A 56,441-nucleotide genomic window follows, 5' to 3' on the forward strand; every position below is an offset into this window, starting at 1 on the left:
GCTGGCGATGATTTGCACGCACTGCAAGTCGGTTTCGACGTGTGCAGCAGGCGCGATTTGCAGGGTCATTCGGCCCTCGGCCTGAGGGTTGTCTTGCACCCATTGCTGCAGTTGCCGAGCCAGGTCAAAACGCTGCGCTTGCGCTTCGAAAGGTCGCTCGACCAAGCGGTCGGTCTGCACGCAACGGTTGAGGATGGACTTCATGTTGTCGATGGCGCGGCCCACATAGCTTTGGGCCTTATCGGTCGCGGCGCGGTCCTTGAGCGCCAGGTCGATCACAGCCAAAGGCGTCTTGAGTTCGTGCATGAGCATGTTGAGCAGCTGCGATTGGTCTTGGCGACGACGGGTTTCGATGGCGAGTTGTTCCCGCGAGAGAAACAGGTGGTTGGCCTGTTCGCGGCGCAGGCGCTCCATCTGCCGCGAGCGCACGATGAGCAGCGAGGTCATGACCAAGCCCGACAGCAGGCCATAAAGAAGGACACCGTAGATGGAAATCAGAGTGCCCTGAATCAGGCCGAGACTAGGCATGATGCTCACGGCCAACAAGGAGACTGCCAGGCCGTAGTAAGCGACGATGGCCCACCTTGGCAGCAAATATCGACTCAATGCCAGTGACTCAGCGGGGGCTTGTGGGCGAATGAACACAGAGATCACAAACATGGACAGCATGCCCACGCCCACCAAGAGTGTGTTGAAGGGCAATGCCCAGTCGCTGCGGCCCGCCAGCATGAGCAACAGCACCAACAAAGATGCCGCCAGCCCCGTGCGCAGCACATAGCGGCCCCAGCGCGAGATGGCGTATTCGTGCAACAGCCGGTACTCGAACACGAAGGTCAGCGTGGTCGACAACAACAGGGCCCAGCTGTAGAAAAGATCCTGGTGCTGCGCAGACATCACGCCGTCAAACAGGATGCGGTGATAGCCTAAATAGCAAGCGGTGTAGACGAGCAAAACGCTCTGACGCAGGACAAAGACACCGTTGACCGGGTCACGGTCTTGCAGCCACGAGATGAACACCCACAGCAAACATGAGAAAAGAACCGCCAGCAAGGCTGAATAGGCCAGCCACAGGGCGTGTTCTTCGCGCAGCATTTCTCGTTGGGAGAGCGCTTCGACATGCATCAACTGCGTGCTGCTGGTGGAGAGCCGCAACCAGACATGGCGCGGGGCCTGGTGCGCCGGGATGACGAAGGCGTGGTTGAGCGATTCGAATTCGGTGGCCGCAAACGGTGTGCGGTCGCCCGTGGTGCGCGACGCCCTGCCCGGGTCCTGCTCTAGCGGGTCAAAAAGCGTGATCTGGTCGAGAAAAACCGGGCGAATGCGCAGCACCAGCTTGTCGGTGATGCCTGGCGCCACGCCATCAATCTTCAACCTGACCCACTGCACATTCCGGCTGAAGCCCTTGCTGAGCACACCTTTGTAGGGCGTATACGGGGCCGAGCGGGCCTGCTCAAAGCTGGCACTCCCCGTGGTGTCGGTCCAGAAGGATTTTTCCAGGATGTGGTCTTGCGCCCAGGCCGCCGTCGGCCCCCACACGGCAACAGCCCAAAAAAGCACACCCACCCAGCGCTGCAGCAAGGAACCCCAAGGGTGTTGAGTGGACATGTTTTCTTTTGGATTACAGGATTGAATGGACAACAAGAATGGTAACAATGTCGCCCTTGGTATAGGTCGCCTCGGTCAGTTCAGCCGGCTGCTGGCTTAAACTCAGCGACCATGAATACGCCCGCCCATCCCCGCCCAATTCGCAGCCAGTACGAAGACTTCATGCGCCACGTCTACACGACGGGTGTGCAAAAGGGCGACCGCACCGGCACCGGTACGCGCAGCGTATTTGGCCACCAGATGCGCTTTGACCTGAACGAGGGCTTTCCGCTGGTCACCACCAAAAAGGTGTTTTTGCGGGCCATCATTGTGGAGTTGCTGTGGTTTCTGCGCGGCGACAGCAATGTGAAGTGGCTGCAAGAGCGCGGCTGCACCATTTGGGATGAGTGGGCTCGCGAAGACGGCTCGCTCGGCCCGGTTTATGGCGTGCAGTGGCGCAGCTGGCCGACCCCAGGCGGCGGCCACATCGACCAGATGCAGCAGGTCATGGACACGCTCAAAAACAACCCGGACTCACGCCGCATCATCGTGAGCGCCTGGAACGTGGCCGAGCTCGACCAGATGGCGCTGATGCCCTGCCATGCATTCTTTCAGTTCTATGTGGCGCCGCCCCAAAAGGCGGGTGACAAACCCAAACTCAGCTGCCAGCTCTACCAGCGCAGCGCCGACATCTTTTTGGGCGTGCCCTTCAACATCGCCAGCTATGCCTTGCTGACCCACATGGTGGCACAGCAATGCGACATGGATGTGGGTGACTTCATCTGGACGGGTGGTGATTGCCACATTTACAGCAACCACCATGAGCAAGTCGAGCTGCAACTGAGCCGTACGCCCATGGCCTACCCCACGCTCAACATCAAACGCAAGCCAGCGTCGATCTTCGATTACGAATTTGAAGACTTCGAGGTCGTGGGCTACGAATGCCACCCTGCCATCAAAGCGCCTGTCGCTGTCTGAGGCGCGGATCGATGAAGCTGCACCTGATTTACGCCCGCTCCCGCAATGGCGTGATCGGCAAAGACAACCAGATGCCTTGGCACCTGCCCGAAGACCTGGCGCACTTCAAACGCGTCACCCTGGGCCAGCCGGTCATCATGGGCCGCAAGACTTGGGATTCGCTGCCTGCACGCTTTCGGCCGCTGCCCGGCCGCACCAACATCGTCATCACCCGTCAGGCCGAGTGGAGGGCCGATGGCGCATCGCGTGCGGCCTCCATCGAAGAGGCCATGCAGATGTGTGGCGATGTGCATGACGCTTGGATCATGGGCGGCGCCGAGATTTACCGCCAAGCCGAACCGCTGGCCAGCACGGCCGTCGTCACCGAGATCGACGCCGACTTTGATGGCGACGCGTTTGCACCCGAGCTGGGGGCGGCCTGGCAAGAGATTCAACGCGAACCGCATGTGGGGGCCAATGGCCTGCCTTTCAGCTTCGTCATTTACCAAAACCACCACACCCGCACGCCATGAAAATCGCCACATGGAATGTCAACTCGCTGTCGGTGCGACTGCCGCAAGTTTTGGACTGGTTGGCGGCGCAAAAAGAGTCGGGCGGCATTGACGTGCTGGCCTTGCAAGAACTCAAGCTGACCGACGACAAATTTCCCATCGCGGCTTTCCAAGAGGCGGGTTTCCATGCGCAGTGGTTTGGCCAAAAAACCTACAACGGCGTGGCCCTGATTTCTGCGGCCGAGGGAACCGAGGTGGTCAAAAACATCCCTGGCTTCGAAGACGACATGTCGCGCGTGATTGCGGCCACCTACCCCGATGGCCAAGGCGGCACCGTGCGGGTGATTGGCGCGTATTTCCCCAACGGTCAGGCTCCTGACAGCGACAAGTTTGTTTACAAAATGCGCTGGCTCGACGCCCTGCGCGATTGGGTGCAAAGCGAAATGACGCGCCACCCGCAACTGGTGCTCACAGGGGACTTCAACATCACCTTCGATGAACTCGACATGTGGGACCCAGTGGGCCTGAAGGACACCATCCATTGCACGGTGGCCGAGCGTGAAAAACTGCAAGCCTTGACCGATTTGGGACTGGCCGACAGCTTCAGGCTGTTTGAGCAGCCCGAAAAAAGCTACAGCTGGTGGGACTACCGCGAGTTTGCATTCCGGCGCAACCGAGGCTTGCGGATTGACCACATCTTGGTTTCAGCTGCGCTCAAAGCCAAGGCATCGGCTTGCGTGATCGACCGAACCCCACGCAAAAACGAACGGCCCAGTGATCACACACCCGTGGTGCTGACGCTGGGCGTGTAGGAGCCGCGCCCTTGGGGCGAATGTCTGCCCATATTGAAGCGCTTTCGCGGCGGGGGCGCCGCTCCTACAAAGTCAGACCGCCTGCGGCATCAAAAATTCGCGGCTGATGCGCCCGCCCAGCACGTTCACACGCTCCAAGAACTGGGTCAGGTAGGCGTGCAGGCCTGTGGCCAAAATTTCATCGATGCGGCCAAAGGCCAGCTCTGAGCGCAGACGCCCAGCATGGCGCAAGGTATCGCTCTCGCGGTCGTGCGACACCAACGCGAGGTTGGACACCACCTCGTTGAGGCTGGCATGCAGCGAACGCGGCATGTCCGGCCGCAAGATCAGCAACTCGGCCACGCGCTCCGGGCGGATCACATCGCGGTAAACCTTGCGGTAGACCTCAAAACCGCTGACGCTGCGCAAGATGGCGCTCCAGTGGTAGAAGTCGTATTCCTGCGCACTCTCGGTCTCAGGTGCGCCGTATTGCGGAGCCCCGAAAAAGTCGTTTTGCATGGCGTGGAACTTCACATCCACCAGCCGCGCGGTGTTGTCGGCCCGCTCCAAAAATGTGCCCATGCGCATGAAGTACAGCGACTCGTCCATCAGCATGGTGCCCACCGTCACGCCGCGTGACAGGTGCGAGCGGAACTTCACCCACTCAAAAAACTGGCCCGGATCGCGCTCGAACTCGCCGCTTTTGAGCATGCGGTTGACTTCGAGCCAGGTCTGATTTTGGGTTTCCCACACCTCGGTGGTCAGGGTGCCGCGCACTGCACGCGCGTTCTCACGGGCTGCTCGTAGGCAGGAGATGATCGACGAGGGGTTGTCTGCATCTTTCACCATGAACGCCATCACATCGCGTGGCGTGATGGTTTTGTAAAGCGCCAGGTACGAGGGCAGCAATTCGCTGATGGACAAAATGCCTTCCCAGCCAGCTTCAACTGCGGCGGCGGATTGCGGCAGCAAGGAGGTTTCGTAGCTCACATTGAGCATGCGGGCCGTGTTCTCGGCCCGCTCCATGTAGCGGGACATCCAGAAAAGGTGATCGGCGGTTCTTGAAAGCATGTGTGTTATCCCCTTTTCAGTCCTGCAAGATCCAGGTGTCTTTGGTGCCGCCGCCTTGTGACGAGTTCACCACCAAAGAGCCTTCTTTCAAAGCCACGCGGGTCAAGCCGCCGGGCACCATCTGCACCGTGCGGCCGCTCAGCACAAAGGGGCGCAGGTCGATGTGGCGCGGCGCGATGCCGCTGTCCACGTAAGTCGGGCAAGTGGACAAGCTGAGCGTGGGCTGCGCAATGTAGCCCTCGGGGTTGGCCAGCAGGGCACCGCGAAAGCGCTCGATTTCTTCCTTGGTGGAGGCCGGGCCCACCAGCATGCCGTAGCCGCCTGCGCCGTGCACTTCCTTGACCACGAGGTCTTTCAGGTTGGCCAGGGTGTATTGCAAGTCATCGGGCTTGCGGCATTGGAATGTGGGCACATTTTTGAGGATCGGCTCCTCGCCCAAATAGAACTTGATCATGTCGGGCACATAGGGGTAGATCGACTTGTCGTCGGCCACGCCTGTGCCCACAGCGTTGCAGATCGCCACATGCCCCGCCTTGTAAGCGTCCATCAGGCCCGCGCAGCCCAGCGTCGAGGTGGGGCGGAACACCTTGGGGTCCAAAAAGTCGTCGTCCACCCGGCGGTAGATCACGTCCACCCGTTTGGGGCCGCGTGTGGTGCGCATGTAGACGAACTTGTCTTTGACGAACAGGTCTTGCCCTTCCACCAGCTCCACGCCCATTTGCTGCGCCAAAAAGGCGTGTTCAAAATATGCGCTGTTGTACATACCGGGGGTGAGCACCACCACCGTCGGCTCGGCCGTGGTGGCGGGGCTGCTGGCGCGAAGGGTCTCCAGCAGCAAATCGGGGTAATGCGCGACCGGGGCCACGCGGTGCTGGCTGAACAGCTCGGGGAACAGCCGCATCATCATCTTGCGGTCTTCGAGCATGTAGCTCACGCCGCTGGGCACGCGCAGGTTGTCTTCGAGCACGTAGTACTCGCCCTTGCCTGCGCTGTCGGGCGCTCGCACGATGTCGATGCCGCTGATATGTGAATAGATGTTGTTGGGCACATCCACCCCCACCATCTCGGGGCGAAACTGCGCGTTGTTTTCGATCTGCTCACGCGGGATGATGCCCGCCCTCAAGATTTCTTGATCGTGGTACACGTCATGGATGAAGCGGTTGAGCGCGGTGACGCGCTGCACCAGCCCTGCCTCCATGCTTTTCCACTCTTGGGCGGCAATCACGCGGGGGATCAGGTCAAAAGGGATCAGGCGCTCGGTGCCCGAGCCGTCTTCGTCCTTGTCGCCGTAGACGGCAAAGGTGATGCCGACACGGCGAAAAATCATCTCGGCCTCTTCACGCCGTGCCGCCATGGTCTGTGGGGCTTGGCCCTGTAACCAGCGGGCGTAGGCCAGGTAGTGCTCTCGAACTTCTCCCTCTTGGCCCGGTGCAGGCAGGCGGCTGTACATTTCATCGAATTGGCGCATGACTCTTCACTCCTGAAACACTATTAGCAAGATATATACCCAAATCTGTTTTCAGTGGGGAATGCGGTGGTGCCAGTAGCGTTGGCGCAGCGTCCGCTCGCACTGGACCTGCTCAGGTGCGCTGCTGCGCCAAGTGGCTGCACCGCATCGGGGGCTGTCGGCCAGTGCGATGCTCAATGCTTGGTACCGGGCCACCACTTCGGGCGCCGGGTGCCCGTAGCGGTTGCGGTAACCGGCTTGCAACAAACCCCAGCGGGGCCTGAGTGCCTCCAAAAATGCCTGGGTTGATGACGTTTTGCTGCCGTGGTGGGGCACCAGCAACACATCGACCGGGCTGAGGCCTGACTGGACCAGCGCCAGCTCTTGCGCGGCCTCAATGTCACCAGCCAACAAGGCCGAGCCCTGAAGGCCGCCTTTTGTGCCTGGCACTTGACTGGCAATGCGCAGGACACAACTGACCTCATTGGGCTTGGGCATTTTGGACAAACTTTCTGGGGAAGGCTGTGGGTGCAGCACCTCAAAGCGCACGCCATCCCACTCCCAAACTTGCCCAGCCTGGCAGCGCGTCCAATCTGTCCGCAAGGCGTGCAAAGGGTGCGTGTCTTCCAGAGATGACCACAACGCCGCTTGTGGTTGCATGGCCAACACCGCCGCCGCGCCGCCTGTGTGGTCACTGTCACGGTGGCTGAGCATCAAGGTGTCGATGCGCTCACCCATCTGCGCCAGCAGGGGCACCAGCACCCTGTGCCCGGCGTCGCTCTCCGACGAGTAGCGCGGTCCGGCGTCGTACAGCAAACTGTGCGTGGCGGTGCGCACCAGCACCGCATTGCCTTGCCCCACGTCAGCGGCCAACAACTCAAAGGTACCGGGTGCTGGGCGTGGGTGCGTCCAGAACACAACAGGCCAAAACAAGGGCAAAACCGCCCATTTCCAGGAGCCCGGCCACCGCATCACGCCCACCCAAGCGCCAGCCAGCGCCAGCATGGCCAACCACCAAGGCGGCATGGCCACAGACACACTGGCCCAAGGCCATGCGGCCAGCCAAGCCAGCACCACAGCCATGGGTTGCAGGGCGCAAGACGCCCATTGCCATGCATCGGACCAAAGCACACCCAAGAGAGCCAAAGGGGTCACGACCAGGGTCACCCAGGGAATGGCCAACAAATTGGCCACCAAACCCACCACCGACACCTGTCCAAAAAACAAAAGCGTGAGCGGGGCCAAAGCCAAGGTGACCACCGCTTGTTCGCGCAGCAAAGCAGCCACGCGTTGCCAAACCCAAGAGCCCCAAATAGGGCCTTGGGATGCACCCCAACGGTGCCATGCGCCTATGCGCACCACATCGGTGCGAAACCCCGGGTTCAACATGACCGACTCGGTGGCTTGCTCCGCTCTGGGCGAGGAACCCGAGGCCATCAGCACCCCGACCGCCACAAAACTCAACCAAAACCCTGGTTGCAACAGGGCCCAAGGGTCCCAGGTGAGCACTACGGCACATGCCATCAACCACACCAGCGCACCATGCCACTGGCGGGCCGACAAGCGCAGCACAAGCACCACACACAGCATCAACAAGGTGCGCTGCGCGGGCACACCCCAGCCGCTGAACAGGGCATAAAAACCGGCCAGCAACAAGCCCGACACAGCCCCCACTTGGGGCGCAGGCCAGCGCAAAGCACCCTGAAAGCCCCACAGCGCCGAGCGCCGACAGCCCCAAGCCACCACGCCAGAGGCCAGCCAAGCAAACATGGTCACATGCAAGCCCGAAATGCTCATGAGATGGGACACCCCGGTGGCCCTGAAGACATCCCAATCGCTGCGGTCAATCGCCGCTTGGTCACCCGTGACAAGGGCCGCCACGATGCCTGCTCGCTTGGCGGCGTCAGCATCTGCGCCCGCGGGTGACAAATGCGCCAACAAGCGGTCGCGCACCGCCTGTCGCCAGCCTTCTATCGGGTGCGCCCAAGTGCTGCCCAAACGCAGAGGCGGCGGGTCTTTGCGGCCTGTGCGCACATAGCCTGCAGCGCGTATGCCCTGCTCCCACAGCCATAACTCGTAGTCAAATCCCCGTGGGTTCAAGTGCCCATGGGGCGCTTTCAGACGCACCCGCAAACGCCAACGCTCACCGGCCTTAACCGGCTCGGGCAAGGCGGAGGTGCTCCAGCCACTGTCGTGCATGCCGTCTTGCCCGTACCAACCCAAATACACCTGTGGCGGCAGGTCTGCGCCCAGCTGCAAAGGTTTTGCGGTCCCTTGCGCGTCCAAAGCCCAAGCTTGCTCAATGCGAAAGCGAAAGCGCCAACCCAAATCTTGCCGCTGGGGCATGGCTTGCACCACGCCCACCACATCCAGGTCTTGCCCTTCAAGCGCTGGAGCGATGGTGTGCGCCCGTGTCCAGGCGTGCAAACCCGTGGTGCAAAAAGCGGCAGCGGCCCAGACCAAACCCCATGCCAAAAGTCGTGCAGTCCTGACAGCCGTGTGCGATGGACGCCAGCATTTCAGGAAGCCAGCGCAAGCCACCACCGCCACTGAAACGCTGGCATAGGTCGCCAAAGGCCATAAATCGGCTTGTTGCAGCTGCAGCGCCACCCCCAAGCACCAGGCCAACAAGTTCCAAACCAGGTGACGGCCCCAGCCCATAGAGTTCATGTAAAGCCGCGCTGGGCCAAGGCCTGCGCTCCATTGGCCCACAGCGCCTTGAAGGCTCTGTCGGGACGCACGGCCCCTTTCCACACTGCGCACCCGCATGGTTTCATGACAGCCTCCCTGAAATGGCTGGTTTTTGTTTGGCTCTGGCGCTCTTGGAATTTCCGTCAACAGCCCGATTCCAAAGGGCGGCTGTGTGAATCTTGGCGCGTGTCTTGCTAGTTGTAACTGCCCAAGCTGCATTTGTCATGCGTGCAGCCCCTGTTGCGCTGAACGAGATATGTCGATACACGTTGCCCTGCACCACGTTACCCATTACGAATACGACCGCCCCGTGCAGCTCGGCCCGCAAGTCATTCGCCTGCGCCCTGCCCCACACAGTCGCAGCCGCATCCTGAGCTACAGCCTCAAGGTCGAACCCGCAGAGCATTTCATCAACTGGCAGCAAGACGCTTTTGCCAATTACCAGGCGCGTTTGGTTTTCCCCAAAAAGACCACCGCATTCAAGGTCACGGTCGACGTGGTCACCGAAATGGCCGTGTTCAACCCGTTTGATTTCTTTCTGGAGCCCTCGGCAGAAGAGGTGCCTTTCAAGTACGCCGACACCGTGCGGGAAGAGCTGCAGTCTTACCTGGACAAGGACCACAAAACCCCGCTGTTCAAAAAATACCTGGCCAGCATGGACCGAAAGCGCCAGCGCACCATCGACTTTTTGGTGCAGATCAACCAACGCTTGCACCAGGACATCCGTTACACCATCCGCATGGAGCCTGGTGTGCAAACGCCAGAAGAAACCCTGACCCTGAAAAGCGGTTCCTGCCGCGACTCGGCCTGGCTTTTGGTTCAGCTGTTTCGGCACATGAACATCGCTGCCCGCTTTGTTTCGGGTTACTTGATTCAATTGGCCCCGGACGTGAAATCACTCGATGGCCCCAGCGGCACCGAAGTGGACTTCACCGACCTTCACGCTTGGTGCGAGGTGTATTTGCCCGGCGCAGGTTGGGTGGGGCTGGACCCAACGTCTGGCCTGCTGGCCGGGGAAGGCCACATCCCGTTGGCCTGCACGCCCCAGCCGTCTGCGGCCGCGCCGATCGAAGGCCTGATGGACGAAGCCGAGGTCGAGTTTCACCATGAGATGAGCGTGACGCGCATCCATGAGTCACCGCGCGTCACCAAACCCTACAGCGACGCGCAATGGGCCGAGGTGCTGCGCTTAGGCGAAGAGGTGGACGCCCAATTGGTCGCAGATGATGTGCGCCTCACCATGGGTGGCGAGCCCACCTTTGTCTCCACTCAGGACCGCGATGGGGCCGAGTGGAACACCGACGCCTTGGGGCCAACGAAGCGCGGCCTGGCCACAGAGCTGGTGCACAAACTGCGCCAGCAATACGGCCAAGGCGGTTTTTTGCACTTTGGCCAAGGCAAGTGGTACCCGGGCGAGCAATTGCCACGCTGGGCGCTCAGCATCTACTGGCGGGCTGACGGCAAACCCTGCTGGCAAGACCCTGCCGTTCTTGCCGATGAACGCGAGCCCAGTCACTGCACCAGCGCCGACGCCAAACGCTTCATGCAAACCTTGACGGGGAGACTGGGGCTGTCCGACGACACCCTGCTGCCGGGTTATGAGGACACTTGGTATTACCTGTGGCGCGAGCGCCGATTGCCCGTCAACGTGGACCCGTTTGATGCCAAGCTGGACGACGAGATGGAGCGCAACCGTTTGCGCCGCATCTTCAGCCAAGGCTTGGACCAAGCAGTGGGTTATGTGCTGCCCATTCAAGCTGTCGAAGCGGCCTCGGCTGAACTGACGGGCACGCAGTGGCAAACCGGCCCTTGGTTTGTCCGGGAAGAACGGCTGTATTTGATGCCCGGCGATTCCCCCATGGGCTGGCGTTTGCCGCTGGACTCGCTGCCTTGGGCTGCGCCCACCGACCGCTGGCACCAAATCGAACAGGACCCTTTTGCCCCTCGAACAGCATTGCCTGCCGCCCCCATCACGCTGCAAGCGCGCCACGCCAGCGCAGCGGTGAAAGCCGCGCCTGTCAAATTCGAGTCCGACCCGTCTGTGGTGCGCACAGCGCTGTGCGTGGAGGTGCGGGACCCAAACCGCGCCAACGGCCCTCAAGTGGAAGCCGAGGCCATGGCCAAGGGTGAAAAGTCCGGTGTTCTGTATGTCTTCATGCCGCCGCTGGCGCGTCTGGAAGACTATCTGGCGCTGGTCAGCGAGGTCGAGGGCACCGCCCGTGAACTGGGTCTGAAAATCGTTTTGGAAGGCTACCCACCGCCGCGCGATCCAAGACTGAAACTCTTGCAAGTCACCCCTGACCCTGGCGTGATCGAGGTCAACATCCACCCGGCGCACAACTGGACCGAGCTGGTCGAGCACACCGAGTTTTTGTACAAAGCCGCTTTCGAGACGCGCCTGTCGGCCGAGAAGTTCATGACCGATGGCCGCCACACCGGCACTGGCGGCGGCAACCACATGGTGATGGGCGGCGCCACACCCGCGGACAGCCCCTTTTTGCGCCGCCCCGAGCTGTTGGCCAGCCTGGTGCTTTACTGGCACAACCACCCGAGCTTGAGCTATTTGTTCAGCGGCATGTTCATCGGCCCGACCAGCCAAGCACCGCGTGTGGACGAGGCGCGCAACGACCAGGTGTATGAGCTGGAGATTGCGCTGCGCGAGATCACCCGCAACCGCAAAAAGTTTGGCACCGACATGGCCCCATGGATCGTGGACCGCACCCTGCGCAACATCCTGATTGATGTGACCGGCAACACCCACCGCAGCGAGTTCTGCATCGACAAGATGTATTCGCCCGACAGCAGCACCGGGCGTTTGGGCCTGCTGGAGTTGCGTGCTTTTGAGATGCCGCCGCACGAGCGCATGAGCATCGTGCAGCAACTGCTGCTGCGTGCATTGGTCGCCCGATTCTGGAATGCCCCGTATTCGGCGCCCGTTACGCGTTGGGGCACCGAGCTACACGACCGCTACATGCTGCCGCATTGGATCCACAAGGATTTTGACGACGTGCTCACCGAGTTGGGCGACGCAGGCTTTCGTTTTGACCCCAGCTGGTTCGCGCCGCATTTTGAGTTCCGCTTTCCGATGGTCGGGCAAATCCAGGTGGATGGCGCGGTGGTCACCTTACGCAACGCGCTGGAGCCCTGGCACGTCATGGGCGAAGAAAGCGGGGCCGGCGGCACCGCACGCTATGTGGATTCGTCGCTGGAGCGCATCGAAGTGCATGTAACGGGCATGAACCCTTCGCGCCACACCGTGACGGTGAACGGCCGCTCACTGCCCTTGCAACCCACTGGCGTGGTGGGCGAGTTTGTCGCCAGCGTGCGCTACAAGGCCTGGAACCCGCCGTCGTCGCTGCACCCGAGCATCGGTGTGCACGCCCCGCTGACGGTGGACTTGGTGGACACATGGATGAAGAGGTCTCTCGGCGGATGCCAATACCATGTGGTGCACCCCGGTGGCCGCAATTACGAGGGCTTCCCGGTCAACGCCTACGAGGCCGAGAGCCGACGCATGGCGCGGTTCTTCCGCATGGGCCACACACCCGGCACCATGAAACACCTGCCCACTCTGGCACCCAACGCCATGTTGCACGCGAGCCCTGAATTCCCGTACACGCTGGACTTGAGGCGCAGTGGATCAACGACAATGAGCTGATGAATGAGCATTCACCCCCAGTGACCGGCGCCAGCGAAGCCCAAGCCTTGACTTGGCTGTCGCTGCAGCAAGAGCGTGCGCCCGTCGGGCACTGGGACGAATTGCGAGGAAAAGCGACCCCTCTCAAGGCCCCATCATCCAGCGCTGAAGACCAAGCCATCAGTGCCGCTTGGCAGCGTTTCATCGATCCGCTGGACAAGGCCTCCAAGGCACGCGAAGTTGACCTCAACAGCCGCATGACCAATTTGCAGCGGCAAGTGCGTGACAACGGCATCACTTACAACGTGTATGCCGCCGCTGACCAGCCTCAGCGCCCTTGGTCGCTCGACTTGTTTCCGCTCATGCTGGACCACCGTGACTGGCAGCAGATCGAGGCGGGCGTGATGCAGCGCATGCAATTGCTCGAACGCATCATGGCCGACGCTTATGGGCCTCAACAACTGGTGCTGCAAGGCCAATTACCTGCCGCCTTGGTGCAAGGCCACCCCGCTTATTTACCGGCCATGCACGGCGTGGCACCGGTAGGTGGGCGGTATTTGTCCTTGGCCGCATTTGATTTGGCGCGTGGACCCGACGGCCTGTGGTGGCTGCTTTCTCAGCGCACCCAAGCCCCCTCGGGTTTGGGCTATTTGCTTGAAAACCGACAAATTGTGTCGCGCCAGTTCCCGCAAGCCTTTGAAGCCTTGCCGGTTCAGCGCCTGGCAGAGACCTACCGTACGCTGATCGACGGCATCAAAGCCCGAAGCCCTGCGGGTTCGTCGGCCCACATTGCGCTGCTCACGCCAGGCCCCTACAACGAAACCTATTTTGAGCACGCTTATCTGGCCCGCTACTTGGGCCTGAGCTTGGTGCAGGGCAACGATTTGACGGTGCGCGATGAAAAGCTGTACCTCAAAACCCTGCAAGGCCTGAAACCTGTGCATGGCTTGCTCAAACGCGTGGACGACGATTGGATTGACCCCTTGGAATTGCGGGCCGAATCCACCTTGGGCGTGCCCGGCCTGCTGCAAGCAGTGCGCAGCGGCAATGTGTTGGTGGCCAATACGCCCGGCTCAGGTTTTTTGGAATCCAATGCGCTGCTGGGATTCATGCCTGCGCTTTCGCGTGCGCTGCTGGGACAAGAATTGCAACTGCCCGCCATCCCCAGTTGGTGGTGTGGCGAAGCAGCAGCGCTGCAAGATGTGCTGCCGCGCATCCAAAGCTGCGTGATCAAGCCCACCTACCCCTACAACACCGATCGCCACAGTTTTGAGCCGGTCCTGGGCCACAGTCTGTCTCGCCAAGAGCAAAATGAATGGGCTGGCCGCATTTTGCGCGACCCCGATGCGCACACCCTGCAGTCTTGGTTGCCCCTGTCACACCAGCCGACTTGGCAGACCCAGCCCAATGGCTCGTCCTGCATCCAGTCCCGACCTGTGGTCCTGCGCGTCTTTGCGGTCACCGATGCGCAAGGCGGCTGGCAAGTCTTGCCCGGCGGTCTGGCCCGGCTGGGCACCCGCGAAGGCATTGCCTCGATGCAGCGTGGCGGCAGCAGCGCCGACGTATGGGTGCAAAGCCCAGCCGCTAAAGCTTTGAAGCCAACGAGCACAGGCGGACAATCACAGTCCCAATCACAGTCGTCAACCTCTGTATCCCCTCACAGCCCCAGTCCCAACACCAGTTCCATCCCGGCCGCCAGTGACGCCACGGCCCAGCGCCAGCGCTTGGTGACGAGCCGCGCTGCAGAAAATTTGTTCTGGATGGGCCGCTACACCGAACGCACCGAAAACACCTTGCGCTTGGTGCGGCTGAGCCTGGAAATCCTGAGCGGAGAAAACCAGAACCAGCCCTGTTTGCTGAACTTCATCACCCGCATGGCCACGCGCCACGGCTTGGTGCGAGCCGGCGTACCCGCAGCAGGGCAAGCGCACCGGGTTTTTGAGCGCTCCATGATCTCGGGTTTGTGGGACCAAGAACTGGCCACCAGCGTGGGCTTCAATTTGCGCTCTGTCCGGCTGGCGGCCGCCTCGGTACGTGAACGCCTCTCGCCCGAACACTGGCGCTTGCTGGAACAAGCCGAATCCCGGTTTTTCAAGCCCAGCGAAGACCCCATGGGCCCGAAAAAGTCCACGGCTGGGTTGGACACCGTGACCGTGCAACGCCTGCTGGCCGACACCAGCCAGATGTTGGCCGCCCTCACGGGCGCCCAAACCGACCGCATGAGCCGCGACGACGGCTGGCGTTTGCTCTCGATTGGCCGCCACATTGAACGCCTGGCCTTTTTGTCGGACGCCATGGCTGAAGCCGTGCGGCTGGATCTGATCGCCGAGCAAGCTGGCTTCGATGCCGTGCTCGATCTGTTTGACAGCACCATCAGTTTCCATGCCCAGCACCAACAAAGCCGCACCCCGCAAGCCCTGATGGAACTGCTGGTGACCGACCCGGACAACCCGCGTTCGCTCGGTTGGGTGGCGCACACCTTGCGTGGACGTTTGCGCCGCATGGGCACCCTGGCCGATGGCGCCACCTTGGCTTTGGCCGAAGGCGTGCCCCAATTGATTGGCATGCCCCCCGAGTCGCTGTGGCCCTACCCAAGCCCAAACCCCAGCTCCGACAGCTCAACCCCATTGCCTTTGCTGGCCACCCTCACCCATTGCCAAAACGCGGCCCGTGAAGTCTCGGACCATTTGTGTGGTTTGTTTTTCACGCACAGCGGCGAAGCCCGCTACAGCGTGAGTGCTTGAAAAAACACCCCATGCGCTTGGCCATCACCCACGACACCCGTTACCGCTACAGCCCTGCTGTGCAAACCGCGCAGCATGTGGCCCATCTGCAAGCGGCTGACACACCCTGCCAAAAGATTCTTCGCCACTGGATGCAGGTGGAGCCAAACACCACGGTGCAACACAACATCGACGCATTTCTGAACCACCGTGCCTATTGGGCCCTGACGAACCCGCACGAGGGTTTGCTGGTGCGGGCCTACAGCGAAATCGAAACCCGTCCCACCGAAGCGGCGCCCCCCAGCCAAAGCTGGGAGGCCGTGCGCGAGCATTTTCGTTACCGAGGGGGTGATGCGGGTGATGTACACAGCGGTTTCGTGTTCGGGTCGCATCATGCGCCGGTACACGAAGCGTTTTTGGCCTATGCCCAAAGCAGCTTCACGCCTGGCCGACCTTTGGTGCAAGCGGCGCAAGAACTCACGGCGCGCATGCACAGCGACTTTCGCTACGAGTCGGCCAGCACCGACATCAACACCCCAGCCCTCGAAGCCTTGCAAAACCAACGCGGTGTGTGCCAAGACTTCGCCCACATCTTGCTGGCCTGCCTGCGCTCTCTGGGCTTGCCTGCCCGTTACGTGAGCGGCTACCTGCTGACCCAGCCTCCCCCCGGCCAGCCTCGGTTGGTTGGCAGTGATGCCACGCATGCCTGGGCATCGGTGTACCTGCCTGAGTTGGCCACCCACGCCTGTCAAGGCTGGCTGGATCTGGACCCGACCAACAACCGCACCGGTTGGTCCAGCCCTGGCGAAGATTACGTGCGACTGGCTGTGGGGCGTGACTTCGCCGACGTGTCGCCGCTGCGCGGTGTGCTTCAAGGTGGCGGCGCCCACACGCTGGAAGTTGGCGTTACAGTGGAGCCTCTTTTGACCCCGGAGGACCCTGACCATGAGCGTTTACGACACCCTGAAATCCCTGAACATTGAGCTGCCACCTGTGGCTGTGCCCGCAGCGGCTTATGTACCTTTTGTGCAAACAGGCAACTTGGTTTTCTTGTCGGGCCACATCGCCAAAAAAGACGGCAAAGTCTGGGCCGGCCAACTGGGCAAAAACATCAGCACCGCCGAAGGCCAGCAAGCCGCTCGCGCCGTGGCGATTGACCTGATGGGCACCCTGCACGCCGCAGTCGGCGACCTGAACAAGGTCAAGCGCATCGTCAAGGTGATGAGCCTGGTCAATTCGACGGGCGACTTCACCGAGCAACACTTGGTGACCAACGGCTGCAGCGAATTGCTGGGCCAGGTTTTTGGCCCACAAGTCGGTGCCCATGCCCGCAGTGCTTTTGGCGTCGCCCAAGTCCCGATGGGTGCCTGCGTCGAGATCGAATTGATCGCCGAGATCGGCTGAATTTCACTTTACCCACCGGAGACACCCATGCACATTTCCATGTCCACCGCCTGCCTGCCCGTCTGCGCCCGCATGCTCACCAACCTCAGCCACATCTTGGCCAAGGCCGAGCAGTTTGTCGAAACCAAGAAGATTGACCCCACGGCGCTGACCACTTACCGCCTCGCGCCTGACATGTTTCCGTTCACGCGCCAAGTGCTGATTTCTTGCGACGCCGTCAAGAATGGCGTGGCCCGCCTGTCCGGCGTGGAAGCGCCCAAGTTCGACGACACCGAAACCACCTTCGCCCAGTTGCAAGAGCGCATCCAGAAAACGCTGGCCTACATCGCCACTGTCCCCGCTGCAGCCATCGACGGCACCGAGGACAAAGAAATCACTTTCCCCGCTGGTCCGGGTAAAACCCGCACCCTCAAAGGCCAGGACTACCTGACCGGCTGGATGCTGCCCAATATGTACTTCCACATCACCACGGCCTACACCATCCTGCGCCACAACGGTGTGGAAGTGGGCAAGATCGATTACCTGCTGGGTGCCCAGGGCTGAATAGGCTCTGGGTTGGGCCTCAATTCAATGAGCCCACCCAGTTCTCCACCATCAAGCCCGGCACGCGGGCGAACTCGGACAGGTTGTTGGTCACCACCACCAGCCCTTCACTGCGGGCGTGGGCTGCGATGTGCAAATCGTTGACCCCAATGGTCTGCCCCGTTTTTTCCAGGTCACTTCGAATAGCGCCGTAATGTTGCGAAGCTTTGGCGGTGTAAGGCAGCACCTCCAGCAAGCTGGCGAACTCTTCGATCACTTCCAGGTTCTGTGAGACCTTGGCGCTTTTTTCAGCACCGTGGTGAAGCTCCGACAAAGTGATCGCCGAAATCGCCATGCGACCGGCGTTGGCATTGAACTGAGCCAAGACTTCCAAAGGGCGACGCTTGAGCACGTAGATCACGATATTCGTGTCGAGCAGGTACTTCAACATCAGAGCGACTCACGCTCAGGCTGAGTTTGCGTGGCACGTTCTGGCAAAAAGTCTTCACTGACCTGGGGGCCATTCAAGAAGAATTGGTCCCATGAATGCCCGACTGGCGAGATGATCCGATCGGCACCTCGGGCACGCACCTCCACCTTTTTGACGTCATCAGGCAAGCGCAAATCCGCAGGCAGTCGTATGGCTTGCGAACGGTTGTTGGTGAAGACGGTGGTGATGGTCATGGCAGCCTCCTTTTGGGATATGCCAACAGTATATGGCAGCATCAAAAAATCCCCAAACCCCGTGACCAAAGCTGTGGACAAGTGCAGGGACAAGCCGCCAAAGCCCGGCCCCACAAGGGCTAGCCGGGTGTGCTTAAAAAAGCATCACTGCGCCCTGATGACAGCGCACAGATCACTCCACCCGCGTCACGCGGTTGGGCTTGAAGCCCAGATCGGCCACTTTGCCCTTCTTGGCGCGGGCCACTTTGGCGTTGTTCAAGCTGCGGATTTCCAGCGTTTCTTCGCGCTCTTTGCCACCCCGGCCGATGCCTTCGATCTTGATGCTGCGGGTGTAGGCCGCAGCACCGGCCAAGGTGTCTTTGGCTTCGAGGTCAATCAGCATCAGGCCCCGGCCGCCTTTTTCCATGGTTTTGAGTTCGCTGATCTCAAACGTCAACACCCGTCCGCCCGTGCTAGCACAGCAGACGCTGGTGGCGTTGGGCATGGGCTGTTTGTCGGCAGGTACGGTGGCGCTGGAGCCACTCACATGGCTGGGGGCGCAGACGGTTTCGCCGTCGCCCAAGCTGATGAAGGCCTTACCCGCTTTGTTGCGCGAGATCATGTTCTCGACCGAGGCCATGAAACCATAACCGCCTGAGCCGCTGAGCAGCAGCGTGGCGTTGGCCGGGCCTGCAAAGTAGTGCGCAATTTGTGTGGTGGGCTCCAGCTCGATCAGCGTGGTGACCGGCTGGCCGTCGCCGCGTGCGCCGGGCAGTGTGGCCACGGGCACGCTGTAAATGCGGCCGTTGCTGCCGAAGATCAGCAGGGTGTCCACCGTGCGGCACTCGAAGGTGCCATACAAAACGTCGCCCGCCTTGAAGGCAAAACTCGTGGCGTCGTGTCCGTGGCCCGTGCGAGCTCGCACCCAGCCTTTTTCCGAGACAACCACCGTCACGGGTTCGTCCACCACCTTGACCTCGGCCACGGCTTTTTTCTCTTCCTGAATCAGCGTGCGGCGAGGGTCGGCAAAGGTCTTGGCATCCTGTTCGATCTCTTTGATCATCAGGCGGCGCAACGCAGCGGGGCTGCCCAAAATCTCTTCAAGCTTGCCCTGCTCTTCGCGCAACTCGCTCAGCTCTTGCTCGATCTTGATGGCTTCAAGACGGGCCAGTTGGCGCAGGCGAATCTCAAGAATGTCTTCGGCTTGGCGGTCGCTGAGCTTGAAGGCTTCGATCAGCGCGGGCTTGGGCTCGTCGCTGTGGCGGATGATGCGGATCACCTCGTCGATGTTGAGCAAGACCAGCTGGCGGCCTTCCAAGATATGGATGCGGTCCAGCACTTTGTTCAGGCGGTGCTGGCTGCGCCGGGTGATGGTGGTCTGGCGGAAGCTGATCCACTCCACCAACATCTGGCGCAGCGACTTTTGAATCGGCTTGCCGTCGATGCCGACCGAGGTCATGTTGATCGGTGCAGACGTTTCCAAGCTGGTGTGCGCCAGCAAGGCGGTGATGAGTTCTTGCTGTTCGATGCGGCTGGTTTTGGGCTCAAACACCAGGCGCACGGCAGCGTCTTTGCTCGATTCGTCGCGCACCACGTCGAGCACGGCCAGCATGCTGGCTTTGAGCAGCAGCTGGTCAGCGCTGAGCGCTTTTTTACCAGCCTTGACCTTGGGGTTGGTGAGCTCTTCGATCTCTTCGAGCACGCGCTGCGAACTGACGCCTTGCGGCAGTTCGGTCACCACCAATTGCCATTGGCCCCGAGCGAGTTCTTCGATCTTCCAGCGGGCGCGCACTTTGAGGCTGCCGCGACCGGTGCGGTAGGCGTCGGCAATGTCGCTGGCCGGGCTGATGATCTGTCCACCACCGGGGTAGTCGGGGCCGGGGATGATGGCCATCAACTCGCCGTCGCTCAGCTTGTCGTTGCGGATCAAGGCCACGCAGGCGTCGGCCACTTCGCGCAGGTTGTGGCTGGGAATTTCGGTGGCCAAGCCCACAGCAATGCCGCTGGCGCCGTTGAGCAGGCTGAAGGGCAAGCGGGCGGGCAGCTGGCGCGGCTCTTCAGTGGAGCCGTCGTAGTTGGGGATAAAGTCCACCGTGCCCATGTCGATCTCGTCGAGCAACAAGCTGGTGATGCGCGACAAGCGCGCCTCGGTGTAACGCATGGCGGCTGCGCCGTCGCCGTCGCGCGAGCCAAAGTTGCCTTGGCCATCGATCAGCGGGTAGCGCTGCGAAAAGTCTTGTGCCATGCGCACCAGCGCGTCATACGCCGCCGTGTCGCCGTGCGGGTGGTAGCGGCCCAGCACATCACCCACCACGCGGGCACTTTTGACAGGCTTGGCTGCGGTGTTGTTGTTGGGGCCGCTGTAGGACAAACCCATGCGGTCCATCGAATACAAAATGCGCCGCTGCACCGGCTTTTGGCCGTCACACACATCGGGCAAGGCGCGGCCTTTGACGACGGACAGCGCGTATTCCAAGTAGGCACGCTGGGCGTAGGCACCCAGGTGGTCACCTTCGGGCGCGGCGGTGGGTTCGGGGGTCAACAGGTCAGTGGTCATCAGGGTCTTTCTTTGCGGGAGCATTCCAACAGGCGAGGTGCCAGATCAAGGCATTCGCCCGCAGGGGCAGGCTCCCACAGGGGATTCATCAAACGTCGATTTCGATGCTGTCGCCGTGCAGTTCCATCAGCTCGCGGCGGGCGGCGGCTTCGCCTTTGCCCATGAGCTGGGTCATGAGGTTTTCCGTTCCAGCGTTGTCCAGCGGGCCCAGCTCGATCGGCAGCAAGCGGCGCGTGTCGGGGTTGAGCGTGGTGTCCCACAACTGCTCGGCGCTCATCTCGCCCAAGCCCTTGAAGCGGCTGATGCTCCAGCCACCTTCTTTCACGCCGTCTTTGCGCAGCTTGTCGATGATGGCGGTGAGTTCGCCCTCGTCCAGCGCATAGGCTTTGGACGCGGGCTTTTTGCCGCGTGCGGGCGCGTCGACCCGGAACAGCGGCGGCCGCGCCACATACAGGTGACCCGCTTCGATCAGCTTGGGGAAGTGGCGGAAAAACAAGGTCAGCAGCAGCACCTGAATGTGCGAGCCATCCACGTCCGCGTCCGACAAGATACAGACCTTGCCGTAGCGCAGGTTGCTCATGTCGGGGTTGTCATTGGGCCCGTGCGGGTCCACACCAATGGCCACCGAGATGTCGTGGATTTCGTTGTTGGCAAATAAACGGTCGCGGTCTACTTCCCAGGTGTTGAGCACCTTGCCGCGCAGAGGCAAGATGGCCTGACTTTCTTTGTTGCGGCCCATTTTGGCGCTGCCACCGGCCGAGTCGCCCTCGACCAAAAACACCTCGTTGTGCAGGATGTCTTTGCTTTCGCAATCGGTCAGCTTGCCGGGCAGCACGGCCACGCCGGAGCTTTTGCGCTTTTCGACCTTCTGACCGGCTTTTTGGCGGGTTTGCGCGGCCTTGATGGCGAGTTCGGCCAGTTTTTTGCCGTAGTCCACATGCTCGTTCAGCCAGAGCTCGAGCGCCGGTCGCACAAAGCTGGACACCAAACGCACCGCGTCACGCGAGTTCAGGCGTTCTTTGATCTGGCCCTGGAACTGCGGGTCCAGCACTTTGGCGCTCAGCACATAGCTGGCGCGGGCGAACACGTCTTCGGGCATGAGCTTGACGCCCTTGGGCAGCAAACCATGCAGCTCGATGAAGCTTTTGACGGCGGTGAACAGGCCGTCGCGCAAGCCGCTGTCGTGCGTGCCGCCTGCGCTGGTGGGGATCAGGTTCACATAACTTTCGCGCACCGGCGCACCGTCTTCGGTGAAGGCCACGGCCCACGAAGCGCCCTCGCCTTCGGCAAAGCTGTCGTGGTTGCCGTCGGCAAAACCTTCGCCTTCAAACAAGGGGATGACTGGGTCGCCATTGAGCGTTTGCGTCAGGTAGTCGCGCAGACCGGCTTTGTATTGCCACTGCTGGGTTTCTTTGGTTTTCTCGTTCACCAAGGTCACCGTCACGCCAGGCATGAGCACGGCTTTGCTGCGCAGCAGGTGCGTCAGCTCGTTCATGGGCAGGGCGCTGGATTCGAAATACTTGGCGTCAGGCCAAGCCCGCACGGTGGTGCCTTGTTTGCGATCTCCCTCGCCTGTGGCGCGTTTCACCAGCGGCTCGGTCACGTCGCCACCTGAGAACACCAGCGTCGCCACTTGGCCTTCGCGGTAGCTGGTGGCTTCCAGGCGCTTGGACAGCGCGTTGGTCACCGACACGCCCACGCCGTGCAGGCCGCCCGAGAAGCTGTAGGCCCCGCCCTTGCCCTTGTCGAACTTGCCGCCCGCGTGCAAGCGGGTGAACACCAGCTCGATCACCGGGGCGTTTTCTTCAGGGTGCAGGCCAAAGGGGATGCCCCGGCCATCGTCTTCGATGCTGACCGAGCCATCGGCATGCAAGATGACTTTGATCTTTTTGCCGTAGCCCGCCAGTGCCTCGTCGGCGGCGTTGTCCAACACTTCTTGGATGATGTGCAAGGGGTTGTCGGTGCGGGTGTACATGCCCGGGCGTTGTTTGACGGGCTCGAGGCCCTTCAAGACGCGGATCGAGCCTTCGGAGTACTCATTAGAGGTTTTGACAGTTGATTGGGTGGCCATGGTGGCGGATTGTAGTGGGATTTCAGTCGAGACACTGGATGCAAAAACAGTATTCAAGCTCTGAATGGCATGCAGGCATATACGCGACCTCGGGCACGCATCACATTGGTTAAAGTCAGGGGATGCAATACAAACCCCTTTCTCTGACCCAGGTGCTGATTTGCGGCGCGGCCATCGTCACATTGTCCATGGGCATCCGCCATGGCTTTGGCCTGTGGCTTCAGCCCATCACCCAAGCCCAAGGCTGGGGCCGCCAAGAATTCGGTTTTGCCATGGCTATTCAGAACATCTCATGGGGTTTCATGGGTATTTTTGCGGGCATGGTCGCCGACAAATTCGGTGCGTTCCGCGTGATTGCCTTGGGCGCCGTGGTCTACAGCGTAGGTCTTTTGGGCATGGCGTGGGCCACTGACCCTTGGATGTTTGCCCTGTTCACCGGGGTGATCATCGGCACGGCCCAGGCGGGCACAACCTACGCGGTCATTTACGGCGTGATTGGCCGCAACGTGCCCATCGAGCGCCGCTCTTGGGCCATGGGCGTGGCAGCTGCGGCAGGCAGTTTCGGACAGTTTTTGATGGTGCCTGTGGAGGGCTTGTTGATCAGCCAAATGGGGTGGCAAACCGCTTTGGTGATTTTGGCGGCGGCGGCGATGCTGATCATCCCGCTGGCTTGGGGTTTGCGTGAACCCGCCTTGAACGCGCCGGGCCAAGTCAAGCGAGACCAAACCATCGCACAAGCTTTGAAAGAAGCGTTCAAGTACCCCAGTTTTCAGTTGCTGATGGCGGGTTATTTTGTGTGCGGCTTTCAGGTTGTGTTCATCGGCGTGCACATGCCCAGCTACCTGAAAGACCACGGTCTGGCCCCCCAGGTGGCCAGTTACGCACTGGCCTTGATCGGTTTGTTCAACGTGTTTGGCACCTACATCGCGGGCACTTTGGGCCAAAAAATGGCCAAGAAAAACATCTTGGCCTTCATTTACATCGCTCGCTCGGTGGCCATCATTCTGTTCTTGCTGGCCCCGCTCACGCCCACCAGTGTGTATGTCTTCTCTGGCGTGATGGGCTTGCTCTGGTTGTCCACCGTCCCGCCCACCAACGCGGCGGTCGCCCAGATTTTTGGCATTTCCCACCTGTCCATGCTCAGCGGCTTCATCTTTTTCAGCCACCAGATCGGCTCGTTCATGGGCGTCTGGCTGGGCGGCTATCTGTATGACAAGACCGGCAGCTACGACATCGTCTGGTACCTGGCCATTGCTTTGGGCGTGTTTGCTGCGCTGGTAAATCTGCCCGTGCGCGAGAGTCCGATACAACGGGCAACGCCCCAAACCGCATGAGCCCAGCAGGCAGCATGCCCACGCTCTCCAAATCGTCCTTGCGTCGCAAAATGGCGATCGCTTTGGCCGTGTCCGCAGCCCTCATCGTGCCCTTTTGGCTCTACGCACAGCCCGATCTGGTGATCATGCTGGCCGAGCAACTGTGGGCTTGTTTCTAGTTTCAAGAGGAAAACCATGCACGGCACCGAAAACCCCTCGGCCTGGCTGCAACGCTGGGCGCATTTGATCGCTCCGCAAAGCAGCGTTTTGGATGTAGCTTGCGGAGCAGGCCGACACATGCGTTTTTTGGCCGCACAAGGACACACGGTTCAGGGCGTTGATCGCAACCCCGATGCCGTGTCACTGGCCCAAACCTATGGAGAAGTGAGCTGCGCCGACATAGAAAACGGCCCTTGGCCCTTCGAAGGCCAAACATTTGGCTGCGTGGTGGTGACCAATTACCTGTGGCGCGCCCTGATGCCCGTCATCGTGCAAAGCGTGGCCCCCGGTGGCGTGCTGATTTACGAAACCTTTGGGGCGGGCAATGAAACCGTGGGCAAACCCTCTCGGCCCGACTTTTTGCTGCAACCGGGCGAGCTGCTGCGGGCCACTGAAGGCCTGCACACCGTGGCTTACGAAGACGGCTTCGAGTCATCGCCAGACAAGTTTGTGCAGCGCATTGTGGCCATTCGGGCCAAGACAGCGGGCGAAGTGACGCGCTGGCCCTTGAAAGCCAACGCTGACCCCACACAACAGACCCAGTGACATCGGGACACATTCCCACCCGCAGCAACACCTGAAAAGCGTTTGCAATCGTTAGAATGACCTCTTTCAGTTCAGAAACACCTGACATGACCACCGAATCTCGCCCCATCCAAGGCAGCATCCCTGCCCTGATCACCCCCATGCTCGAAGACGGCCAAGTGGATTACCCCACTCTGCGAAAACTGATCGACTGGCATGTGGCCGAAGGCACCGATGGGCTGGTGATCGTCGGCACCTCGGGCGAATCACCCACCGTCAACGTGGACGAACACCGCGAAATCCTGCGTGTCTCGGTGGAACAAGCTGCTAAGCGCATCCCCATCATTGCCGGCTGCGGCGCTAACTCAACCGCAGAAGCCATTTCGCTGGCCAAATATGCCGAATCGATCGGCGCTGACGCCCAATTGCAAGTGGTGCCCTATTACAACAAGCCCACCCAAGAGGGACTGTTCCAGCACTTCAAGGCGATCGCCGAGGCCACGCCCAAGTTGCCCGTGATTTTGTACAACGTGCCTGGCCGCACCGTGGCCGATCTTCAGCACGACACCGTGCTGCGCTTGGCCCAAGTGCCAGGGATCATCGGCATCAAGGAAGCCACCAGCAACATCGAACGCGCCCAATGGCTCATCCGCGATGTGCCCAAAGCGTTCGCCGTTTTCTCGGGCGATGACGCCACGGCTGTGGCCCTGATGCTCTGCGGTGGCGCAGGCAACATCAGCGTGACCGCCAACGTGGCCCCGCGTCAAATGCACGAGCTGTGCATGGCGGCCCTGCGAGGCGACGTGAAAGAAGCCATGCGCATCCAGTTCCAGCTCTTGCCTGTGCACAAAAATCTGTTTGTTGAAGCCAACCCCATCCCCGTCAAATGGGCCATGAACCGCATGGGCCTGAGCGGCCCCACTCTGCGCTTGCCCATGACCGAGCTGTCTGAATCTCAGCGGCCCGTGGTTGAGGCCGCACTCAAGGCCAGTGGTCTGATTTGATTTCCACCTAAGGATTGCCTGTGAAATTGCCCCATCGCTCCCTGTCGCGCATTACGGCTCAACGTACGGCTGTTGTCGCAGCTTTGACTATTTTGGTCAGTGGCTGTTCTGTTTTTGAAGAAGACAAGATTGACTACAAGAGCGCAGCCAGGGCTCCCACGTTGGAGGTTCCACCCGACTTGACCCAACTGCGCAAAGACTCGCGTTACGCCATGGAAAGCAACTCGGCCACGGCTTCTGGCTTCAACAGCGCCAGTGCTCGGGTAGCAGATGCTGGCACCGCAGCCAACGTCTTGGGTGATGTGCGCATGGAGCGCCAAGGCACCCAACGCTGGTTGGTGGTGTCACGCCCAGCAGACAAAGTGTGGGAGCCTCTGCGCGAATTTTGGACCAACAACGGTTTTAACTTGATCACCGATGCACCCGATGTGGGCATCATGGAAACCGACTGGGCTGAAAATCGGGCCAAAATTCCACAAGATTTCCTCCGTAAGACTTTGGGCAAAGTGCTGGACTCCCTGTATTCCTCGGGCGAGCGCGACAAGTTCCGCACCCGCGTAGAACGCAATGCCCAAGGCGGTGTAGAGATCTACATCACGCACCGCGGCATGGTCGAAAACTTCAGCAACACCCAAAAAGATCAACTCATTTGGCAACCCCGTGCCAGCGATGCAGAACTCGAAATCGAATTTTTGCGTCGACTGATGGTCAAGCTGGGCGCATCCCCTGAAGCCGCAAAATCCGCCACGGCATCAGCTTCGCCTGTGCAAACGGCCAGCGTGACCACTGTCGATGGCCAACCCACCATCCAGATCAATGACAACCTGGATCGCGCTTGGCGCCGAACCGGTGTGGCGTTGGACCGCACTGGCTTCACCGTAGAAGACCGCGACCGCTCCAAAGGCATTTATTTTGTTCGGTACGTGACACCCGGAGCCGCTGCTGACAAAGAGTCGGGCTTTTTAACCCGCATTTTCAGCAGCAAAAAAGAAGAAGCTGCTTTGACTCGCTACCGTATTGCGTTGACCGAAAAAGGCAATGTCAGCTTGGTTCGTGTTCTGGATGCCAATGGCCAGCCTGAAACATCGGGCAATGCCGAGCGCATTTTGAAACTGCTCGCAAACGAACTGCGCTGAAAAGAGCATAGTCTCTGACCCATAAAAAAACCCCGCAATGCGGGGTTTTTTTATGCAATCCCGGCCATGACCGGGAAAGCGGCAACCAATTACTTGGCAGCAGAAGCGTCAGATGCTGGAGCAGCAGCTGGAGCAGCAGAAGCGTCAGCAGCAGGAGCTGGAGCAGCCACAGGAGCAGGAGCGGCTGGAGCAGCAGCTTCTTCTTTTTTGCCGCAAGCGGACAAAGCAGCAGCAGCGATGATAGCGGCCAAAACGAGGGACTTGTTCATGATGATTTTCCTTGTAGGGGTTAAAAAACAATTTCCGGAAATTGTCGGATTCAGATTCAAGAAAACTTGAACCGAGACAAAAGCACTCGAGCTCTTCTGCACTCAGCGCTGGATTATATCGTTTTCCCTAATCATCTTGAAAATAAACGCACCAAACTGACGCGAAACCTTCAATCAACCCCTCACTGGGGTAAGTCCTGAGCGGGTTTCAACCAATCTGCCGACATCCAGTCGAGCAAGGCCTCTTGCGCAGCATCACTCAACTTCGCGCAAGATACAGAAGAAAGAACCCTGTTATCAGCCAGTTCACGCAAGAAGCGCGCATCCTTGCCCCCAACTCGGAAGCTTTCTCCATTGATAAAAACATGCCGCTCGTCGTACATCATTTTGGTTCTGCGATCGAGGCGAACGCCTTTTGACAAGTCAGGCTCGTTTTCAGACTCATCAAACCACACATGGGCTTTGGGCTCGGTCAGGTATTCGCCCAACAAACTGTCCAACAAATCAGGATTTTTGAGCGCTTTGTCCACCACTTGACGTGCAAAGACAGCCAAAGACGACGGAATAGCCGCCGAAGACACGACTGCAGGTTGCCGAGGATCACGGTAAATGGCCTCCCCCACACTCTCGAACGCCTCATCAGCCAAGCCCAACAGCAACTCCCTCGCCAATTCGCCTTCTTGCGGAGCCCGGAAACCAATGGACCAGGTCATGCACTCCCCCTCGGCCACACCGTCGTGTGCGTACTTGGGGGGCAAATACAGCATGTCACCCGGGTTCAGCAAGAACTCTTCTTCGGCTTGAAAGTTTTGCAAAATTTTGAGCGGCACGCCCGACTGCAGCGTCAAATCCTTGTTGCGACCAATCCGCCAACGGCGTTGGCCATGGGCCTGAAGCAAAAAGACGTCATAGCTGTCAAAGTGCGGCCCCACGCCGCCGCCATCGCTGGCATAGCTGATCATCACATCGTCCAAGCGCGCATCGGGCACAAAACGAAACTGCTGCATCAGTGCGTGCACGCCGTCGTGGTGCAAGTCCACACCCTGCACCAAAAAGGTCCATTTCTTTTGACTGAAGGGCGGCAAACTGCGCTTCGGAAATGGCCCATGTTTCATCTTCCACCCCTTCGGAGAATCCACAATCAAGCGAGACTCCACCCCCTCTTGCCCCGCCAACGCCACCAATTCAGTGCGCCCGACACACGGTACAAAATTGGGGATGGCGTTGCGCACCAACAAAGGCTTTTTCTGCCAGTGGCGCTTCATGAATTGGCTGGACGTCAAGCCGCCCAGCAGCGCCAAGGGTTGTTCTGTGTTCATCTCGGGTTCTCAAGTCTCGAAACCAAAGCGGCCAAAAAGTGGCCGCCAAACTGCGACAATTGTCGTATGGAAATCAAGACACCTTCTGTGGTCGCACTGACCTGGACACTCAAAGACACGCTGGGCGAAGTTCTGGACACGCTGGACGAACCTGTGGAATTTTTCATTGGCGGCCAAGATCTGTTGCCCAAAATAGAAGAAGCCCTGCAAGGCCACGAACGTGGCGCCAAGGTCGACCTGCATTTGGAGCCCGAAGACGCCTTTGGCGACTTCGATGAAAACCTGCTGTTTCTGGAGCCACTGGCCCTGTTCCCAGAAGGGCTCGAGCCCGGCCTCACGATAGAAGGCACTGCTTTGCCCAAGGGTTGCAACCCGGATGCGCCGCGCAATGCCCTTTACACCGTGACCGAAATCTACCCTGAGCACGTTGTGCTGGACGCCAACCACCCGCTTTCGGGCATTGCCTTGCGCTTGCACCTGAAAGTCGAATCGGTGCGCGAGCCGACCGAAGCCGAAGTGGGCAGCGGCAGCTGCGGCACTGGCTTCTTCAAAATTGAAGTCGGCGATGAAGGCGATTCGACTCTACCCACACTGCACTGAGCCAGCGCAAATCCATTTCACCCATGAAAAAACCGCCTGCATCGACCGATGCAGGCGGTTTTTTTATGGGCATTATTTTTTGCCTGTGGAGCCGTAACCGCCCTCGCCGCGTTCGGTCGCTGCACCGAATTCGCTCACGACATGAAAACGCGCTTGCACCACAGGCACGATCACCATCTGCGCGATGCGCTCCAGTGGCTCGATGGTGAAGGCCACATCGCTCCGGTTCCAGCAGCTGACCATGAGCTGCCCCTGGTAATCGCTGTCGATCAACCCCACCAAATTGCCCAAGACGATGCCGTGCTTGTGGCCCAAGCCAGAGCGCGGCAGCAGCATGGCGGCATAACCAGGGTCCTTGAGGTGGATGGCCATGCCCGTGGGCACCAGCTGCCAGGCGTTGGGCGCCAAAGTCAGCGGCGCGTCCAGGCAAGCGCGAAGGTCCAATCCCGCACTGCCGGGCGTGGCGTAGGTGGGCATTTGCGCCGCAATGCGCGCGTCGAGGATCTTGACGTCGATGTCCATGGTCATGCTTTTTCTCCGCCCAGCCGTCGGGCAATGTCTTCAATGAGTTGAATGGCCAGCACCTGCTTGCTGGCGTGCGGCAGTTCTCGGGCACCGTGGGCGTCCACCAGCAGCAAGGCGTTGTCGTCTTGGCCGAACGTGGCCGGGCCGATGTTGCCCACCAGCAGAGGCACTTGTTTGCGCAAGCGTTTGGCTGTGGCGTGGGCAAGCAGGTCGTGGCTTTCGGCGGCAAAACCGACGCAAAACAGATCGCCCTTTTGCGCCGCCGCCGACTGGGCCACGGTGGCCAAAATGTCGGGGTTCTCCACAAAGCACAGCTCAGGCGTCTGACCTGAGCCGTCTTTTTTGATTTTCTGGTCGGCCGAGTTGGCCGGACGCCAGTCAGCCACCGCGGCTGTGGACACGAAAACGCCACGCTCTGGCACATGGGCTTGCACGGCTTGCAGCATGTCGCGAGCAGAGCGCACGTTCACACGCTTGACGCCACGGGGCGTGGCCAGGCTCACGGGTCCAGCAATCAAGGCCACATCGGCCCCCGCCATGCGCGCCGCACGCGCGACGGCAAAGCCCATCTTGCCGCTCGACAAGTTGGTGATGCCGCGCACCGGGTCAATGGCCTCGTAAGTGGGTCCTGCAGTCACCAAAACCGACTTGCCTGCCATCACTTTGGGCGTGAAAAACGCCTCCAAGTCTTCCAGAATTTCTTCGGCTTCGAGCATGCGCCCGTCGCCGGTTTCGCCGCAGGCTTGGTCGCCCTGACCCACATCCAGCACATGGATGCCGTCAGCCTTGAGCTGTGCCACGTTGCGCTGGGTGGCGGGGTTGGACCACATTTCGCGGTTCATGGCCGGGGCCACGATCAGCGGCACCTTGTCAATCGGACGGGCCAGGCACATCAGGCTCAGCAGTTCATCGGCACCGCCGTGCAGCAATTTGGCCATGAAGTCCGCACTGGCGGGTGCCACCACAATCGCATCGGCCTCGCGGCTCAGGTTGATGTGGGCCATGTTGTTGGCTTCGCGCGGGTCCCACTGTGAGGTGTAAACCGGCCTGCCGGACAGGGCCTGCATGGTGACCGCCGTCATGAATTGCTCGGCGGCCTCGGTCATCACGACCTGCACCGTGACGCCCGCCTTGACCAAGGCGCGGCAGAGTTCAGCCGACTTGAAGGCCGCAATGCCGCCCGACAAGCCCAGAACGATGTGTTTTCCAGCCAATGTGCTCATGCCGGGAAATGTAGCAGACGTGACTGTCTATAATCACGATTTCCACCTACCGGGGGCTGAAAGCTCCCGTCTTGGACATGACCAAATTCGTCTTCGTCACCGGCGGTGTGGTGTCTTCCCTGGGCAAGGGAATCGCCTCCGCATCGCTCGCCGCACTTCTTGAATCGCGCGGCCTCTCTGTCACCCTCATCAAGCTCGACCCCTACCTGAATGTGGACCCCGGCACCATGTCGCCGATCCAGCATGGCGAAGTGTTTGTGACCGACGACGGCGCAGAAACCGACCTCGATTTGGGCCATTACGAGCGCTTCATCAACACCCGGATGAAGAAGGCCAATAACTTCACCACCGGACAGATCTACAAGAGCGTGCTCGAAAAAGAGCGCCGCGGCGACTACCTGGGCAAGACCGTGCAGGTCATCCCCCACGTCACCAACGAAATCCAGGATTTCGTCAAGCGCGGTGCCGGCTTTGGCACCCCTGAAGCGGTCGATGTGGCCATCGTCGAAATCGGTGGCACGGTGGGCGACATCGAGTCCTTGCCCTTCCTCGAAGCCGTGCGCCAGCTCAGCCTCCGCCTCGGGCCCAACAACACTGCCTTTGTGCACCTGACTTATCTGCCCTGGATTGCCACGGCCGGTGAACTCAAGACCAAACCCACCCAGCACACGGTGCAAAAACTGCGCGAAATCGGCATCCAGCCTGACGCCCTGCTGTGCCGTGCTGACCGCTACATCCCGGAGGACGAGCGCGACAAGATTTCGCTGTTCACCAACGTGCAAAGCTGGGGCGTGATCTCTATGCCTGACGTGGACACCATCTACAAAGTACCCCGCGTGCTGCACGAGCAAGGCCTGGACGGCCTGATCTGCGACAAATTGCGCCTGAACACCCCGCCTGCCAGCCTCAAACGCTGGGACGACTTGGTGTACGAGACCGCCAACCCCAAGGGCGAAGTCACCATTGCCATGGTCGGCAAATACGTCGAACTGTCGGACAGCTACAAATCGGTCAACGAAGCGCTGCGCCATGCGGGCATGCGCAACCATGTGCGCGTGAAGATCGAGCACATCGACTCCGAAACCATCACCCCCGAGACCGTGCCCAGCCTGGCTCACTACGACGGCGTGTTGGTGCCTGGCGGTTTTGGCAAGCGCGGCGTCGAGGGCAAGATCGAAACCGCGCAATTCGCCCGCACCCACAAAGTGCCTTACTTGGGCATCTGCCTGGGCATGCAGGTCGCCACCATCGAATACGCCCGCCATGTGGCCGGTATGAAAGACGCCAACAGCACCGAGTTCGAGCCCGAGACGCCTTTCCCCGTCATCGCTCTGATCAACGAATGGAAAGATGCGGACGGCTCGATCCAGGTACGTGACGCCAACTCCGACTTGGGCGGCACCATGCGTCTGGGCGCACAAAGCTCCGACGTGGCCAAGGGCACGCTGGCCCACCAAATCTACGGCGACGTGGTCACCGAGCGCCACCGCCACCGTTACGAAGCCAACGTCAATTACCTCGATGACCTGCGCAAAGCGGGTCTGGTGATCTCGGCGCTGACGCAGCGCGAGCAACTGACCGAAATCGTCGAGCTGCCGCAGACCGTTCACCCTTGGTATGTAGGCGTGCAGTTCCACCCCGAATTCAAATCCACGCCCTGGGACGGCCACCCCCTGTTCAATGCCTTCGTCAAGGCGGCGATTTCGCACAAAGCGGCCGCCTGAAACACCCGCCCAAGGACAGCTCCATGAAACTCTGCGGATTTGACGTTGGCCTGAACCAACCCTTCTTTTTGATCGCGGGCACCTGCTCCATCGAAGGTCTGGAGATGTCTATCGAAGTGGCCGGTCGCCTCAAAGAGGCCTGCTCTGCGCTGGGCATCCCACTCATTTACAAAGGCTCATTCGACAAAGCCAACCGTTCGTCGGGCAGCACCCAACGTGGTGTGGGCATCGATGCAGGCCTGAAAATCCTGGACGAAGTGCGCCGCCAGATTGGCGTGCCCATCCTCACCGATGTGCACGACGAGTCGCAGGTCAAGACCGTGGCCAGCGTGGTCGACGTGTTGCAAACCCCCGCGTTCTTGTGCCGCCAGACCGATTTCATCCGCGCCGTGGCCCAGTCCGGCAAGCCGGTGAACATCAAGAAGGGCCAATTTTTGGCACCTTGGGACATGAAGAACGTCATCGACAAAGCCCGCACAGCGGCACGCGAAGCCGGCCTGCCTGAAGACAACTTTTTGGCCTGTGAACGTGGTGTGAGCTTTGGCTACAACAACCTGGTGGCCGACATGACCAGCCTGGCCGAGATGCGCAAAACCGGCGCCCCGGTGGTGTTTGACGTGACGCATTCGGTGCAAAAGCCGGGCGGCCAAGGCACCAGCAGCGGCGGAGCCCGCGAGATGGTACCCGTGCTGGCCCGCGCAGGGGTGGCCGTGGGTGTGGCTGGGCTGTTCATGGAAACCCACCCCAAGCCGGCTGAAGCTTGGTCAGACGGACCGAACGCGGTGCCACTTGGCAAAATGCGCGCCTTGCTCGAGACGTTGGTGCAACTCGATTCCGTCACCAAAAAGAACCCTTTCCTTGAGGACAACTTCGCATGAGCGGCTATATCATCGCCAACGTCCAAGTGACCAACCCGGTTCAGTACGAAGAGTACAAAAAGTGGTCCACTGCGGCCATGCAATCCACGGGCGCTGAAGTCTGCGTGCGTGGTGGCAAAGTTGAAGTGCTGGAGGGCGACTGGTCGCCCGAGCGCATCGTCATTCTGAAATTCCCGACCTTTGAAGCGGCCAAGGCCTTCTATGAAGTGCCCGAGTACCTCAAAGCCCGTGAGGCCCGCGCAGGTGCGGCCATCATGCGCATGGTCGTGGTCGAGGGTGTTTGAGCCCTTGGACCCCAACTGGTTTTATTTTTCAATTTGAGAGAGTCTGAACATGAGTGCAATCGTTGATATCGTCGGCCGTGAAATCCTCGACAGCCGTGGCAACCCCACCGTCGAATGCGACGTGCTGCTGGAGTCCGGCGTCATGGGCCGTGCGGCTGTGCCGTCCGGCGCATCGACCGGCAGCCGCGAAGCCATCGAGCTGCGCGACGGCGACAAGAGCCGTTACCTGGGCAAAGGCGTGCTCAAAGCCGTCGAGCACATCAACACCGAAATTTCCGAAGCTGTGCTGGGGCTCGACGCCTCCGAGCAGGCCTTTTTGGACCGCACCCTGATCGACCTGGACGGCACGGACAACAAGAGCCGCCTGGGTGCCAACGCCATGCTGGCCGTGTCCATGGCCGTGGCCCGCGCTGCGGCCGAAGAGTCTGGCTTGCCGCTGTACCGCTATTTTGGCGGCATGAACGGCAACCAGCTGCCTGTGCCCATGATGAACGTCATCAACGGCGGCGCACACGCCAACAACAACCTGGACCTGCAAGAGTTCATGATCATTCCCGTGGGTGCACCGTCGTTCCGCGAAGCGGTACGCTGGGGCGCTGAAGTGTTCCACGCCTTGAAGAAAATTATCCACGACAAGGGCATGAGCATTGCCGTGGGCGACGAAGGCGGCTTTGCCCCCAACGTCGACAGCCACGAAGCCGCCATCCAGATGGTGCTCGACGCCATCGCTGCTGCCGGTTACACCGCTGGCGAGCAGATCGCCATTGGCCTCGATTGCGCGGCCAGCGAGTTCTACAAAGACGGTAAATACGTCTTGGCAGGCGAAGGCGGCATCAGCTTGACGTCTGAGCAGTGGACCGACATGCTGGCCACTTGGTGCGACAAGTACCCCATCATCAGCATCGAAGACGGCATGGCCGAAAACGACTGGGACGGCTGGAAAGTGTTGACCGACCGCTTGGCCAAGAATGTGCAAATCGTGGGTGACGACCTGTTCGTGACCAACACCAAAATCTTCAAAGAAGGCATCGACAAAGGCATCGCCAACTCGATCCTGATCAAGATCAACCAGATCGGCACCCTGACCGAAACCTTTGAAGCCATCGAAATGGCCAAGCGCGCCGGTTACACCGCCGTCATCTCCCACCGCTCGGGCGAGACCGAAGACAGCACCATCGCCGACATCGCGGTGGGCTTGAACGCCGGTCAAATCAAGACAGGTTCGATGAGTCGCTCGGATCGCATGGCCAAGTACAACCAGTTGCTGCGCATCGAAGAAGACTTGGGCGAAGTGGCGGTCTACCCTGGCCGCGCGGCCTTTTACAACCTGCGCTAAGCCGGTACAGCCATGGGCAACCGCCTCGTTCCGATCGTGTTGGTCGCCTTGTTGGTGATCATCCAAGCCCAACTTTGGTTGGGCAAAGGCGGCGTTTCCACCGTTGCCGAGCTGGAGCGGTCTTTACAAGAGCAAAAGGCCGAGAACGAAAAAGCTCACCGCAAAATTGACCAACTCAGCGCCGAAGTCAATGACCTCAAGGAAGGCCTGCACATGGTCGAAGAACGTGCAAGGCATGAGCTGGGCATGGTCAAACCCAACGAGATCTTCGTTCAAATCGCCAAATGATGTCCCCGCTCGAGATCGCAGGTTTTGTCCTCGGCCTGGCCATGGTGGTTTGCAACATCCAACAGTGGCATTGGGGCTGGCCACTGGCCATCGCCAGTTCCGTTCTTTATTTCTTTGTTTTCAAAGACAGCTTGCTGTATGGAGAAGCGGGTCTGCAGCTGGTTTTTGTGGCCATTTCCCTGTGGGGTTGGTGGCAGTGGCTTCGCAGAACGGATGAAGACCAACCGGCTGTCGCCGTTCAACGCCTGTCTGTACGCGGCTGGATCCTGGTGCTGGTCTGCAGCGCAGCCCTTTGGCCAGCATTGGCTTTGCTGTTGCAGCGCTTCACAGATAGCGATGTGGCCTGGTGGGATGCACTGCCCACCGGCTTGAGCTTGGTGGGTCAGGTTTTGCTGGGTCGCAAGTACCTTGAAAACTGGCTGGTCTGGGTGGTGGTCAATGCCATCAGCGTGGCCTTGTTTGCCCACAAAGGCCTGTGGTTGACCTGCGTTTTGTACGCCGTGTTCACTGCCATGAGCCTCTGGGGTTGGCGGTCTTGGCGACAAAACCTCGCCCTCAAGGCTGGCTAAGTGCGGTATGAGCCGCGTTCAGCGCATCGCCATCCTTGGGGCAGAAAGCACCGGTAAATCTTGGTTGGCCAACGCCTTGGAGGGCGTGATGCAATCGCGTGGGCTCAGCGTCCATAAGGTCGACGAGGCCCTGCGCCATTGGTGCGAACGTGAAGGCCGAACGCCCCTGGCCCACGAACAACTCGACATTGCCCAAATACAAGCCCAAGCGATGACGCTCATCCCACAAGGCGTGGTGATCTCAGACACCACACCGCTGATGACAGCGGTCTACAGCCACCTCTTGTTTGCCGATGAAAGCCTGTACCCCATGGCGTTGGCGCACCAAGCGCTTTTCGATCAAACTTTGGTCACCGGCCTTGATTTGCCTTGGGTGGCAGATGGTTTGCAACGAGACGGACCCCAGGTACGAGGCCCGGTCGACACCCTAGTGCGCCAAGCCCTTGAGGGTGCAGGCATCGCCTACCGGGTGGTCTATGGGCAAGGCCACCAACGACTGAACAACGCCCTGCTGGCTTTGGGCTTACCCGGAGAAGATGAGGCTGCCCGCATGACCCGCGAAAACGCTCAGTTCGCCATCAACGAGGGGCGCACCGTGTGGCAATGCAATGAGTGCAGCGACCCGGAGTGTGAACACAAGATGTTCACTGGGCTGATGGCCAAGCGCTTGGACTGAGGGCTCGGGTAGGAGGCTGCCCCTGCGGCCGAATGCAGGCAGTGCCCATGCAACTATTCGCGAGCAGGGGCTCGCTCCCACAAAAATTTCAGTGCACCGACCCACCTGGCACGTCAGCCGGCAAACCCGTGAACAGGCCCGCAGCATCCACTGGGTCAAAACGGTATTGCGCTCCGCAAAAGTCGCAGCCCACTTCCACCTGACCTTGTTCGGCAATGATGCCCTCCACCTCTTCGGTGCCGAGGCTGCGGATCATGTTGCCCACGCGTTCGCGGTTGCAACGGCAGGCAAAGCGGGGGCCGGTCTCGCCAATGAAGGGCTCAAATCGGGCCAAGGGCTCTTCCCAATAGAGGCGGTGCAGAATGGTTTCGGCGTCCAGCCCCAGCAACTCCTCGCGCTTGAGGCTTTTGGTCAGGATCGAGATGCGGCTGAAGTCTTCGCTTTGCCCCAGCACCGACTCGCGCATCAGTGAATCCGTCTTGCCGGCCAGATTGCCCTCGCCTTCGATGGGCAGGCGCTGAATCAGCAAGCCCGCCGCCACCTTGTCGTCGGCCGCCAGCACCAGCACCGTGTCCAACTGCTCGGACTGCAGCATGTAGTGCTCCAGCACCTCGCTGATGTTTTCCAATTTTTCACCCCGGTCGCCAAACAGCGGCACCACGCCCTGATAAGGCTGCTGGCCGGGCAAGCGGTCTTGAGGGTCCAGGGTAATGGCGCAGCGGCCTTCGTTGTTCACGTTCACCATCTGGCTCAGGGTGGCGTTATCGGCCACCTCGCCCACTTGGGTGCAAGTCGCCCGCAGGCTCAAATCGGGCTGAACTTCGACCACACCCAACTTGACCGGGCCGTCGCCAAAAATCTGCAGCACCAAAGCGCCGTTGAACTTGATGTTGCCCTGCATCAGCACGCCTGCAGCGGCCATCTCGCCCAGCAACTGGCGCACTGGGGCGGGGTAAGCGCCGGTTTCGGAGTTGGCGGCGCGACGCGCCAGAATGTCTTGCCAGGCATCGGTCAGGCGCACCAGCATGCCGCGCACCGGCAGGCCTTCGAAAATGAATTTGTGGAGTTCGGACAAAGTTTAATCAACAGCCTCGTGGGGCCGATCCTCAAAAGTTAAAAAGCGTTGGCTGCAGCTGAAAAATCAGCTGATTTTTTTCAAGCCCGCCTTGAAGCGGCGGGCGTTCTCCACGTAATGCTTGGCGCTTTGGCGCAGGCCTTCGATCTGCTCGGGGCTGAGTTCGCGCACCACCTTGGCGGGCGTGCCCATGATCATGGAGCCATCGGGGAATTCCTTGCCCTCGGTCACCAAGGACCCTGCTCCCACCAAGCAGTTCTTGCCGATCTTCGCACCGTTGAGCACCACCGCGCCAATCCCGATCAGCGACTCGTCGCCAATCGTGCAGCCGTGCAGCATGACCATGTGACCCACCGTGACGTGCTTGCCGACCTTGATCGGCTTGCCGTGGTCGGCGTGCATGACGCTGCCGTCCTGAATGTTGCTGCCCTCGCCGATCTCAATCGTCTCGGTATCACCACGCACCGTCACGCCAAACCAGATGCTGGCATCGGCCGCGATCTTGACCGCGCCCATAACCTGTGCGTTGTCGGCCACCCAGGCGCTGTCGGCCACATCGGGGGTTTGATCATCCAGTTGGTAAATGGCCATGGCGGTCTCCTGTCGGTTGGGTTTTCTTGAAAACCTACAATTGTAGGGATGCCCACACCCTGTTGTGGGCGCTGCCAGCGATCACCATGCACACCCTGCGTTCCGCCGCCCTGCTCCCTTGGGTGCAAACCGACCCGAACATGAAGGCCCAGGCCACTTTGGCCCTGGACCTGAGCCTGCCCGTGGGCGCGCTCGACAGCCTGAGCGCCCCCACTGCTGGCCCCGGCCGCGCAGACCGCCCTGTGCTGGTGCCGCACACCCAACTCAAAGCCAAATCCATGGCCACGCCCGAGGGCCGGGCCATGCTGGTGCACTCGATTGCGCACATCGAGCTCAACGCCATCGACTTGGCGCTTGACGTGGTGTGGCGCTTTGCGGGCATGCCCGAGTCTTTCTACACCGACTGGGTGCGCATTGCCCAAGAGGAGGCCAAACACTTCAGCCTGCTGCGTCAGCATTTGCTGGACATGGGTTTTGACTACGGCGACTTTCCCGCCCACAACACCCTGTGGGACATGGCCGAGCGAACAAAGGACGACATCCTGGCCCGCATCGGCATCGTCCCGCGCACCATGGAAGCACGGGGCCTGGACGCCTCACCGGGCGTGAAAAACAAACTGGTCAGTGTGGGTGACCACCGGGCGGGCGAGATCCTGGACATCATTTTGGAAGAAGAAATTGGCCATGTGGCCGCAGGCAACCGCTGGTACCGCTATCTGTGCGAACAACGCGGCCTGGACCCGGTGCGCACTTATGCCGAATTGATCGCGCAATACGACGCCCCCAAACTGCGCCCGCCCTTCAACATGGCGGCCCGGCGGCTGGCAGGGTTTGAAGACGCGGAGTTGGCCGCGCTGAGCTAACCCCGAGGGTGGTGCTGCGCGTGCAGCGTCTTGAGCCGCTCACGGGCCACATGGGTGTAAATGGTGGTGGTGGAGATGTCGGCGTGGCCCAGCAGCATTTGGACCGCCCGCAAATCGGCCCCATGGTTGAGCAAATGCGTGGCAAAGGCGTGGCGCAGGGTGTGCGGTGACAAAGGCGCGGTGATGCCTGCGTTGATGGCGTAGCGCTTGACCAGGCTCCAGAACATGACGCGCGACATGGCGGTGCCGGGTGTGCTGCCACTGGTGGTCACAAACAGGTCCTCAGTCTGGCGTTGGCCCAGCATGGCCGGCCGGGCTTGGCCCATGTAGCGCTGCAACCATTCGCGCGCTTCTTCGCCAAAAGGCACCAAGCGCTCTTTGCTACCTTTGCCCATGATGCGCAGCACGCCTTCATTGAGCGACACATGCAGGGTTTTCAGGCTCACCAATTCGCTCACCCTCAGGCCGCTGGCATACATCAGCTCCAGCATGGCGCGGTCTCGCAAACCCAGAGGCGTGGTGACATCGGGCGCAGACAACAGCACATCAACCTGCGCCTCGCCCAAGGTTTTGGGCACGCGCAAAGCCTGCTTGGCCGCCAGCATGCGCAAAGTGGGATCGGTTTGGATGAGGCGCTCGCGCAAGGCCCATCTGAAAAAGCGCTTGAAAACCGTGAGCCGGCGGTTGGCCGACGTTGCTTTGGTCTGGCCATGGCGCTCGGCAAAGTAGGCATGCAGGTGGTGTTCTTGGGTCGCCTCCAGCGCCAGCCTGTGCGTTAAAAACAGCCAGGTGGCGTAGAGCGACAAATCCAGACGGTAGGCCGCCAAGGTGTTGGCGGCCAATCCGTCCTCCAGCCAGAGGGCCTCGGCAAAGCGGTCGATGGCGTTCTGGCTGGCCTCGTGCATGGACTAAAGATCAGTCCAGCTTGAGTTTTTGTTGGTCCACCACTTTCTTGTACACCTCGAACTCGGCCTTGATCTGGGCCGTGAACTCTTCAGGCGTGTTGGCCACCACCAAAGAACCGGTGTCGTTGATGCGCTTGGTCACACCGGGCTCTTGCAGGGCTTTTTTCACACCCGCGCTGATCTTGTCGACCACTTCTTTGGGCAGGTTTTTGGGTCCCAAGATGCCGTAATAAGCCATGCGGTTGACGGGCTCCAAACCAATTTCCTTGAAGGTCGGCACATTGGGCAACTGGGGCAGACGCTGAGGTGCGGCCACCACAATCGGGATCAGCTTGCCCGTTTGAATGAAAGGCAATGCCGAAGGCAGGTTGTCAAAAATGATCGGCACTTGACCCGCGACGGTGTCATTCAGGGCCGGGCCTGCGCCGCGGTAAGGGATGTGCGTGATGAAGACACCCGCCAGACTTTTCCACAATTCGGTTTGCAGATGGCCGATGCCCCCCGTACCCGAAGAAGAGTAGGAATATTTGCCAGGGTTTTTCTTCAACTCAGCCAAGAACCCTTTGTAGTCTTTGGCCGGAAAGCTGGGGTGCACCGCGATCACATTGGGCGTGGCCGCAATGTTGATGATGGGCGTGAAGTCGGTCAAGACGTTGTACGGGATCTTGGGGTTGATGGCCGGGTTGGCGGCTGTGGTCGACACCGTGGCCATGCCCAAGTTGTAGCCATCGGGCACGGCGCGAACGGTTTCTGTCGCACCGACCACGCCACCGCCACCGGCTTTGTTCTCAACGATCACGTTTTGACCCAAAGCTTTACCGAGGGGCTCAGAGATCACGCGGGCCACGATGTCGGTGGTGCCGCCAGGTGCAAAAGGCACTTGCAATTTGATGGGTTTGTTGGGGTAAGCCTGAGCCCACACCGAACCACTGGCCAACACGGTGACAGCCAAACCAGCTGCCGAAACCAAACTGCGACGTTTCATGTCCAAACTCCTAAAAAGTGTGCACATGATATGCAATAAAGCGGGTGACTTGAGAGAGGATAAACCCACAAAACCGTTAAAAATCCGGGCATTTTTCATGCCAAGCCCCTTACCCCAGGGTGACAAGCCGCCGACATCGGGCTTGTTCAAGCCGTTATGCTCCATGGGTGAACTTTGCCCAACTCCTCTTCCCCGATTTCTCGTTGATTTTGTGCGGCTACCTGATTTGCCGCTACACCGCCCTGAACCGCTCGGTGTGGCAACAGGTCGACAGTTTGGTGTACCTGTTTCTGTTCCCGGTGTTGTTGTTTCGGTCCATCGTCAAAAGCCCGCTCGATCTGGAAGCTGCGTCCAGCCTGATTGGTGCGGGCCTGAGTTTGGGGGTCAGCGCGATTGCACTTTCGTACAGCTTGCCTTACTGGCCGATTCTGGGCAAACGACTGGACAAACGTGACCATGCGGCCAGCGCTCAAGTGGGATTTCGCTTCAATTCCTTCATTGCCTTGGCTCTGGCCGAGCGCTTGGCGGGCCCAGAAGGCTTGCTGCTGATTTCGGTGTTGATCGGGTTTTGTGTGCCGCTGTTCAACATCGGAGCCGTTTGGCCCATGGCTCGCCATGCCAACACCGGTTTTTTGCGCGAGCTGGTCCGCAACCCCTTGATCATCGCCACCAGTTCAGGACTGGCCTTCAACTTGATGGGTTTCAGCATTCCGGCCTGGATGGACCCCAGCGTCAGCCGCATCGGCGCGGCTTCTTTGGCTTTGGGCTTGATGGCAGCGGGGGCCGGGATGGAACTGCGCACCTTGCACCAAGGCAAACTGCTGGCCGTGAGCGTGCTCTTGGTCAAGCACCTGCTGCTGCCCTTGGTTGCGCTGGGCATGTCCAAATTGTTTGGGCTGAGCGCCATGCAAACGACCATTTTGATGGCTTTTTCAGCGCTGCCCACCGCTTCAACTTGCTACGTGTTGGCTGCTCGCATGGGTTACAACGGGCCCTATGTGGCGGGGTTGGTCACGCTGTCCACGCTGTCGGGCATGCTGAGCTTGCCGTTTGCGCTGGGTGTGCTGCGCTGAGCCTCGGGCCACAAGGGCTGTCGCCTAAAGAGGTGCTGCCGATTTGGCCAGCGACCAGGCCACCTGCTCTTGAACCACCGGGTCCGAATGGTCAGCGAGCACAGCCAAGCCCTTCAGCAAAGCCTGCCGCTCACCTTCGGTCAGGGCCGATGCAGCCAGCGCATTGCCTGCGGCCAAAGCGAGGTTGCGCAGCCACCGGGCGTGACCGATGCGGCGGATGGCGCTGCCTTCGGTGCGGCGCAAAAATTCGACCTCGCTCCAAGACATCAGTTCAGTGATCGTCGACACCCCCAAACCTTCCCGCGGCTGCCAATCAGGAACAGTGCTGACTTGCGCGTATTTGTTCCACGGGCAGGCCAACTGGCAATCGTCGCAGCCGTAAATGCGGTTGCCGATCAAGGGGCGCAGCGCCTCATCGATGGGCCCAGCATGTTCAATGGTCAGGTAAGAAATACAGCGCCTGGCATCCAACTTGTAGGGCCCCACGATGGCCTGGGTGGGGCACAGGTCGATGCACGCGGTGCATTGACCGCAATGCGCCGACACCTGAGGGGTGTCAGGCAGCGCGAAGTCCACGAACAACTCACCCAAAAAGAACATGGACCCAGCCTCACGGTTCAGGACCAAGGTGTGTTTGCCGCGCCAGCCCAGACCGCTGCGGGTGGCCAGCTCGGCCTCCAAAATGGGTGCCGAGTCGGTGAACACACGGTGTCCAAAGGGGCCAATGGCTTGGGCGATGCGGTCTTGAAGTTTTTGCAGACGGCCGCGCAAGACCTTGTGGTAATCACGCCCCCGGGCATAGAGTGAGACCACTGCCTCGCCTGGCTGCAAGCTGCGTGCGTTTTCTCGGGCCAGCCAGTCGGGCGGCGTGTCCAGCGGCAAGTAATCCATGCGGGCCGTGATGATGCTCACCGTCCCTGCCTGAAGCTCGGCCGGGCGGGCCCGCTTCATGCCGTGGCTGGCCATGTAGCCCATGCTGCCGTGAAAACCTGCGGCCAACCAAGCCTGTAATCCGGGCTCGGCCGAGGACAAATCGATGCCTGTCACGCCAATTTGGGACAATCCAAGCTCACGCGCCCAGATCTGAATCTGGGGCCACAGTTCTAGAAGGTCGATTTGAGTACGTTGAGCAGTCACCCGCCGATTGTAGAAAGCCCCACTGCCCCAGCGCATTGGCAGGGTTTGTGGCCGAACGAGGCGGCCACACAAGCCTTTGCCGAGCAGCTGAGCGCCGCCTTGCAAAGCTGGCCCGGTGGGCGAGATGCACGCATTGAATTGCGCGGCAACTTGGGCGCGGGCAAAACCACCTTGGTGCGCCATTTGCTGCGCGCAGCTGGCGTGCAAGGCCGAATCAAAAGCCCCACTTACGCCGTGGTCGAGCCGCACCAAGCAGGTTCGGGTGACGCGGCCTGGCCGATTTGGCATTTTGACTTTTACCGGTTCAGCGATCCGCAAGAGTGGGAAGACGCTGGATTTCGGGACATCTTTGCGGGTCCGGGACTCAAACTCATGGAGTGGCCTGACAAAGTGGCCGGGCAGCTGCCAGCACCCGACTGGGTGATTGCGCTCGATGCCATCGACGAAGACCGGCGCCAAGTGCACATCAGCGCGGGCACGGACCGAGGTCAAGAATGGTTGTCTTCTTGGGCCACACCGAGCACCGAGGGAGCAGCCGATGCGCCCTGACCGCCGCCGCTTGATCAAAGCCGGTTTTCTGGTCATGAGCCTGGGCGCAGCGCAGCTGGCACGCGGGGCCAACATGTTGGCCGTGCGCATTTGGCCAGCGCCCGATTACAGCCGGGTCACGCTCGAATCGGACGCCCCCCTCAAAACCACGCAAACCTTCATCGCGTCGCCCCCGCGCTTGGCCATCGACATCGAAGGCTTGGAACTGAATGCCGCTTTGCGTGAATTGGTGGGCAAAGTGCAGGCGTCGGACCCCAATATTGCGGGCATCCGAGTGGGCCAGTTCAACGCCAGCACGGTGCGATTGGTGATTGACCTCAAGCGGGCCATTGCACCGCAAGTCTTCACCCTTCAACCCGTGGCCAGTTATGCCCACAGGCTGGTGTTGGACTTGTACCCCAAGGACGGGGTGGATCCGTTGGAGCAACTGATACAAGAACGTGCGGCGGCACAGTCCCCCGCGCCGCCCTCGGGTTTGCCCGCCACCACCACAAACGTCAATGACCCTTTGGGTGACCTGATCGCACGGCGCAGTGTGCCTGCCGCTGGGGCTGTCTTGAACCCAGCCATCCCTGCACCTGCCCCGTCTACCCGCCGACAAGACCTGTGGCCACCTGCCGCATTGTCGATGGACAGCCCCAACCACCCGCTCCGCCCAAATAAAACCCCGCAGGCCAGCGACCGTTTGATCGTGATCGCGCTGGACCCCGGCCATGGCGGTGAAGACCCGGGCGCCATTGGCCCGGGTGGCACACGAGAGAAGGACGTGGTGCTCAAGATCGCCAAAATGCTGCGTGACCGCATCAACGCCAGCAGTGCCAATGGCAGCCCCATGCGGGCGTTCCTGACCCGCGAAGCCGACTTCTTTGTGCCCCTGCATGTGCGGGTGCAAAAAGCCCGGCGCGTCCAAGCCGATTTGTTTGTCAGCATCCATGCCGATGCGTTTTTCACGCCCCAGGCCAGCGGTGCCAGCGTGTTCGCTCTCAGCCAAGGCGCAGCTTCAAGCAGCGCAGCCCGCTGGATGGCTCAAAAGGAAAACAAGGCCGACCTGATCGGTGGCCTGAATTTGGGCACCCAAGACGCCCAAGTGCAGCACGCCATGTTGGACATGAGTACGGCTGCACAGATCAAAGACAGTTTGCAGTTGGGCAGCAGTTTGTTGCGTGAAATCGGTGGCGTGGGTCGTCTGCACAAACCCCGCGTCGAACAAGCTGGCTTCGCCGTCCTCAAAGCCCCCGACATCCCCAGTGTGCTGGTGGAGACGGCTTTCATCAGCAACCCGCAAGAAGAAGAGAAATTGCGCAGCGAGGCTTACCAGCAGCAACTCACCGATGCCCTGATGCGCGGCATCGTGCAGTACTTCTCGCGCAACCCACCCTTGGCGCGCAACCGGGGAATCTAAGATTCAAAGGGACACAGCAGACTGCTGGCTGGTCTGCACATCTTGGTCAAACTGCGCCATCGCGGCCAAGGTCAAGGGATCGGTGGCCAAGCTGGCAGCAAAATCTGGGCGCACCGTGACGGCATGGGCACCCACGGCGATCAAGCGCGACAACACATCCGCCGACTTGATGCTGGCGGCCAACAACTGCAAACCGTCGGCCTGCACGGCCACACACGCCTCGATCAGCGACCACACATCGCGGCCATCGGCCTGCAATCGGCCCACATAAGGCGCTACAAAATGGGCACCTTGGGCACGCGCCCAAAGCAATTGCATCGGATTGGACAGTCCTGTGAGCAAGGTGGGCACACCCCAGGCCTGAACTTCGCGCAGCACGGGCTGCCAGTCGGGGTGACAGGGCAACTTGATGGTCAGGCGGACACGGGCCTGCACGGCGGCAGGCAGCAGCACTTCGAGCCACTGCGCGGCTTCGCCCACGTCGGCGCGCGGCAACTGCAGCATCAGCTCAGGAATGCGTGCTTCACCTGCTTGCGCCACCAAACGTGAATAGCCCATCAGGCTGACAGGCAAACCAGCTTGCATGAACAAGGTGGGGTTGGTGGTGACACCCTGCACGGGAGGACAGCCCGCTGGCAAGGTCCATTGGCTGGCGTCAGCCGAGTCGAGGTAGAACTTCATGCAGCGTCCTGCTTCAGAAAAATGTCTTTGTCCGGGAAAAACTGGCTGTGCAGGGGCAGCAAGGCCCCGCCCAAGGCACGGGCGTGGGCGCCCACCTCCCCGGCCAACAACTGCGGTTGGTGCATGCCGTCAAACCGGTATTGGGTCAGCGCGTCTTGTGTGGCCGCCATCAAAGCGGTCATGAGCGGCGCACCCAAAGAGCCGTCCATCACCACGGCGTCCAGATCAAGCAAGGCGGCGGAACTCGCGACGGTCATGGCCAAGGCCTGGCTGGCCTGAGCGATCCATGGTGCAGTGAGGTCGGCATAAGCCCTGTCCATGATGCCGGCTTGGTGAATCAGCAAAGGGTTGTGGCCTGCGGCCAACAAAGCCTGTTCGAGCTGCCAGCCCGAGGCCTTTTGCAAGAGTTGAGGCGGCATGCCCGAACCGCTTGAAGCCAAACCCACAGGCAAGGAGCCAATCGCACCGGCATTGCCGCGCTCGCCGTTCATGATGTGACCGGACAGCACCAAGCCGCCCCCGATGAAGGTGCCGACAAACACATACAGAAAGCTGCGCACACTGCGGCCATGGCCTTGCAGCAGTTCGGCCACGCACGCCGCCGTGGTGTCTTTGGCAAACACCACCGGCAAATCCGTCAGGCGCTGCACCTCGGCAGTCAGGTCAATGTGCTCCCAACGCGCCAAGGCTTGAGCAGCTTGCCCGCCCATCAGGTCGGCCCATTTGTGCAGGGACAGAGGAGCTGTCAGCCCCACACCCACCGTACGGTGCCATAGCTCGCCCATGCGTTCTTTCAGGGTTTGCAGACCCAGCGCCATCGACTCGAACAAGACGTCTGGATCAGGGTAGTCGTAGAGGACTTCAACACGTTCAACAGGTTGCCCCGAAAAATCGGCTACCAGCAACTCCAGATTGCGGCGTCCTACCTGAATGCCCACGCTGAAAGCCCCTTGCGGGTTGAGAGACAGGGGCACCGAGGGCTGCCCGATCTTGCCGCGCACCCGGTCCTGTTTGACGAGCAAGCCGTCGTCCAGCAAGCGGCCCACGATGATGGCCACCGTTTGGGTGGACAACTGGGTCAGCCGGGCCAGATCGGCCTTCGGGATAGCCCCGTGGTGGCGGATGGCCTGCAGCACAATGCGTTCGTTGAACTGGCGCATCCCCACATGGTTGGAACCACGCATGGCAGAAGTCGGGGAGGCACTGTTCATGGTGAGAAGCGTGGAACGATTCAATTCAAGCGTTAGAGCAGGATTACGCCCTTGCAAAACAAGGCGTTGCCGAAAGCCGTGCCCTCACCGCTTTGCACGATCAGGCTGGCCCCCTTGATTTTCTCGTAAAACGCGTAGCGCTCCACGGCCTCGACTTGTTCGGGTTGGAAGCCTTCGGCGCCAACCAGATCGACCACCGCCTGCTGGGCGGCCGTTCGGTGCCCGTCTGCGCTGTGGCAAACCCGCATGTAAGCGGCAGGCTGCGCCACATCGGTGGCCAACGGAAACACCGACAGCACGGCACGGCTGACCCGCTCTAGGCTGTGGCCGGGAATGCGCACCACCGGTTTGCCTTGGCTCAAAAAGTCTGCGGTGAAATTGGCATCCACCACCGCCACCCATTCACCGTGGCCCATGGCGCACAGGTGCATCAGCAACTCGGGCGTCAGCAGCGGGTCAATCCCTTTCAGCATGTGGCGGCCTCTTCAGAACGCAGGCTGGCCGGGTCGATGGCGCCGGTGATCAGGCCCACGATTTCTTCGGGACTGGTGTCACGGGTGAGCCGACTGCAGATGATTCGGCCCTGGCGAAAGACCCAGATGCGGTCCACGAGGTCAAAAACCTGGCGCAGGTTGTGGCTGATGATGATCAACGGAACGCCGCGTTGCTTGAGGCCTTTGATGATGTCTTCCACGCGGGCTGTTTCCTGAACGCCCAAGGCGGCAGTGGGCTCGTCGAGGATGATGAGTTTTTTGGCAAACCCTGCAGCGCGCGCAATGGCCACGCACTGGCGCTGACCACCCGACATGCCGCGCAGGCTCTCGGACATGTCCTGAATCTTCACGCCTGTGGTGGACAACATGTCAGCCGACTTTTCCCGCATGGCCTTGTGGTTGAGGATGGACAGCGGCCCCAAGTTCAGGCGCGTGATTTCGCGGCCCAAAAAGATGTTGGCGGGCACATCCAGGTCTTCGGCCAGCGCCAGCGTCTGGTAAACAGTTTCAATGCCCTGATCGCGGGCGTCCAGTGGCGACTCGAAATTCACCTTTTGGCCATCCAACAGGATGTCACCTGTATTGGGCTGCTCAGCCCCAGTGATCAGGCGAACAAAGGTGCTTTTGCCCGCACCGTTGTCGCCCACGATGGCGGCATGCTCACCGGGCATGAGGCGAAATTGGGCATCGGTCAGGGCTTTGACCCCGCCATAGTGTTTGGTCAGTTTCTGAATTTCAAGAACGGGTGCAGATGTCGACATGGCGCTACTTTCACAATGAATGGTCCCGATCATGAATGATTTGCTTGAAATCCGTATTAGTAAAACTACTAGGTTTACTTAATCGGGTTTTTCGTTTCCAATCCGTTCGCGGTCAGAGAAAAGGTTTTCTGCCCGGTACAACCCACAACGGAGATACACAGCATGATCACGAAACGCACATTCGGCCGCTTGGCCATCGCTGCAGCTGCAGCCACCCTGTTGACCTCGGCCATGGCCGCAGACGTCACAGTCGCCTACATCACCAACGGCAACACCAACGAAGGCTGGACGCTGATCAATGGTGGTGCCAAAAAAGCGGGCACTGCCAAGGGCGTCAAATTCATTGAATTGGCGGCTGAAAAGGGCGAGTTGTCTCGGCAACTGGCCATCGTTGAAGACATGATCACCCGCAAAGTCAATGCGATTGCCATTGCCCCCGTGGACTCTGCCGGCATTGCACCCGCCATCAACAAAGCTTTGGCCGCTGGCATCTCCGTGGTTGCGGTGGACACCGGCATCACAGGTGCCAAGATCACTTCATATGTGGCCACCGACAACATCAAAGCGGCCAACGTTCAGGGCAAGTGGGCGGCTGAACAGATCAAAGACGGCGACACCGTGATCTATGTGACGGGCGACCAGGGTCAATCCACTGGCCAAGAGCGCAAAAAAGGCTTCGTGGATGCATTGAACGCTGGGCGTAAGAACATCAAGATCGTTGAAGTGGCCACCACCTGGGACCAAACCATGGCCCAAAACGGCGTGGAAGCCGCCTTGCGTGCCAACCCCAACGCCAAGGTGATTGCTTGCGCTTGGGACGGCGGCGCCTTGGGTGCCAAAGCGGCCTTGATGGCTGCAGGCAAGAAGCCGGGCGACGTGAAAATCGCTGGTTTTGACGGCTCCCCAGGTGGTCTGGACATGATGAAGCAAGGCTGGCAACAAGCCAACGCCGCACAAATGCTGGCCAAGATCGGCCAAGTGGGCGTGGAAACCGCCATCGCGGCCGCACAAGGCAAAAAAGTAGATGCCCGTATCGATACCGGTTCATTCTTGGTGCTGCCATCCAACGTGGACAAGTTCGCTGCCGACTCCGGCGTGGGTCAGTTCATGAAGGTCAAGGCCAAGTGATATTGAAGGCCAAGTCAAGTCAAGGCCTGCCCGGACCTGAGGGTCCGGGCTTGTTTTTTGGAATATTGAGAAACTTATGAAATCCATCACCCGACAAGAGTGGTACGGCGCTTTGGTAGCAGTGCTTGTGCTGGGCGTTTTGCTGACTTTTGCCTCGCCCTACTTTTTGACTGCAGGCAACCTGTCCAACATCTTGGTGCAGGCTTCGGTCATCGCTTTGCTGGCGGGTGGTCAAACTTTTGTGATCTTGACCGGTGGCGTCGACCTGGCCGTGGGTGCTCTCACAGCCTTGGCGGGTGCCGTGGCCGGCCACATGATGATCAAAATGGGCATTGACCCTTATCTGGCCATGCTGATGGCACTGGCCATTGGCGCGGCAGTGGGCGTCTTCAACGGCTACTTGGTGGCCTTTGTCGGCATACCCGCTTTCATCGTCACGCTGGGCGGCCTGACGCTGTGGCGTGGGCTGGCCTTTGACATGACGGGCGGTTTTGACAATGCAGGTTTGCCCGATCCCCTGCCCTTCATCGGCTACGGCGATGTGCTGGGTGTGCCCATGCCCACACTGATCACCGGCATCTTTTTTGTGGTGATGGCCTTTGTGCTGTCGAGCACCAAGATTGGCCGCTACGTCTATGCGATGGGCTCCAATGAAATGGGTGCTCGCCAAGTGGGTATCAACATCCGCTGGTACAAGCTGGGTGTCTATGTGATCTCTGGCCTGTGCTGCGCACTCGCAGCCATCGTGCTCATGGCCCGCATGGATTCATCGAGCGGCAAGATGGCGCAAATGTTTGAGCTGGACGCCATTGCTGCCGTTATTTTGGGCGGCACTTCCCTGTTTGGGGGGCGTGGCAGCATATGGGGCAGTTTGCTGGGCGCGGTGCTGATCACCATGATCCGCAATGGCATGAACCTGATGGAAGTCTCCCAGTTCAAACAAATGATGGCCATCGGTGCTGTCGTCATCTTGGCTGTCTGGATCGACGTGGTGCGCCGCAAGCATTTGCTCAAAAAATAAACAACGCGCCGGGATCACTCCATGAGTACACCTATTTTTGTGCTGGGCGAAGCCTTGATGGACTGTATCGCTCAGCCTGATGGCCAGCTGCGCCCATTGATGGGCGGCAGCCCATTCAACCTGGCCCGTGCCGCTGCACTGCGAGGCGCCCAGGTGGCCTACCTCAACCCCTTGTCCAAAGACCTGTTCGGACAAGGCCTGGTGAAACAACTGCAGCAAGACGGTGTAGACCTACCCGGGGGCACCAGCCCACGCCCGACCTCTTTGGCTGTGGTGCAAGTGCACGAAGGCCAACCCAGCTATGGCTTTTACCGCGAGGGCATTGCCGATCGTGACTACACGGTGGATGGCATCGTGGACCTGTTGCGTCAACAACCCGTACCCGGAATATTTCACACGGGGTCTTTGCTGCTCATCCCTCCCGAGCACCAAAAAGTGGTGGCCATTCTCAAATCTGCGCGGGACTTGGGCTGGACGGTCAGCGTCGACATCAATCTGCGCCCACAAGTGGCCGGTGAATTGGCGCCCTATGTGTCGGCTTTGCGCGAGGTGATCGGCCTGACCGACTGGCTCAAAGCCAGCGACGAAGACCTGGAAACCATGGGATTTGCCAACGTGGCCATCGGAGAATCGCCCCGCTTAGTGCGTGAGTTGCGTGTAGCGTGCGCGCCGGCCAACTTGAGCCGCGTGGCCCTGACCTTTGGCGGTGAAGGCGCTTATCTGGATGTGGAAGGCCAGAGCCATGGCCTGCCTGTACCTTCGGTCACCTTGGCCGACACTGTGGGTGCAGGCGACACCTTTTGGGGTAACACCTTGGCCGACTGGTCCTCCAACGTTTCAAAGGCCAGCGACCGTGTGGCCGACACTTTGGCCATGTCCATGAAAGCCGCGGCCATCAATTGCACCCGCCAAGGCTGCCAGCCACCCACACTGGCTGAGGTGTTGGCGTTCTAAACCGTCCGCCGAGCCTTCCAAGCCCCCAACATGGCGATCAGGCCAGGCACGATGATCAAGGCCCAAATGATTTTGGACAAGTGGGTTTGCACAAAGGGCAAATTGCCAAACAGATAGCCGGCCAGGGTCAGGCCCACCACCCAAATGAAGCCGCCCACTACATTGAACAAGGTGAATTTGCTGCGGGTCATCTCGGCCACACCCGCCACAAAGGGCACAAAGGTGCGGATGAAAGGCATGAATCGCGCCAAGATGATGGTGATGCCGCCGTATTTTTCGTAAAACGCGTGGGCCTGGTCAAAGCCTTTGCGGCTGAAAAACCGCGAGTCTTCCCACTGGAACACCCGGGGGCCGAAGTAGCGACCGATCGTGTAATTGGTCTGGTCGCCCAAAATGGCTGCCACCAACAACAAACCCATCACCAGCGGCAAGCTCATCAAACCCGCGCCGCACATGGCGCCAACAATGAACAAGAGCGAATCACCCGGCAAAAACGGCATGACCACGACGCCGGTTTCCACAAAAATGATGAGAAACAACAGGGCATAGACCCAGGCCCCATATTGGGAAACAAAGGCCTCCAGATAACGGTCGACGTGGAGGATGAAATCAACAAGTTGCAAAAGGATGTCCATGGGGCAGATTATCCCTGCCCAAGCCCTAAAATCAGGCAGTGACTTTTGAACAAACCCCGGCTACCGCGCGCCGCCCCATTCGCGAACTCCCCGATGAACTGATCAGCCAAATCGCCGCAGGCGAGGTGGTCGAGCGGCCTGCTTCGGTCGTGCGCGAATTGGTGGACAACGCCATGGACGCAGGCGCACGCAGCATCACCCTGCGTCTGATGGGGGGTGGCACCCGGCTGATCTCGGTGGAAGACGACGGCGGCGGCATCGCCTCCGACGAGCTGGCCACCGCCCTCAAACGCCACGCCACCAGCAAGATCGGCAACCTCGATGACCTTGAATCGGTCATGACCATGGGTTTCCGGGGTGAGGCACTGGCGGCCATCAACTCGGTGTCTGAGCTCACCCTGCTCTCGCGCATGGACGGCCAAGCCACCGCCTTTGCCTTGGACGGCCGCACTGGCGAAATCCGCCCTGCCGCCCGCGCGGTGGGCACCACCGTGGAAGTCAAAGAGCTGTTTTTCTCGACCCCCGCACGCCGCAAGTTTTTGAAAAGCGACAGCACCGAGCTGGCGCACTGCATCGAGGCCGTTCGCCGCCATGCGCTGGCTCGCCCCGATGTGGGCTTTGCCATCTGGCACGAGGGCAAGCTGGTCGAGCAATGGCGCGTGCACCCCGGTGCCGCGGGCCTGGAACAGCGCCTGGCCGATGTATTGGGCGACGAGTTCGTGGCGCAGTCCATCGCCGTCGCATACAACGCTGGGCCGCTCAAAGTGATCGGCCGCGCTGGCCTTCCAGACGCTGCCCGATCTCGCCCGGACCACCAGTTCGCTTATGTGAATGGCCGTTTTGTGCGCGACAAGGTCGTCATGCACGGGGCCCGCAGCGCTTACGAAGACGTGCTGCATGGCCACAAGCAACCCGCCTACGCGCTGTTCATGGAGATCGACCCCACCTTGGTCGACGTGAATGTGCACCCCACCAAGATCGAAGTGCGGTTCAGGGACAGCCGCGCTGTCCACCAGGCGGTGCGGCATGCGCTGGAAAACGCTTTGGCTGCGCCCCGCTCACAAAATCTGAGCGAAGAAGTGGCCAGCAGCGCCAGCGAATTTGATCTGAAAGCCCCCACCGCCAAAGCCTTGCCCGAGTCGGCGACTTGGCAGCAAGGCGGCATGGCGTTTGAACGCCCTAGCCCGTCGAGCTTCACTGCGCCGGCTTACAAACCCGCTGATTTTTTGCGCCCCCGTGTGGATGGCGAGCAGGCCATGGCCGATCTGAAGGTGCTGTGGCAGCCCTCACCGCACGCTGCAGAGGCAGCAGGAATGTGGGAGGCCGCCCCTGCGGCCGAAGGCAATTCGCGAGCAGGGGCAAGCGCCCACACAACCACAGCGACCACTGCAGCAACCCTGCCCGAAGGCGACTGGCCGCTGGGCCGCGCCGTGGCGCAGCTGCACGGTGTCTACATCCTAGCCGAGAACAAACAAGGCCTGGTGGTGGTGGACATGCACGCCGCACACGAGCGCATCGTCTATGAGCGCCTGAAAAACCAGCTCAACGCCGCCGATGGCGAAGGCCCGCGCATCGCCAGCCAACCCCTGCTGATCCCGGCCACCTTTGCCGCCACACCCACCGAAGTGGCCACGGCCGAAGCCTGCGCCGAGGCCTTGGCGCAACTGGGACTGGAAATCTCGCCCCTGTCGGCCAAGACACTGGCCGTGCGCGCCGTGCCCACCAGTCTCGCGCAAGGCGATGCCGTAGAGCTCGCCCGCAGCGTGCTGGCCGAGCTGGCCCAGCACGACGCCAGCACCGTGGTGCAACGCGCCCAAAACGAAATCTTGGCCACCATGGCTTGCCACGGTGCCGTGCGAGCCAACCGCCGCTTGACGCTCGACGAAATGAACGCCCTGCTGCGCCAGATGGAAGAGACCGAACGCTCCGACCAGTGCAACCATGGCCGCCCCACTTGGCGGCAGATGACGATGCGGGACTTGGATGCGCTGTTTCTGCGGGGTCGGTGATGACGGGCATGTCGCAAAAACTGATCGTCCTCATCCTCGCGCTGCTGCTCGGCCTGCAACCTGTCACCACCGACCTGTATTTGCCCGCCTTGCCCGCCATCACCCAAGGTTTTGGTGCGGGCATGGGCCAGGCTCAGCTCACACTCACAGCCTTGCTGTTGGCATTTGGCTTGTCACAACTCATTTGGGGCCCTCTGTCAGATCGGTGGGGTCGCCGTCCTATTTTGTTGGTGGGCATGGGGGCTTACACCTTGTCATCCATCGCGTGCGCTTTTGCGCCCGACATGGCTTGGCTGATTGCAGGGCGCACGGTGCAAGGCATGGCCATGGGTGCAGCCGTCATGGCCGCACGCGCCGTGGTGCGCGACTTGTTCCAGCCCGTTCAAGGGGCCAACGTCATGTCGCAAGCGCTCACGGGGCTGGGCATCATCGCTTGCGCCTGTGCCCCCCTGGGCGGCATGTTGACCGACACACTGGGCTGGCGCTACGCCCTGCTGGCATTGGCCGTGTTCGGCGCTGCCACATGGGCCTTGCTGGCTTGGCGTTTTGAAGAAACCTTGGCCCGACCCGACCCGTATGCGCTCATTGCTGGGCCTCTACTGCGGGCCAACCTCGAGATCCTGCGCAACCCGGTGTTTCTCACCTGGTGCTCTTTGTCTGCCGGCTCATACCTGGGGTTGTTCACCTTTTTGGCAAGTTCTTCTTTTGTCTTTGTCACCTTCATGGGTTACAGCAAAACAGCCTATGGCTTTCTCATGCTCAGCATGTCGCTGTCTTACATCGTGGGCACCTTTTGGTGCCGATGGCTGTTGCGCCGCACCAGCGTTCACCGGACTGTGGGCATGGCTGCAGTCTTGACGCTCACAGGCGGCGTGAGCATGGTGGTCCTTGCCTATGCCGGACAAGGTCAAGACTGGTATGGCGCCTGGGCTGTCATGGTGCCCATGTACATCTTCATGATCGGCCACGGCGTGCACCAGCCTTGCGGCCAAAGCGGCGCCGTCGCGCCCTTCCCTCACAGGGCAGGCACGGCCTCAGCGCTGAATGGTTTCTTGATGATGTTGGGCGCTTTTTTCATGGGTGCTTGGTTGGGTTCACACATGGACCAACCGGTTTTTGCACTCGCGCATGGGCTGTTGTTGTGGGCGGTTGTCATCACCGCGGTGGCATGGACGGCTGTGCAGCGCCATGGCAAGCCTGCGGTCGTGTTGGCTCAACCCACCTGATCAAGTGATGACACAGCGCCCCCTTGACGCCATCGCCCTGGTCGGCCCCACGGCCAGTGGCAAAACAGCAGCGGCATTGGCCTTGGCCGAAAGCCTGCAGGGCCGAGGTGGCGCAGAAATCATCAGCATGGACTCGGCGCTGGTGTACCGGGGCATGGACATTGGCACCGCCAAACCCAGTCGCCTTGAACTGGACAGAGTGCCGCACCACCTGATCGACATCCTTGACCCGCTGCACAGTTACAGCGCGGCCGACTTTGCCCGAGAGGCCACCCCCCTGATCGCGGACATACAGGCCCGGGGCAAAACGCCCTTGTTGGTGGGGGGCACCATGCTATACCTCAAGGCCTTGCTTGAAGGTTTGAACGACATCCCATCGGCCAACCCAGGCATCCGGTCCCAAATTCAGCAGCAGGCTCAAGAACTGGGCTGGCCTGCGATGCACGCGCTGCTGGCTCAGGTCGACGCCACCGCCGCTGCCCGTTTGGCACCCGGGGACAGCCAACGCATTGGTCGCGCCTTAGAGGTTTGGATGGCCACGGGACAGACTTTGACGTCTTTTCACCAAAGCGCCAAAAGCCACACCACCGACTGGCACATCCCGATCATCAGCTTGGAGCCCCACGACAGGGCGTGGTTGCACGGACGCATCGCCCAGCGGTTTGACCAGATGATGGCTGCAGGCTTCATGGACGAGGTACGTCGCCTGCGCCAGCGCGGTGACCTGAACCCGGATTTGCCCTCGATGCGCTGCGTGGGTTACCGCCAAGCTTGGGAAGGTTTGGAGGCGGGGTGGCCCGACCATCAGGTGCGAGAGCTGGGTATTTTTGCCACCCGCCAATTGGCCAAAAGGCAAATCACTTGGCTGCGCAGCATGCCGCAAAGACAGGTGGTGGCTGCAGATGGGCCACAAGACCCGATCGCCTGCGTGGTGGCCTTGGCCCAGGGGTATTTGCGTCCATGAAACAGATCTATGGCGCGCTGATCTGGGCCTGTCTTTGCCAAGCAGCAGGAGGGCAGTCGCTGCCCCCTCACCAGCCTAGCGCCTCGTCCCATTCGGCCTTCTCGGCTGCGGGAGTCGCTGTGCAGTCTCTGCACATCGCCAACAACGGGACCCACCCCGTGGAGCTGGTTTGTCCACTCAAAGGCCCGGCCCAGAGCCGCCCCGACACTGCGCCCGCTGAGCCGACTGAAATCCCGGATGCGGAAGACGTCGAACAAGC

At 60.5% G+C, this 56,441-nt stretch carries 54 protein-coding genes (2 of these 54 only partly in view); 32 read left to right on the plus strand and 22 right to left on the minus strand.

From position 1 onward, the window contains the following. Positions 1–1,605, minus strand: partial view of a 7TM-DISM domain-containing protein gene (locus SWE17_RS06130; protein ID WP_322992225.1) — the 5' portion only. The gene continues 309 nt to the left of window position 1, outside the view; the window shows 1,605 of its 1,914 coding nt (coding positions 1–1,605); it begins with the start codon at positions 1,603–1,605; its stop codon lies off the left edge, out of view. 111 nt (positions 1,606–1,716) lie between these two features. Here SWE17_RS06130 and SWE17_RS06135 point away from each other — a divergent pair, with 111 nt between their 5' ends. The 3 genes from SWE17_RS06135 to xth are packed head-to-tail and all read left to right on the plus strand — an operon-like array spanning position 1,717 to position 3,865. Next, positions 1,717–2,562 (plus strand): thymidylate synthase, encoded by an 846-nt coding sequence (locus SWE17_RS06135; RefSeq protein ID WP_322992226.1) that lies wholly within the window; start codon positions 1,717–1,719, stop codon positions 2,560–2,562. 11 nt (positions 2,563–2,573) lie between these two features. Further along, a complete protein-coding gene (locus SWE17_RS06140) occupies positions 2,574–3,074 on the plus strand; it encodes a dihydrofolate reductase (protein WP_322992227.1) in 501 nt (166 codons plus the stop codon). Then, positions 3,071–3,865 (plus strand): exodeoxyribonuclease III, encoded by a 795-nt coding sequence (xth, locus tag SWE17_RS06145; protein ID WP_322992228.1) that lies wholly within the window; start codon positions 3,071–3,073, stop codon positions 3,863–3,865. Before SWE17_RS06140 ends, xth begins: the two co-directional genes overlap by 4 nt. 72 nt (positions 3,866–3,937) lie before the next feature. Here xth and SWE17_RS06150 read toward each other — a convergent pair whose 3' ends face one another. From SWE17_RS06150 to SWE17_RS06160, 3 genes are read right to left on the minus strand one after another with little or no spacing between them, the layout of a single operon-like run. After that, positions 3,938–4,915: an alpha-E domain-containing protein gene (locus SWE17_RS06150; RefSeq protein WP_322992229.1), complete on the minus strand. Its 978-nt coding sequence runs from the start codon at positions 4,913–4,915 to the stop codon at positions 3,938–3,940. Between the two features lie 16 nt (positions 4,916–4,931). Then, a complete protein-coding gene (locus SWE17_RS06155; RefSeq protein ID WP_322992230.1) occupies positions 4,932–6,383 on the minus strand; it encodes a circularly permuted type 2 ATP-grasp protein in 1,452 nt (483 codons plus the stop codon). 51 nt (positions 6,384–6,434) lie between these two features. Continuing rightward, positions 6,435–9,032 carry a DNA internalization-related competence protein ComEC/Rec2 gene (locus tag SWE17_RS06160; RefSeq protein WP_322993959.1) on the minus strand — a complete coding sequence of 866 codons (2,598 nt, stop codon included), beginning with the start codon at positions 9,030–9,032 and terminating at the stop codon, positions 6,435–6,437. 277 nt (positions 9,033–9,309) lie between these two features. Here SWE17_RS06160 and SWE17_RS06165 point away from each other — a divergent pair, with 277 nt between their 5' ends. From SWE17_RS06165 to SWE17_RS06185, 5 genes are read left to right on the plus strand one after another with little or no spacing between them, the layout of a single operon-like run. Continuing rightward, the gene (locus SWE17_RS06165) at positions 9,310–12,711 is read left to right on the plus strand and encodes a transglutaminase family protein (RefSeq protein ID WP_322992232.1); all 3,402 of its coding nucleotides are present in this window, start codon (positions 9,310–9,312) and stop codon (positions 12,709–12,711) included. After that, entirely contained in the window at positions 12,711–15,434 is a 2,724-nt protein-coding gene (locus tag SWE17_RS06170) for a circularly permuted type 2 ATP-grasp protein (RefSeq protein WP_322992233.1), read from the plus strand. The genes SWE17_RS06165 and SWE17_RS06170 overlap by 1 nt, the downstream gene beginning before the upstream one ends. Positions 15,435–15,445: 11 nt before the next feature. After that, positions 15,446–16,396: a transglutaminase family protein gene (locus SWE17_RS06175; RefSeq protein ID WP_322992234.1), complete on the plus strand. Its 951-nt coding sequence runs from the start codon at positions 15,446–15,448 to the stop codon at positions 16,394–16,396. After that, positions 16,359–16,817, plus strand: coding sequence for a RidA family protein (locus SWE17_RS06180; protein WP_322992235.1), 459 nt, complete (start codon positions 16,359–16,361; stop codon positions 16,815–16,817). Before SWE17_RS06175 ends, SWE17_RS06180 begins: the two co-directional genes overlap by 38 nt. Positions 16,818–16,844: 27 nt before the next feature. Then, positions 16,845–17,360, plus strand: a complete 516-nt coding sequence (locus SWE17_RS06185) for a DUF1993 domain-containing protein (protein WP_322992236.1) — start codon at positions 16,845–16,847, stop codon at positions 17,358–17,360. Positions 17,361–17,379: 19 nt separating this feature from the next. Here the strand turns inward: SWE17_RS06185 and vapC are convergent, their stop codons facing one another. From vapC to SWE17_RS06205, 4 genes are all read right to left on the minus strand, one after another. Continuing rightward, positions 17,380–17,790 carry a type II toxin-antitoxin system tRNA(fMet)-specific endonuclease VapC gene (vapC, locus tag SWE17_RS06190; protein WP_322992237.1) on the minus strand — a complete coding sequence of 137 codons (411 nt, stop codon included), beginning with the start codon at positions 17,788–17,790 and terminating at the stop codon, positions 17,380–17,382. Next, positions 17,790–18,023 carry a type II toxin-antitoxin system VapB family antitoxin gene (gene vapB, locus SWE17_RS06195; protein ID WP_322992238.1) on the minus strand — a complete coding sequence of 78 codons (234 nt, stop codon included), beginning with the start codon at positions 18,021–18,023 and terminating at the stop codon, positions 17,790–17,792. Before vapB ends, vapC begins: the two co-directional genes overlap by 1 nt. Positions 18,024–18,195: 172 nt before the next feature. Then, entirely contained in the window at positions 18,196–20,559 is a 2,364-nt protein-coding gene (gene parC, locus SWE17_RS06200; RefSeq protein WP_322992239.1) for a DNA topoisomerase IV subunit A, read from the minus strand. 88 nt (positions 20,560–20,647) lie between these two features. After that, on the minus strand, positions 20,648–22,630 hold the full coding sequence (locus tag SWE17_RS06205) for a DNA topoisomerase IV subunit B (RefSeq protein WP_322992240.1): 1,983 nt from the start codon (positions 22,628–22,630) through the stop codon (positions 20,648–20,650). A 122-nt stretch (positions 22,631–22,752) separates the two neighbouring features. Here SWE17_RS06205 and SWE17_RS06210 point away from each other — a divergent pair, with 122 nt between their 5' ends. The 5 genes from SWE17_RS06210 to bamC all read left to right on the plus strand — a co-directional run bounded on the left by SWE17_RS06210 (position 22,753) and on the right by bamC (position 26,827). Then, complete coding sequence (locus SWE17_RS06210; protein ID WP_322992241.1) at positions 22,753–23,964, plus strand: MFS transporter; 1,212 nt, start codon at positions 22,753–22,755, stop codon at positions 23,962–23,964. Continuing rightward, positions 23,961–24,122 (plus strand): hypothetical protein, encoded by a 162-nt coding sequence (locus tag SWE17_RS06215; protein WP_322992242.1) that lies wholly within the window; start codon positions 23,961–23,963, stop codon positions 24,120–24,122. The genes SWE17_RS06210 and SWE17_RS06215 overlap by 4 nt, the downstream gene beginning before the upstream one ends. A gap of 16 nt (positions 24,123–24,138) precedes the next feature. Continuing rightward, positions 24,139–24,708: a class I SAM-dependent methyltransferase gene (locus SWE17_RS06220; protein WP_322992243.1), complete on the plus strand. Its 570-nt coding sequence runs from the start codon at positions 24,139–24,141 to the stop codon at positions 24,706–24,708. Between the two features lie 86 nt (positions 24,709–24,794). Continuing rightward, positions 24,795–25,691 carry a 4-hydroxy-tetrahydrodipicolinate synthase gene (dapA, locus tag SWE17_RS06225; protein WP_322992244.1) on the plus strand — a complete coding sequence of 299 codons (897 nt, stop codon included), beginning with the start codon at positions 24,795–24,797 and terminating at the stop codon, positions 25,689–25,691. A gap of 20 nt (positions 25,692–25,711) precedes the next feature. Continuing rightward, positions 25,712–26,827, plus strand: coding sequence for an outer membrane protein assembly factor BamC (gene bamC, locus SWE17_RS06230; protein ID WP_416234984.1), 1,116 nt, complete (start codon positions 25,712–25,714; stop codon positions 26,825–26,827). 89 nt (positions 26,828–26,916) lie between these two features. Here bamC and SWE17_RS06235 read toward each other — a convergent pair whose 3' ends face one another. Together SWE17_RS06235 and SWE17_RS06240 are read right to left on the minus strand one after the other, a co-directional pair. Further along, positions 26,917–27,096: a hypothetical protein gene (locus SWE17_RS06235; RefSeq protein ID WP_322992245.1), complete on the minus strand. Its 180-nt coding sequence runs from the start codon at positions 27,094–27,096 to the stop codon at positions 26,917–26,919. Positions 27,097–27,278: 182 nt separating this feature from the next. Further along, positions 27,279–28,415 carry a JmjC domain-containing protein gene (locus SWE17_RS06240; RefSeq protein WP_322992246.1) on the minus strand — a complete coding sequence of 379 codons (1,137 nt, stop codon included), beginning with the start codon at positions 28,413–28,415 and terminating at the stop codon, positions 27,279–27,281. Between the two features lie 66 nt (positions 28,416–28,481). On the opposite strand from SWE17_RS06240, the gene SWE17_RS06245 reads away from it, so the two are divergent. Next, positions 28,482–29,015, plus strand: coding sequence for an FKBP-type peptidyl-prolyl cis-trans isomerase (locus tag SWE17_RS06245; protein ID WP_322992247.1), 534 nt, complete (start codon positions 28,482–28,484; stop codon positions 29,013–29,015). Between the two features lie 72 nt (positions 29,016–29,087). Here SWE17_RS06245 and dut read toward each other — a convergent pair whose 3' ends face one another. Next, positions 29,088–29,537, minus strand: coding sequence for a dUTP diphosphatase (dut, locus tag SWE17_RS06250; RefSeq protein ID WP_322992288.1), 450 nt, complete (start codon positions 29,535–29,537; stop codon positions 29,088–29,090). A gap of 2 nt (positions 29,538–29,539) precedes the next feature. Continuing rightward, a complete protein-coding gene (coaBC, locus tag SWE17_RS06255) occupies positions 29,540–30,763 on the minus strand; it encodes a bifunctional phosphopantothenoylcysteine decarboxylase/phosphopantothenate--cysteine ligase CoaBC (RefSeq protein WP_322992248.1) in 1,224 nt (407 codons plus the stop codon). Between the two features lie 77 nt (positions 30,764–30,840). Here coaBC and SWE17_RS06260 point away from each other — a divergent pair, with 77 nt between their 5' ends. Genes SWE17_RS06260 through SWE17_RS06290 form a run of 7 tightly spaced genes read left to right on the plus strand, consistent with a single transcriptional unit; the run spans position 30,841 to position 36,518 of the window. Then, positions 30,841–32,487, plus strand: a complete 1,647-nt coding sequence (locus SWE17_RS06260; RefSeq protein ID WP_322992249.1) for a CTP synthase — start codon at positions 30,841–30,843, stop codon at positions 32,485–32,487. A gap of 23 nt (positions 32,488–32,510) precedes the next feature. Then, a complete protein-coding gene (gene kdsA / locus SWE17_RS06265; RefSeq protein WP_322992250.1) occupies positions 32,511–33,365 on the plus strand; it encodes a 3-deoxy-8-phosphooctulonate synthase in 855 nt (284 codons plus the stop codon). Next, positions 33,362–33,649: a DUF1330 domain-containing protein gene (locus SWE17_RS06270; RefSeq protein ID WP_322992251.1), complete on the plus strand. Its 288-nt coding sequence runs from the start codon at positions 33,362–33,364 to the stop codon at positions 33,647–33,649. The genes kdsA and SWE17_RS06270 overlap by 4 nt, the downstream gene beginning before the upstream one ends. Positions 33,650–33,698: 49 nt before the next feature. After that, positions 33,699–34,985: a phosphopyruvate hydratase gene (gene eno / locus SWE17_RS06275; protein WP_100171578.1), complete on the plus strand. Its 1,287-nt coding sequence runs from the start codon at positions 33,699–33,701 to the stop codon at positions 34,983–34,985. A 12-nt stretch (positions 34,986–34,997) separates the two neighbouring features. Beyond that, positions 34,998–35,273, plus strand: coding sequence for a cell division protein FtsB (ftsB, locus tag SWE17_RS06280; RefSeq protein ID WP_322992252.1), 276 nt, complete (start codon positions 34,998–35,000; stop codon positions 35,271–35,273). After that, positions 35,270–35,842, plus strand: coding sequence for a nicotinamide riboside transporter PnuC (gene pnuC, locus SWE17_RS06285; RefSeq protein ID WP_416234985.1), 573 nt, complete (start codon positions 35,270–35,272; stop codon positions 35,840–35,842). Before ftsB ends, pnuC begins: the two co-directional genes overlap by 4 nt. Positions 35,843–35,849: 7 nt before the next feature. Next, positions 35,850–36,518, plus strand: coding sequence for an ATP-binding protein (locus tag SWE17_RS06290; protein ID WP_322992253.1), 669 nt, complete (start codon positions 35,850–35,852; stop codon positions 36,516–36,518). An 88-nt stretch (positions 36,519–36,606) separates the two neighbouring features. Here the strand turns inward: SWE17_RS06290 and SWE17_RS06295 are convergent, their stop codons facing one another. Together SWE17_RS06295 and SWE17_RS06300 are read right to left on the minus strand one after the other, a co-directional pair. Then, positions 36,607–37,593: an Hsp33 family molecular chaperone HslO gene (locus SWE17_RS06295; RefSeq protein WP_322992254.1), complete on the minus strand. Its 987-nt coding sequence runs from the start codon at positions 37,591–37,593 to the stop codon at positions 36,607–36,609. A 66-nt stretch (positions 37,594–37,659) separates the two neighbouring features. Beyond that, complete coding sequence (locus SWE17_RS06300; protein WP_062405224.1) at positions 37,660–38,184, minus strand: gamma carbonic anhydrase family protein; 525 nt, start codon at positions 38,182–38,184, stop codon at positions 37,660–37,662. A gap of 86 nt (positions 38,185–38,270) precedes the next feature. On the opposite strand from SWE17_RS06300, the gene SWE17_RS06305 reads away from it, so the two are divergent. Beyond that, complete coding sequence (locus SWE17_RS06305; RefSeq protein ID WP_322992255.1) at positions 38,271–39,047, plus strand: ferritin-like domain-containing protein; 777 nt, start codon at positions 38,271–38,273, stop codon at positions 39,045–39,047. Here SWE17_RS06305 and xerD read toward each other — a convergent pair. Next, positions 39,044–39,952, minus strand: coding sequence for a site-specific tyrosine recombinase XerD (gene xerD, locus SWE17_RS06310; protein WP_322992256.1), 909 nt, complete (start codon positions 39,950–39,952; stop codon positions 39,044–39,046). The genes SWE17_RS06305 and xerD overlap by 4 nt on opposite strands. A gap of 10 nt (positions 39,953–39,962) precedes the next feature. Continuing rightward, positions 39,963–40,937, minus strand: coding sequence for a tripartite tricarboxylate transporter substrate binding protein BugE (locus tag SWE17_RS06315; RefSeq protein WP_322992257.1), 975 nt, complete (start codon positions 40,935–40,937; stop codon positions 39,963–39,965). Between the two features lie 167 nt (positions 40,938–41,104). Between SWE17_RS06315 and SWE17_RS06320 the strand changes: the two genes are divergently transcribed. Next, entirely contained in the window at positions 41,105–42,010 is a 906-nt protein-coding gene (locus tag SWE17_RS06320; RefSeq protein WP_322992258.1) for an AEC family transporter, read from the plus strand. Between the two features lie 24 nt (positions 42,011–42,034). Here the strand turns inward: SWE17_RS06320 and queG are convergent, their stop codons facing one another. Further along, positions 42,035–43,147, minus strand: a complete 1,113-nt coding sequence (gene queG / locus SWE17_RS06325) for a tRNA epoxyqueuosine(34) reductase QueG (protein WP_322992259.1) — start codon at positions 43,145–43,147, stop codon at positions 42,035–42,037. On the opposite strand from queG, the gene tsaE reads away from it, so the two are divergent. Together tsaE and SWE17_RS06335 are read left to right on the plus strand one after the other, a co-directional pair. Next, positions 43,127–43,696 (plus strand): tRNA (adenosine(37)-N6)-threonylcarbamoyltransferase complex ATPase subunit type 1 TsaE, encoded by a 570-nt coding sequence (gene tsaE / locus SWE17_RS06330; protein WP_416234986.1) that lies wholly within the window; start codon positions 43,127–43,129, stop codon positions 43,694–43,696. The genes queG and tsaE overlap by 21 nt on opposite strands. Next, positions 43,686–45,098 (plus strand): N-acetylmuramoyl-L-alanine amidase, encoded by a 1,413-nt coding sequence (locus SWE17_RS06335; RefSeq protein ID WP_322992260.1) that lies wholly within the window; start codon positions 43,686–43,688, stop codon positions 45,096–45,098. The genes tsaE and SWE17_RS06335 overlap by 11 nt, the downstream gene beginning before the upstream one ends. Positions 45,099–45,101: 3 nt before the next feature. Here SWE17_RS06335 and SWE17_RS06340 read toward each other — a convergent pair whose 3' ends face one another. From SWE17_RS06340 to SWE17_RS06355, 4 genes are read right to left on the minus strand one after another with little or no spacing between them, the layout of a single operon-like run. Continuing rightward, positions 45,102–45,779 carry a transaldolase family protein gene (locus SWE17_RS06340; RefSeq protein WP_322992261.1) on the minus strand — a complete coding sequence of 226 codons (678 nt, stop codon included), beginning with the start codon at positions 45,777–45,779 and terminating at the stop codon, positions 45,102–45,104. Then, positions 45,776–46,990 (minus strand): ROK family transcriptional regulator, encoded by a 1,215-nt coding sequence (locus tag SWE17_RS06345; protein WP_322992262.1) that lies wholly within the window; start codon positions 46,988–46,990, stop codon positions 45,776–45,778. Before SWE17_RS06345 ends, SWE17_RS06340 begins: the two co-directional genes overlap by 4 nt. Before the next feature lie 32 nt (positions 46,991–47,022). Beyond that, positions 47,023–47,463, minus strand: a complete 441-nt coding sequence (locus tag SWE17_RS06350; protein ID WP_322992263.1) for an RbsD/FucU family protein — start codon at positions 47,461–47,463, stop codon at positions 47,023–47,025. Next, the gene (locus SWE17_RS06355) at positions 47,457–48,245 is read right to left on the minus strand and encodes an ATP-binding cassette domain-containing protein (RefSeq protein ID WP_322992264.1); all 789 of its coding nucleotides are present in this window, start codon (positions 48,243–48,245) and stop codon (positions 47,457–47,459) included. The genes SWE17_RS06350 and SWE17_RS06355 overlap by 7 nt, the downstream gene beginning before the upstream one ends. Before the next feature lie 162 nt (positions 48,246–48,407). On the opposite strand from SWE17_RS06355, the gene SWE17_RS06360 reads away from it, so the two are divergent. From SWE17_RS06360 to SWE17_RS06370, 3 genes are all read left to right on the plus strand, one after another. Next, positions 48,408–49,373, plus strand: coding sequence for a sugar ABC transporter substrate-binding protein (locus SWE17_RS06360; protein ID WP_322992265.1), 966 nt, complete (start codon positions 48,408–48,410; stop codon positions 49,371–49,373). A gap of 76 nt (positions 49,374–49,449) precedes the next feature. Further along, the gene (locus tag SWE17_RS06365; RefSeq protein ID WP_322992266.1) at positions 49,450–50,394 is read left to right on the plus strand and encodes an ABC transporter permease; all 945 of its coding nucleotides are present in this window, start codon (positions 49,450–49,452) and stop codon (positions 50,392–50,394) included. A gap of 21 nt (positions 50,395–50,415) precedes the next feature. Then, positions 50,416–51,348: a PfkB family carbohydrate kinase gene (locus tag SWE17_RS06370; RefSeq protein WP_322992267.1), complete on the plus strand. Its 933-nt coding sequence runs from the start codon at positions 50,416–50,418 to the stop codon at positions 51,346–51,348. Here the strand turns inward: SWE17_RS06370 and SWE17_RS06375 are convergent. Further along, positions 51,345–51,983 (minus strand): DedA family protein, encoded by a 639-nt coding sequence (locus SWE17_RS06375; RefSeq protein ID WP_322992268.1) that lies wholly within the window; start codon positions 51,981–51,983, stop codon positions 51,345–51,347. The two genes, SWE17_RS06370 and SWE17_RS06375, sit on opposite strands and share 4 nt — an antisense overlap. A 38-nt stretch (positions 51,984–52,021) precedes the next feature. Between SWE17_RS06375 and mutL the strand changes: the two genes are divergently transcribed. The 4 genes in view from mutL to SWE17_RS06395 are tightly spaced (at most 8 nt apart) and all read left to right on the plus strand, a layout consistent with a single transcriptional unit that may run on beyond the window. Continuing rightward, positions 52,022–53,992, plus strand: a complete 1,971-nt coding sequence (mutL, locus tag SWE17_RS06380; RefSeq protein WP_322992269.1) for a DNA mismatch repair endonuclease MutL — start codon at positions 52,022–52,024, stop codon at positions 53,990–53,992. Positions 53,993–54,000: 8 nt separating this feature from the next. After that, the gene (locus SWE17_RS06385; RefSeq protein WP_322992270.1) at positions 54,001–55,218 is read left to right on the plus strand and encodes a Bcr/CflA family efflux MFS transporter; all 1,218 of its coding nucleotides are present in this window, start codon (positions 54,001–54,003) and stop codon (positions 55,216–55,218) included. A 4-nt stretch (positions 55,219–55,222) separates the two neighbouring features. Then, entirely contained in the window at positions 55,223–56,182 is a 960-nt protein-coding gene (miaA, locus tag SWE17_RS06390) for a tRNA (adenosine(37)-N6)-dimethylallyltransferase MiaA (RefSeq protein WP_416234987.1), read from the plus strand. Then, a protein-coding gene (locus SWE17_RS06395; RefSeq protein WP_322992272.1) for a GDSL-type esterase/lipase family protein crosses the window boundary here: on the plus strand, positions 56,179–56,441 show its beginning. It continues 1,246 nt past the right edge of the window; the window shows 263 of its 1,509 coding nt (coding positions 1–263); the start codon lies at positions 56,179–56,181; its stop codon lies off the right edge, out of view. Before miaA ends, SWE17_RS06395 begins: the two co-directional genes overlap by 4 nt.

This window comes from Limnohabitans sp. (assembly GCF_034680285.1).
In the GTDB taxonomy this organism is placed as follows: domain Bacteria; phylum Pseudomonadota; class Gammaproteobacteria; order Burkholderiales; family Burkholderiaceae_C; genus Limnohabitans_A.

Coding starts and splice junctions, on each gene's coding strand:
- SWE17_RS06140 (WP_322992227.1), top strand. CDS start 2,574: ATGAAGCTGCACCTGATTTACGCCCGCTCCCGCAATGGCGTGATCGGC.
- SWE17_RS06180 (WP_322992235.1), top strand. CDS start 16,359: ATGAGCGTTTACGACACCCTGAAATCCCTGAACATTGAGCTGCCACCT.
- SWE17_RS06170 (WP_322992233.1), top strand. CDS start 12,711: ATGAATGAGCATTCACCCCCAGTGACCGGCGCCAGCGAAGCCCAAGCC.
- vapC (WP_322992237.1), bottom strand. CDS start 17,790: ATGTTGAAGTACCTGCTCGACACGAATATCGTGATCTACGTGCTCAAG.
- SWE17_RS06360 (WP_322992265.1), top strand. CDS start 48,408: ATGATCACGAAACGCACATTCGGCCGCTTGGCCATCGCTGCAGCTGCA.
- SWE17_RS06210 (WP_322992241.1), top strand. CDS start 22,753: ATGCAATACAAACCCCTTTCTCTGACCCAGGTGCTGATTTGCGGCGCG.
- SWE17_RS06150 (WP_322992229.1), bottom strand. CDS start 4,915: ATGCTTTCAAGAACCGCCGATCACCTTTTCTGGATGTCCCGCTACATG.
- SWE17_RS06305 (WP_322992255.1), top strand. CDS start 38,271: ATGCACACCCTGCGTTCCGCCGCCCTGCTCCCTTGGGTGCAAACCGAC.
- SWE17_RS06350 (WP_322992263.1), bottom strand. CDS start 47,463: ATGCTGAAAGGGATTGACCCGCTGCTGACGCCCGAGTTGCTGATGCAC.
- SWE17_RS06175 (WP_322992234.1), top strand. CDS start 15,446: ATGCGCTTGGCCATCACCCACGACACCCGTTACCGCTACAGCCCTGCT.
- SWE17_RS06370 (WP_322992267.1), top strand. CDS start 50,416: ATGAGTACACCTATTTTTGTGCTGGGCGAAGCCTTGATGGACTGTATC.
- xth (WP_322992228.1), top strand. CDS start 3,071: ATGAAAATCGCCACATGGAATGTCAACTCGCTGTCGGTGCGACTGCCG.
- eno (WP_100171578.1), top strand. CDS start 33,699: ATGAGTGCAATCGTTGATATCGTCGGCCGTGAAATCCTCGACAGCCGT.
- dapA (WP_322992244.1), top strand. CDS start 24,795: ATGACCACCGAATCTCGCCCCATCCAAGGCAGCATCCCTGCCCTGATC.
- coaBC (WP_322992248.1), bottom strand. CDS start 30,763: ATGAGCACATTGGCTGGAAAACACATCGTTCTGGGCTTGTCGGGCGGC.
- SWE17_RS06345 (WP_322992262.1), bottom strand. CDS start 46,990: ATGAACAGTGCCTCCCCGACTTCTGCCATGCGTGGTTCCAACCATGTG.
- dut (WP_322992288.1), bottom strand. CDS start 29,537: ATGGACATCGACGTCAAGATCCTCGACGCGCGCATTGCGGCGCAAATG.
- SWE17_RS06205 (WP_322992240.1), bottom strand. CDS start 22,630: ATGGCCACCCAATCAACTGTCAAAACCTCTAATGAGTACTCCGAAGGC.
- SWE17_RS06355 (WP_322992264.1), bottom strand. CDS start 48,245: ATGTCGACATCTGCACCCGTTCTTGAAATTCAGAAACTGACCAAACAC.
- vapB (WP_322992238.1), bottom strand. CDS start 18,023: ATGACCATCACCACCGTCTTCACCAACAACCGTTCGCAAGCCATACGA.
- SWE17_RS06300 (WP_062405224.1), bottom strand. CDS start 38,184: ATGGCCATTTACCAACTGGATGATCAAACCCCCGATGTGGCCGACAGC.
- SWE17_RS06185 (WP_322992236.1), top strand. CDS start 16,845: ATGCACATTTCCATGTCCACCGCCTGCCTGCCCGTCTGCGCCCGCATG.
- SWE17_RS06155 (WP_322992230.1), bottom strand. CDS start 6,383: ATGCGCCAATTCGATGAAATGTACAGCCGCCTGCCTGCACCGGGCCAA.
- SWE17_RS06160 (WP_322993959.1), bottom strand. CDS start 9,032: ATGAACTCTATGGGCTGGGGCCGTCACCTGGTTTGGAACTTGTTGGCC.
- SWE17_RS06215 (WP_322992242.1), top strand. CDS start 23,961: ATGAGCCCAGCAGGCAGCATGCCCACGCTCTCCAAATCGTCCTTGCGT.
- ftsB (WP_322992252.1), top strand. CDS start 34,998: ATGGGCAACCGCCTCGTTCCGATCGTGTTGGTCGCCTTGTTGGTGATC.
- SWE17_RS06135 (WP_322992226.1), top strand. CDS start 1,717: ATGAATACGCCCGCCCATCCCCGCCCAATTCGCAGCCAGTACGAAGAC.
- SWE17_RS06165 (WP_322992232.1), top strand. CDS start 9,310: ATGTCGATACACGTTGCCCTGCACCACGTTACCCATTACGAATACGAC.
- SWE17_RS06235 (WP_322992245.1), bottom strand. CDS start 27,096: ATGAACAAGTCCCTCGTTTTGGCCGCTATCATCGCTGCTGCTGCTTTG.
- SWE17_RS06240 (WP_322992246.1), bottom strand. CDS start 28,415: ATGAACACAGAACAACCCTTGGCGCTGCTGGGCGGCTTGACGTCCAGC.
- SWE17_RS06335 (WP_322992260.1), top strand. CDS start 43,686: ATGCGCCCTGACCGCCGCCGCTTGATCAAAGCCGGTTTTCTGGTCATG.
- SWE17_RS06260 (WP_322992249.1), top strand. CDS start 30,841: ATGACCAAATTCGTCTTCGTCACCGGCGGTGTGGTGTCTTCCCTGGGC.
- SWE17_RS06365 (WP_322992266.1), top strand. CDS start 49,450: ATGAAATCCATCACCCGACAAGAGTGGTACGGCGCTTTGGTAGCAGTG.
- pnuC (WP_416234985.1), top strand. CDS start 35,270: ATGATGTCCCCGCTCGAGATCGCAGGTTTTGTCCTCGGCCTGGCCATG.
- SWE17_RS06220 (WP_322992243.1), top strand. CDS start 24,139: ATGCACGGCACCGAAAACCCCTCGGCCTGGCTGCAACGCTGGGCGCAT.
- SWE17_RS06375 (WP_322992268.1), bottom strand. CDS start 51,983: ATGGACATCCTTTTGCAACTTGTTGATTTCATCCTCCACGTCGACCGT.
- SWE17_RS06385 (WP_322992270.1), top strand. CDS start 54,001: ATGTCGCAAAAACTGATCGTCCTCATCCTCGCGCTGCTGCTCGGCCTG.
- SWE17_RS06340 (WP_322992261.1), bottom strand. CDS start 45,779: ATGAAGTTCTACCTCGACTCGGCTGACGCCAGCCAATGGACCTTGCCA.
- SWE17_RS06270 (WP_322992251.1), top strand. CDS start 33,362: ATGAGCGGCTATATCATCGCCAACGTCCAAGTGACCAACCCGGTTCAG.
- parC (WP_322992239.1), bottom strand. CDS start 20,559: ATGACCACTGACCTGTTGACCCCCGAACCCACCGCCGCGCCCGAAGGT.
- SWE17_RS06315 (WP_322992257.1), bottom strand. CDS start 40,937: ATGAAACGTCGCAGTTTGGTTTCGGCAGCTGGTTTGGCTGTCACCGTG.
- SWE17_RS06290 (WP_322992253.1), top strand. CDS start 35,850: ATGAGCCGCGTTCAGCGCATCGCCATCCTTGGGGCAGAAAGCACCGGT.
- kdsA (WP_322992250.1), top strand. CDS start 32,511: ATGAAACTCTGCGGATTTGACGTTGGCCTGAACCAACCCTTCTTTTTG.
- xerD (WP_322992256.1), bottom strand. CDS start 39,952: ATGCACGAGGCCAGCCAGAACGCCATCGACCGCTTTGCCGAGGCCCTC.
- SWE17_RS06245 (WP_322992247.1), top strand. CDS start 28,482: ATGGAAATCAAGACACCTTCTGTGGTCGCACTGACCTGGACACTCAAA.